The following is a 57,671-nucleotide window of genomic DNA, read 5'->3' on the forward strand; positions in this document are numbered from 1 at the left end:
GGAACCCTGGAAGCCCTCCTCCTCGACGAGCCTGTCGTGGATGCGCCTCGCGGTATGGCGCTGCTTGCGCCACACGCGCAAGTCCTCCCTGAGCCATCCCTCGACCGTCTCGGCGTAGGGCTCCATCATAGGAGACGACGTCCTGCCGCGCGTCGCCGGCGGCCTGGGGGACAGGTCCCCCGCCGCGATGTACTTCCTCACCGTCGGGCCCGAGACGCCGGTCGCGGCGGCTATGCCGCTGACCGACTCGCCCCTCCTGGCCCTCCTCCTGATATCCTCTACCTTGTCCACGCCGATCATTTCCTTTCCGGACCTCCTAATGTCGAAATCGGATCGCATCGACAATTGTCGGTCCAAGGCGGCGGTCGGCGCGGGCCTTACCATTTCGGAAAATTTTCGTTTACCGGAATGGAAAGCGGCCTTTACCATTTTCGTAAATCAGACGTTACCAAATACACCTGCTGGGTCTGGGCGATAGCGCTCATGGTCCGGTAGCGCCCGCGGCGAGATAGGAGTCCGACCCCGGGGCGCGCCGCGCTCGAGGCCGTTGGGAGGCCATTCCAGTTCCTTTTTCTGGGCAGCGGGGGACCGCCACGCCCGCCACGAGACTGCGATGAAGCCGGAGGCCCCCAGCCGTAGCAACGAAATGCGGTTCCGACCCGCGGATATTAGAGTGCCGAACGTGCGTCGAGCAGACACGCCCTCAAGCGGCGCGTCCCCCGGGTGAAGATAGGTCGTCCCCGCCCCCCGCGGTAGCTCCCCGGGGGGCGGGGACGTTTTGCCACTTGACAATGTTCAACTCATATTAAAAAGGGGACCTTAAGATAGGTCCCCCTGGTGGCTCAAATGTGCGTCTGGTCAGCCCCTTATAGCGCAAGGCACGCGCGGAGCGCTGGATGTTTTGCGCCCTGCGTTACAGATACTCGATCTGGGCGCCCTCGGTGTCGCAGGTGAGGATGTGCGTCTCGCAGGCGGGGAAGTTCTCGCGCAGGCGCACCTGCAGGAACTTGGCGACGATGGTGTCATCTGTGGCAGCCATGAGGGTGGAGCCGGAGCCGGAGATCCACATGGTCTTGGCGCCGCCTTCCAGGCAGACGCGGCGAATGTCCTCGTAATCGGGGATGAGGGCGCGGCGGTAGGGCTCCTGCAGGCGGTCGTCGTTAGCGGCGGCGACCAGATCGAGGTCACCGGTCTCAAGTCCGCGCGTCATGCCGGCGATGCGGCCCATCTGCCACACGGCGGTGGATAAGGGCACCTCCTGCGGGACGACCTTTCGGGCCTCGCTGGTGTGGACCTCGTAGGGCGGGATGATGGTGATGAAGCGCAGGCGGTCGCTGACCTCGTAGCGCAGGCACCGCGGCAGGTCGCCCTCGGGTGTGAAGGAGCACACGGCGCCTCCCAGGATGGCGGGGGCGACGTTATCGGGGTGGCCCTCGACGGCGGTGGCGATGCGAACCAGCTCGGCGCGGTCAACGGTGTGGCCGGTCAGCGCGGCTGCCGCCATGATGCCGGCGACCACGCAGGTAGAGCTGGAGCCCAGGCCGCGGGCGACGGGGACCTCGGTCTCGATGTGCAGCTTCACGGGGAAGGGGTCGACGCCCCATTCGCGCAGCGCGTCGACAAAGGAGACGTAGACCAGGTTGTTCTCGTTCTGGAACTCCTCCGGGCAACCGGTGATCTGCAGCGAGTCGGCGCGATCGAAGGTGAAGTGCGAGTACAGCGACACGGCCATGCCCAGCGTGTCGTAGCCGATGCCCAAATTGGCGCTGGTAGCCGGTACGGTGATCTTGATCATGGGAAAGCTCCTCGTCCAAATACTAAAGCTTGGCAGCTGCCTGCTCCACAAAGCCGCCCATGCCGTCGATGTCCACCACGGCATCGTGCAGGACGGGCTTTTGCTGCAGCTCGGAAAGCTGGGCGGGGGCGACGGTGCCGGTTGCCTTCTCAAGTACCTTCATGCAGGCGAAATCGTCCGGCGGGCAGAACAGGCCCAGCGAGCCGGCGACGGCGCGCGGGAACTTGTAGGGGCTGGCGGTGGAGAGGACCACGCGGGCCTTGGCGTCTGAGGCGGCGGGAACCTGGCCCAAGACGTGGTAGCCGCAGGCGGTATGCGGGTCGATGAGGTAGCCGTTGCGATCCCAGCAATCCTTGATGGCGGCGGCGACCTGGTCCTCGTCCGCCCAACCGCAGCCAAAGACTGCCTGGATCTTGGCCAGCAGCTCCGCAGGCACGTTGTAGGAGCCCTGGGCGAGCTGCGTCATAAGGCCGGCGACCAGCTCGCAATCGCCATCCGCCAGGTAATAGAGCATGCGCTCGAGGTTGGACGAGATGAGGATGTCCATGCTGGGCGAGGTGGTGGTGTAGAAGGGGCGCTGGCGATCATAGGTGCCGGTGGTGAGGAAGTCGAAGAGCACGTTGTTCTTGTCGCTCGCCACGATGAGCTTGGCTACGGGCAGGTCCAGGCGCTGGGCGTAGTAGCCGGCCAGGATGTCGCCGAAGTTGCCGGTGGGCACGCAGAACTCAACAGCGTCGCCGGGCTGGATCTTGCCGGCGCGAAGCAGCTGGGCGTACGCGGCGAAGTAGTAGACAACCTGAGGCACCAGGCGGCCGACGTTGATGGAGTTGGCGCTGGAGAGCTGCACGCCTGCGGCGGCCAGGCGGTCGGCGAGCTCGCGATCGGCGAAGATGCGCTTGACGGCGCTTTGGGCGTCGTCGAAGTTGCCGCGCACGGCGCAGACGGAGACGTTGGCTCCCTCCTGCGTGCTCATCTGGAGTTCCTGCACGCGGGAGACCTTGCCCTCCGGATAGAAGACGGTGATGCCGCAGCCGGGAGCGTCCGCAAAGCCGGCCAGCGCCGCCTTACCGGTATCGCCGCTGGTGGCGGTGACGATCATGATCTTATCGGCAGCGCCCTCGGCGTTGGCGCTGGTGCGGGCCATGAGGCGGGGGAGCATCTGCAGGGCGACGTCCTTGAAGGCGCTGGTGGGACCGTGCCAGAGCTCCATCACGTAGGCGGGGGCGTTGCCCTGGTCCGCCTCGCCGGCGACGCCCTTGAGGTCGACCACCGGGGTCACCTCGTCGGAGGCGAAGGAGCTGCCGTAGGCCTCGTCCACGCACGCCGCGATCTCGTCTGCGGAGTAGTCCGGCAACAGGGTGCCCAGCACCTCACGCGCCAGCTCGAAGTAGTCCTTGTTGGCAAGGCCCTCCAGGTCGATCTTGCTCTGACCCAGCTCGTCGGATACGTACAGGCCGCCGTCGGGTGCGATGCCGCGGCGGATGGCCTCTTTAGCGCTGAGCTGCGCGGTGCGGGAACGGGTGCTGTGGTAGGTCGCCATAAACGTGCTCCTTATGGGTGCGTGGGCGTCATGCGGGCGCCCGTAAAACGTTGCTGCACATGGTATCAGAGCATACATGCGAGCCGTCCTGCGGAGCGACGGGCAACATGCCCGTTCAGCTGCAATTCACATGACGTTCTTTGATTGGAAACAAAAGTGCGATTATGCATGAACGCTCTTCTATGGTTTAGTAGACTAAACATCCATTGTACTTGCTCACGCTAAAGTAACGCCTTGCGAAATATCGCGATCCGGTGGTCTTTGGCGCGAGGGCACCGGGAAGGATTTTGCGTTCTCATGATTAAGATCACCAAGTTCGGCGGCTCTTCTGTCGCCGATGCCGAGCACTTCAAGAAGATCAAGGGGATCATCGACGCAGATCCCGCCCGTCGCTTTGTGGTTGTGTCCGCGTGCGGTCGTCGGTTCTCGGGCGACTCCAAGGTCACCGACCTTTTGTATCTGGTCGACGCCCACGTGAATTACCACGTGTCCTGCGATGACCTTTTGGCAGACATCGGTCAGCGCTATTTCGATATCGCGGACGAACTTGGGCTTTCCTATCCCATCCGCGAGGAGTTTTCCGCGTTTGCCGAGCGCGCCAGCAAGGGCGGCTACACCACCGAGGAGCTGGTAAGCCGCGGCGAGTACTTTACCGCTCGCTTGATGGCCGAGTATCTGGGCTTGCCGTTTATTGACGCCACCGACATGGTCGCGTTCCACCACGACGGCACACTATCCATGAAGCGCACCGCCGAGCTGGTCAAGAAGAACGCCCGCGAGGGCGGCTTTGTCATGCCCGGTTTCTATGGCGCCACCAAGGAGGGCAAGGTCAAGCTGCTCGATCGCGGCGGCGGAGACATTTCCGGCTCCATCTTGGCCCAGTGCCTGGAGGCGGACCTGTACGAGAACTGGACGGACGTCTCGGGCTTCTTGTCCGCGGACCCGCGTATCGTCGAGGGCGCGCAGCCCATTCCGCGCATCACCTACGAGGAGCTGCGCGAGCTCTCCTACATGGGTGCGAGCGTGCTGCACGAGGAGGCCGTCTTCCCGGTTCGCGACGCGGGCATTCCGTTGGTTATCAAGAACACCAACGCGCCGGAGGACCCCGGCACCATCATCTCCGAGACCGCCAAGGAGGGCGATTCTGAGCCCATCATCACCGGCATCGCCGGCAAGCGCGGTTTCCTTGCGATCAACGTCGCCCGCGACCGTACCAAGAGCCGCATCGGCTTCATGCGCCGCGCCCTGTCCGTCTTCGAGCGCTACGGCGTCTCCGTCGAGCACATGCCCACCGGCGTGGACCAGTTTGCCGCCGTGGTGCAGGCTTCTGATGTGAAGGATTCGCTCTACTCTCTGGTCTCCGATATCCAGGAGGAGGTCGAGCCGCTGGAGATCGAGGTGGTCGAGAACCTCGCCCTGATCGCCACCGTTGGCCGCAACCTGCGCGGCCGCCCCGGCATTTCCGGCCATTTGTTTGGCATGCTTGGCCAGGAGGGCGTGAGCGTCCGCATGATCACCCAGGGCTGCGATGAGATCAACATCATCATTGGCGTCGAGGAGAAAGACTTCGACCTGGCTATCAAGACCATCTACAAGGCGTTCTCCGATGAGAACGGCATTGTGAAGACGTCTGATCTGGAGCCCGTCCGCGCTCCCTTCTAAGGTGCGCGATGCGCCGGCAAATGCCATCATTTCCCTTAACTAGGAGGTAATCGACATGAAGCAGTACACAGTCGCCATTGTGGGCGCAACCGGTGCGGTGGGCACGCAGATGCTCCAGTGCTTGGAGGAGCAGGAGTTCCCCGTTGGCGAGCTCAAGCTGCTGGCGAGCCCGCGCTCTGCCGGCAAGAAGGTCGAGACCCCCTGGGGCGAGGTTGTGATCGAGGCTGCCGCTCCCGAGTGCTTTGACGGCGTCGACATTGTTCTGGGCGCCGCCGAGGACGACGTCGCGAAGGCGCTCTACCCGGAGGCCGTGCATCGCGGCGCCGTGGTTGTGGACAACTCCCATGCTTTCCGCCTGGACGAGGGCGTGCCGCTGGTGGTGCCCGAGATCAACGCGGGCGACATCGCCTCTCACCACGGCATCATCGCCAACCCCAACTGCGCCACCATCATCGGCCTGGTTCCTACCTGGCCGCTGCATCAGCTGGCAGGCGTGAAGCGCATGATCGTCTCCACCTACCAGGCCGCATCCGGCGCCGGCATGCCCGGCATGCTGGAGCTTGAGGCGCAGATTGGCGCGATGGGCCGCGGCGAGGAGATGCCTACGCCCCGCGCGTTTGCCGCCCAGCTGGCGAGCAACCTGATTCCGCAGATCGGCGGCGAGAAGTTCGAGGGCTTTACCTCTGAGGAGATGAAGCTGCAAAACGAGGGCCGCAAGATCATGCACCTGCCCGAGCTGCGCGTGAACTGCACCTGCGTGCGCGTGCCCGTGCTGCGCTCCCACTCCGAGAGCATCACCCTTGAGTTCGAGCGCGACATCACCCCGGAGCAGGCGCGCGAGGCGCTGGCCGCCGCCCCCGGCGTCAAGTTGGTGGACGACCTCGAGGCCGAGAGCGCGCACGACCGCTGGCCCATGCCGCTTGATACCTCTGACCAGGATCTTATCTACGTTGGCCGCGTTCGCCGCGACATTTCCAATCCCGAGGCCCTTCGCGGCATCACCTTCTGGTGCTGCGGCGACCAGATTCGCAAGGGTGCGGCGACCAACGCCGTCCAGATCGCGAAGCTGCTGACCGAATAGCGCTTGCGCGCTGAGCGGTAGCCGGGGCGGTGTCCGTCGCGGCTTAGCCTTCCAACAAACTGCTTTTTCTGATAACCGCGTGTTGCCTGATTGCAGCGCGCGGTTTTTGCGTTCTGAGTAGATTTACGTCCTGTGTATGATAATTGTGAAGGCAAAGATATGGCAATTGCTAAGTCATGTATATGATAGTTACTAAGAAAAACGAGATCGACGTCATCGCCGAAAAGGACCGGCTCCGTTTGCCGGCATCGAGATCAAATCCTTTTCAACGTTTAGAACCAAGTATTTTGACGTGCTCGAGCGAATCATCCCTTCTGAGCTTGGTTTGGATGAGGACCATCGTTACGTGGGGTGCGCTGGGGAAGATGGACTATCGACCCCGCGCGGCAGGCTTGTGCCATATACGGATGCCCCGAGTGTCCTGGGCTTGGAGTGATGGGGTGATCGTCGCCCATTTGCTTCCGTAAATTGTGGGAACTATAACGTTTGCGGAAGCTTGAGGCCTCATGGATCGCGATATCGTTGCGGAATTGCTTACATGGAAAATGACACGGAGTCGGCAACTGTTACGCGACCGGCGAGCGCGGGCGCTGCCGTGCGCCGTCGCCAATCGCCGCGGCATCGGCCTTAGCGTTGGCTTGCGGGCATGACCGCGCCCACAACCAGGGCGATCAGCTGGTCGACGGGCATGCTGTCGGGGTTCGATGCCCAGGTGGAGATGGCGGAGAGCAAGCCGGAGAGATAGAATTCGCGCAGGATGGCCTTGTGTTCGTCCGGCATGCCTTGGGCCGGCAGGATAAAGCGGTCTAGCAACGGTGCCAAGATCTCCTTCAAGCGGATGCTGAAGGAGGGGTCTCCGTGCGGACCCATCAGCTGCGGCACGTATGCGTCGTAGCGCTGGGCAAGTTGAAGAATCAGGCCCATGTGGTGCGAGAAATCCAAGGTCTCCTGACGCATGAGCCCCTGGTCGACCAAGCGCCCGACATCGTCCAGAATCTCCTGTTCGATTTGCTCGAACAAGTCGTATACATCTCGGTAGTACAGGTAGAAGGTGGCGCGGTTGTAGCCGGCGCGGTCGGTGATCTCGCGCACGGTTATCTTGCTAGTGGGCTTCTCCCGGTACAGGCTCCAAAACGCCGTGCGCAGGTTGGCGCGCGTCTGCTCGGTCACGGCTGGCTGCTTCTTCATGTTTCGCCCCTTTACGCAGGTTTGGGCGGCCGTGCGGATGGGTTGTCGCGCCGCGCCGCCGCGCGCTTCCATCCACTCGACAATCCTCGCCGGGCTGTCGAGTGGATGGCGCCTTGCTGTTTGCCCTCAACTATACTGAACAATTAGACAACAGGTTGTCGAGCGATGCCGCCGCGCACCGCTCGCGGGCATGAACGGGGCAGTGCGATGGCCTACATAGAGTTTTCAGACGTCACCAAGGTATACGGTTCGGGCGAGGGCGAGGTCCGCGCGCTCGACGGTGCCAGCTTCGAGGTCGAGCGCGGCGAGCTCGCGGTGATCTTGGGCGCGTCGGGCGCCGGCAAGACCACGGCGCTCAACATCTTGGGCGGCATGGACACCGCGACCAGCGGGCGCGTGGTGGTGGACGGCCGCGACATAGGAGGGGCGAGCGAGGACCAATTGGTGGAGTATCGCCGCGCGGACGTGGGCTTTGTGTTCCAGTTCTACAACCTGGTGCCCAACCTTACGGCGCTGGAGAACGTCGAGCTTGCCTCGCAGATCTGCCCGGACTCGCTGGATGCGGCGGAATGCCTGGCCAAGGTGGGCCTCTCAAAGCGCACGGCCAACTTCCCGGCGCAGCTCTCCGGCGGCGAGCAGCAGCGCGTCTCCATCGCGCGCGCCATCGCCAAGAACCCCAAGCTGCTGCTGTGCGACGAGCCCACCGGCGCGCTCGACTACCAAACGGGCAAGCAGGTGCTGCAGCTGTTGCAGGACACCTGCCGACGCGACGGCATCACCGTGCTCATCATCACCCACAACTCCGCGCTGGCGCCCATGGCGGACCGCCTCATCCGCTTCAAGAGCGGGCGGGTGACCTCCATGGAGAAAAACGCGCATCCCGTGCCCATCGCCGATATCGAGTGGTAGGTGCGCGCCATGTCACGACCATCAGCTTTCGCTACGGACGTTCGCCGCACCATCACCGGCAACCTTAAGCGATTCATCTCCATCTTCATCATCTGCGCTCTGGGCGCCGCCATGCTGGTGGGCCTCAAGGCCGCCTGCGATGATTTGCGGCTCACCGCGGATTCCTATTACGACGACCAAAACCTCTTCGACATCTCCGTGCAGTCCACGCTTGGCCTAACCCAGGGCGACATCGATGCGCTGGCGAATTTGGACGATGTCGACGCCGCGGAGGGCTCCTACACGGAGACCGCCTACACGGGCGTGGACGGCTCCAGCGAGAAAGTGGACCTCAAGGCGCTGTCCGCACAGGGCCTCAACCAGCCCCAGGTGGTGGAGGGCGAGCTGCCCCGGGCCGCCGACGAGGTCGCCGTCACCACCAAGTACGCTGATGCCGCGGGCAAGGGCGTGGGCGATACGCTGACGTTCTTCTCCAAGGGCGGCCGTTCCTCGTCCACCTCGACCTCCGCGGACTCTGGCGATGCTGCGGATGCGAAAAAAGAGTCCGGCGAGATCTTCAGGCGCGGCACCTACACCATCACCGCGGTGGTGCGCGACGCTATGGACGTCAACTCGGACACCTCGACCATGGGCTTCCGCACGGCGAGCTCGACCAAGTACGCCTTCTTCCTCACGCGCGACGCGGTCGAGGACCCCGACGTGTTCACCATCGCCTACCTCTCCGTCGCGGGCGCGCGCGAGCTGCCCAGCTATTCTTCCGCCTACGAGGACCTTATCGCTAAGGTGAAGGACGAGGCAGAGCAGATCCGCGAGGACCGCGAGGAGATTCGCACCTCCGCGGTGAAGGACGAGGCTCTGGACGAGGTAGATAAAGCCGAGCGCGAGGCGCGAGACAAGCTCGACGACGCGGCGGATAAAATCGGCGAGGCCCAGCAGACGCTCAATGACGGCTGGGATAAGCTCGCTGCGGGTAAGGACGAGTACTCCCTGCAGGAGAAGCTCGCCATGTCGCAGCTGGATTCCGCTCAAGCGCAGATAGATCAGGGCTACGCGCAGCTTGAAGCCGCAAAGGCGGAGCTTGATGCGAGCGCGAAGACCGTGTCCGACGGCCTGGCGCAACTTGCCGCGGGCGAGGCCCAGCTTAATGACGCGCAGGCGCAGGCTAACGCGCAGATCGCCGCCGCACGCGCGGAGCTGGAGTCCAAGCAGGCGGAGCTTCAGCAGCAAAAGCAGCAGATCGATGATGCCGCCGCGCAGATTAAGGCGATGCTCGAGCAGATGGGTGCCGCCGCGGCATGGCCGGAAGACCTGTGGCATACCGTGTGCACGCAGGTGGACGAGGAACGGTCCGCCGTCGCGGTGGAAAAACTCGTCCAGACGATCAACACCCAGATGCAAGCGTACGGCGAGCAGAGCACCGCGCAGCTTAAGAGCGCGATTGATCAGCTGAACCGGCAGCTGGAGGGTCCACTCGCCCAGATCGACCAGCTTGAGGGGCAGATAGAGCAGCTTGACCCGCAGCAGCCGGGCTACGAGCAAACCAAAGCCCAACTGGAGTCCGCACGCGATGCGATTGCAGAGCAGATCGCCCCGGCGCGCCTGCAACTCTCCGAACTGCAGACGCAGTACGACCAGGCGCTTATCCAAATAGAAGAGCAGGCCAAGACCTATGTTGGGCTGGTGCAGGGTCGCGCCGCCGTGACCCTGGCAGAGCCGCGCATCGCGAGCGGTTTTGTGGAGCTTGACCAACAGCAGAGCTATGCGGACTCGCAGTTTGCCGCGCAGCGCGAGGAGCTTGCCGCCACGCGCAAGCAGCTCGAGGCCGCATCCGCGCAGGTCGCCGCCGGACGCGAGCAGATAGCGGCAAGCCGGCGTCAGCTCGACTCGTCCGCCGCGACCTTTGAGGTCGAGCGCACGTCCGCTTTGCAGAAGCTGCGGGATGCCCGCGCCACGTTGGAGTCAAGCGAGGGAGAGCTCGCAGACGGCCAGGCGGAGCTCGACGCCAACCGCGACGAGTACAACGAGCAGCGCGCCGACGCCGAGCGCGAGATCGATGACGCGCGCGAGGAGGTCCGCGACATGGAGGGCGCCGTGTGGTACATCCAGGACCGCGGCGCGCTGCCCAGCTATGCCAGCGTGGACTCGGATGCAAGCTCTATCGAGGCTATCGCCACGGTGTTTCCGGTGATCTTCTTCACCGTGGCCGTGCTCATCAGCCTTACTACCGTGACCCGCATGGTGGAGGAGGACCGCGGGCTCATCGGCCTGTACAAAGCACTTGGCTATTCGCGTGCGCGCATCCAGTCCAAGTACCTCATCTACTCGGCAACCGCGTGCATCGCGGGCGGCATCGCGGGTGATGCGCTGGGCTTTTTGGCGCTGCCGGCCATCATCTTCACCATCTTTAAGACCATGTACGCCCTGCCGCCGTTCCAGTTCCACTTCGATTTTGGCAGCGCGCTTCTGGGCGTGGCGCTCTTCGCCGTGGGCATTGTGGGCGCGACGTTCATCGCGTGCTGCCAGGTGCTCAAAGAGACCCCGGCATCGCTCATGCGTCCCAAGGCGCCCCATGCCGGTGCACGCATCCTCCTGGAGCGCATCACCCCCATCTGGAAGCGCTTGGGATTCCTCAACAAGGTGACCGCGCGCAATCTGTTCCGTTACAAGAAGCGCTTCTTCATGACGGTCTTTGGCATCGCCGGTTGCACCGCGCTGCTGATCTGCGGCCTGGGCATTCGCGATACCGTGATCTCGCTCAAACCGCGCCAGTACGGCGAGGCCGGCGTGGTCCGCTACGATCTTATGGCCGTGACCGCGGACGATGATTACGCCGCCGCGCGCGACGAGCTACTCGATGCCGATGAGGTGGACGAGCTGCTGGGCCTGCGCATCGACTCGGTGACCGCGGAGTTTGACGGCGTGCGCGAGAGCGTGCAGATCATGGTGGTGCCGGACGGTACGGACCTCTCGTCCTACCTTAAGATGGAGAGCCTGGACGGCCGCGCGCTCACGGTGCCCGCCGGCGGCGCCCTTATCACCAAGAACGCCGAGCAGGTGTTGGGGTTCGCGCTGGGCGATAGCGTGACGCTGCAGGACTCCTCGCTGCGCCAGGGCGAGGTGCGTATAGATGACATCGTCCTTAATTACCTGGGCAACTTTGTCTTTATGGACCAGAGTACCTACCGCGAGGCCTTTGGGAAAGACGCGGCGCCCAATGCGTTTTTGGCGCTGCTCAACGGGGGCGACGACGCGCAGATCGCCTTTGCGGACGCGCTGGCGGCCGACGACCTCTTTATGACCGTATCCAGCACCGCACGCATCGCCAACGACTTCTCCGAGAGCTTTAAGATCATCGACGTGGTGGTCTACGTGGTGACCGTGATGGCGGCAGCGCTGGCGTTCGCCGTGGTGTTCACGCTCTCGACCACCAACATCTCCGAGCGCGAGCGCGAGCTGGCGACCATCAAGGTGCTGGGTTTCCGCCGGCGCGAGGTGTACCGCTACATCAACAAGGAGACCGTTATCTTGACGTTGGTGGGCATTGTGGCGGGTTTCCCGTTGGGATACGCCATCACGCGCTCGCTTACGGTCATTTTGCGGATGCCGTCGCTGTACTTCGACACCCTTGTGGAGCTGCCCACGTACGCGATTGCGGCTGCGATGTCGCTGCTGTTCACGCTGATCATCAACGCGATCACCAACCGTTCGCTCGACCGCGTGGACATGGTGGGCGCGCTCAAGAGCGCGGAGTAGCGCGAGGCGGGGCAGGGTGTCGTGGGGCTGCGTGTTGCATCCGCTGGCCGCTCGCACATGGTGAACGAGGGAGACGGGGCGAAGCTAGGAAACCGGTTTCGCCCCGTTTGTCCAGTAATGAACGTAATCGCCGGACGTTCGCGGAATACTGGGGCACGTACGTGCTACCAAATATCAACAACCCGCGCGGACTGTGTAGAATAGACGCGAGATCGCTGCTGGATGCTTTGTTCCGTCGCTGCAAGGGGGCTTATGGGTATCCAGCTTTTGGCGTGCCGCTGCATCGGGCGGCGCGATTGGGAAGATAGGGTTGACCATGAGCAAGTTCGTCATTGTTGCGGAGTCGGGCGCGGATATTCCCGTCGAGGTCCGCGAGCGCTACAACATCCACATCGTCCCCATGCATGTCATCATTGGTGACGAGACCATGGACGACGGCACCATCAGCGGACACGAGGTTTACGAGCGTTCCCGCGCTCTGGGCGTCATGCCAAAGACCAGCGCCGCCACGCTGCACGGCTTTGTCACCATGTTCGATCGCTTGCATGAGGAGTATCCGGACGCCACCATTTTGCACGTGGCGTACTCGTCCGTTACCACCTGCAGCTACGCGTCCGCGCTTACCGCCGCCCAAGGACGTCACTACGTTGTTTCCATCGACACCAAGAGCGTATCTATCGGCCAGTCGCTGGTGGTTGTCCGCGCCGCGCAGTTTATCGAGGATCACCCGGACGCCACCGTCGATGACGTGCTGTCGTTTATCGAGTCCATGCGCAATCGCGTGCTGCTGGGCTTTGTTCCCAGCGACCTGGCGTACCTGCGCGCGGGCGGGCGCCTGTCCAATACGCAGTTCCTGGGCGCGCACCTGCTTAAGATCAAGCCCGTTATCGAGCTGGTTGACGGCAACTTTGTGGCGACCAAGAAGCTACGCGGCTCCATGAAGCGCGCCGTCCTGCACTTTATCGATCACCTTATGAGCGAGGGGCCGGTGAACATGGATCGCATCGGCTTGGCGTATTCCGACGGCTTGGGTCAGGATATCAAGGACGCCGTGGAGGAGTACGTGACCAAGCTGGGTTTTAAGAGCTTCGACTGGGTAGAGGTTGGCGGCATGGTTTCCAGCCACTGCGGTCCTTGTGCCTTTGGCGCCGTGATGGAGAAGCAGGCGTAGGGCGAGAGACGGGCGCGGCGTGCGCCTGGTTTTCTAGCGCTCGTCTGGAATGATTCTTGCAATGGGCTCCAGACGCATAATCGACTCATGCGAGGCACTGCGGGGCGAACCCGTGGTGCTTTTTCCTTGAATTGGAGCATGATGGTCCTGCCGTGCCGGATCGGGATGGCAATTGAAAGGCTTCAGGCGGGGAATGCAAGATCATGAATGGCGTTTTGGCTCTAAAAAGGGGTCGAGTGGGAGCGCGCTGGGGTCGATATGCCGGCAAAAGGGTGGTTTGGGCTCTCACAGAAGGGCCTTGGCGATGGTTTGAGGTACCGATGTTGGGGGTTTTAGCCCGCCTTGAGCGCTCGGCGTTAGCACGATGGCTCATTTGCAGCAAGGGCCAGCCCGCCTGGTGCACCTCATTGACCAAGCTGAACAATAGCGGTTTTCTGCGTATAAGAAATATCGTATATAATAGCTGAAGTATAAGAAGTAATTGAATATCAATACGTTAACGCTGCCTGATGTGCCGTTGGGCGAAGAGCGATGCGGGCAAAAGGCGGCGGTTCGCGCGAGCCATGGCGTTGCGGGAGCCGTCGGTGCGGCGTGCGTATGCGTCGATGGCGGCAAGGGCGCTGCCGAGTAGCGCTGCCAGATCGTTTGTCAGCTGTGCAGCTAAGCTTTCGCCGCCATAGCGCATCGCGCACATGCCCCGGCTTATCTGGAAGAGCGCGGTTGTCGTTGCCGTATCATCCAGTGCGCTAGCGATGGACCTGGAGACGTCTTCTTCCGTGTCGCAGGGGCTCCACGTTATGCCGGCGTCGAGGGCGGCGTCGGTCGCCTCTGCCCATGCGGAGGCGATTGCGCGCGCGGGATCGCTTGAGGCGTGGCGTACGGCGTGCATGCGGCGGGCTTTGCGAGCGCGGCGGAGCAGTGCGGGCGAGAGCGCCGCTGCGGCAGCGACGAGTACGCCGCAGGCGTAGGGCAGCAAGCCGGCCAGCTTGGCTGCTACCGATGATAGGGCTTCTGCGATCGCTGGCAGGAGCGAGGGCGCATCATCGTTGGCGTCGCCGTTGTTGCCGGCAAACGGGGCATCGTTATCACTCGGGCCGGCATCGCTAGAGTTTGGCGCATCCTGATCATCTGCCTGGCCAGTGGGCTGATTAGTCTCCGCATCAACGGGTGCGTCGAGGGCGGGTTCGCTCTGAGCGATGGAGGGCGTCACGTCAAAAGAGACCCAGCCCGCGTTGTCGATGAACGCTTCCGTCCATGCATGGAGGTCATGGTTGGTTGCCTGGTACGTTACGACTTCAACGCCGTTTTCCAGGGCGATCGCGGCGCCGTCCGCGTTGGCCCGGTAGCCCAGGACCAGCCGCGTGGGAACGCCGAGTGCGCGGCCCAGCACAGCCAACGCGGAGGCGTAGTGAACGCAGTATCCCTGTCGATTCTGGAGCAAATTGGCGATGACTTGGAGGTTGTTGGACCCGCTGCCATCCGGCGCATCGAGCGAGTAGGTAAAGTCACCGTTTGCAAAATAATCCACCAGGTAGCGCATAGCTGCTATCTGGGCTGCTTGCCGCGGGGAAAGGCCGTCTGCGTTCAAGGAGGTATCGGCATCGCGCCGTATGGCGGGAACCTCTGCGATGCCGTTTGCGCGCGCGGTGTCGATAAGCTCTTGCAGTTCATCTGGCAAAGCTTGGTCTAGATACAGATAGCCGCGATCCGGTTGTCCCTGCGAAAGGGCGCTGGTGTCGCCGTCTTCTTGCGCAACGACTTGGGCATTCAGACGGCTGGCGATGCTCGTGATCTGGTCAAGCTGGTCAGGCTCGCTTACGGGGGCTTGGTAGGCGCAGGTTGCCGTATAGCTAAAGCCCCTGGGGACGTTGGAGCCGTCGCGCGTCCCGGCGCCGCCGTCTTGTGACCACGTGAGCTTACCCATAGCGGCCCGCGCGTTGTCGCGCTCCTGCTCGCCGGCATCGTCCATATCATCTGCCAGCGTTATGTTGAACGAGTTAGAGGGAACGGGCGGGTGGGCGCTCGATACGTTATCGAGCGAGATGGTCGCCTGCACCGTCTTCACCTCGCCGATCGCCGCGCTGCTGAGGCGTTCCGCATTGGCGAAAGCGGAAAGCGCGGGCGATGCCTCGTCTAGGGCAACGCCCGTTGCGGCGGTGTTTTGGCCCATCACCCACGTGCCGCTGTTGAACGATCCCAGCGTGGTGAGTCGCAGGTAGAGTGACCCATAGGTCTTCACGGTGCCGTCACTTGCGCCCGTCTGCGCAACGTCTGCCTGGTAGGTCAGCGCGATCGATTTGCCCGGGCGCGTAAGGTCGCGCTTGAGGTCGAGCACAGGGTTGATGGCGCCGTTGGATAAGATGCCCTGCCGGGGGATGATTTCGAACGGTGAGGCCGGGCTAACGCTGATGGCGGCGGGTGCCGCTGCCGCGGCGGCGATGGCGACCATGCTGGCGATGCTCGCGCTTGTGATAGCGTGGACGAGGAGGCCCTTTGATCTGGGAGCGTCCGCGCACATCGCGTCCTTTGGAGGATGGGAGAGCGCGGCGAGGATGAGTCCGCAGAGAATGGTCGCACCCGCTTGCGGCAGGTGGGCGGACTCGCCCATAAGTAGAAAGGCGGCTGCCTGGGCGATTAGGGGAGCTGCGGCGACAAGCGGGCGGGATCGCCGGCTCAGCAGCAGCGGCCTGAGCGCCATGGCGATAGCGCACCAAATGATGACCAGAGCCGCGTCGCCCGCAAAGCCAACGTTGATGGGCACCCATTGGCCGTAATACAGCGTGCCCACGCCGATGGTAACGATATTGATGATGGGGGCGATGGGCCCGTCAAGCTGCAGCGACCCTAGCATGGTGGGCTGCTCGTAGATCTGTTTGAAAAGGGCGAAGTCGGCGCGTTGGCTCAAGGTTTGCCGCGCTGTGATGGCGCCGAGCGCCAGCAGGGCGACGGTGGTGGCTGCGAGCAAGGCGATGCGGGCCGCCTGCGCCGCGGATATGGGAATACGCCGCGGCTTCGACGTGCGCCGGGTGTTCGCTGCGGACGAGGGCGGCAAGGCTTCCATGAGGGCAGCCTCTGCGCACACAAGGCCAAACGCGTAGAGCGCGGTCATGTTCCATTCGCCGGGCGAGAACATCTTTCCCATGGTTTGTACTAAAAGCAGCAGCGGGTAGAAGGTCGCGGCACAAATAAGAACGCCGTATAGCGTCCGTGCGATGGGATGCGTTTGCGCCGGAGCTGCGTCTGCCCCTGCGTTTGCGTTCATGCCTGTGCCTGTGTCCGCGCTCTCTTGCTCATCCCTGTCCTGCGCTGCGGCTTTAGCCTCGATGGCGGTTATCAAGTGCGGCAAATCGCTTGCGGCAAGCGCGTGGGCTATCTGCGAGTTTTCATCTACGGTGATGAAGATAATCTGCCCCGCGCGCACGGCATGGGCGGTGTCGACAACGCGCTGCGCTCGCGCGCGTGCATCCGTCGCGTCTTGCGTCGGCTCTGGATACAGCGCTGCGCAGTAGCGGGAAACGGATGCGTCATCGTCCAGTTGAACCTCGCCGTCTGCAAGGAAGGCATGCAGCCGGGCGGAGCCTGTTCTGCCCGAGCGTTGGATGGATTCCCAGGTGGCGAGCGTGTGGGATGCGAGCGCGTCCGCGTCTGCGGGGCTGGTTGCGGACGAGGTATCGGGGACCACTAGCACGCGCGTGCGCGCGATGCAGCGGCGTTCATATGACATGAGTCTGCCGTGGTGGGCGGTCTGGCGCCAGGCGATCGCGTTCATTTGGTCGCCGCGCTGGTAGGGGCGCACCAACGAGGTGTCGAGCTCGCTGGCGACCTGCGCGCCGGAACCATCTTGCGCAAGCATGGCCGCGCCGGCGGAACCGCTTGCATCCACGTTGGCGGGTGGGCGCAAAAGCTCGCCATCCATGGCGGTGCGTGCGTTCGAGCGCCACAGCCATAAGGGGCCCGTTGTGGTGACAAATTTGTCGCTCTCCTGGTAGACGCCGCGCTCACGGGGAGGCAGCCCAAGGGTCAACGTGGCGACGACGCGCCCCATCTGGTCGATGCGTTTGTAGGTGATGCGCTCGCGGCGATCCGCGGATGCGCGGGCGATTCTATGTAGCATGCGGGCTGCTCTGTGCGTGTGCTCCGCTTTATCGTGCCATTTCTCGTCCAAAAACGCGGACAGCGCTACGCCCAGGGAGACGATGTGCGAAAGCAGGATAGCCAGCGCGCCCGCCATGCACGCGTCCGAGCCTGTCTGCACGGCGGCTAGGTAGAGGACGGCGCCCAGCACCGCCGCAGCGCACCCGTATGCCGTGGGCGCAAGGACGGGCGGCGTATGTGCGGGGCGGCGCTTCATGGCGGCCTACTTGGCGTCTCTGGGGACGTCCGCCGGCGCGGGCGCATTGGGGGCCGGGACCTGCTGCAGCACGCGGGCCAGCGCGTCGCGCTGCTGGTCGATAGTGGCGGCGCGGGCGTTCATGCTTGCAAAGCGGATGCGGTGCGAGAGCACGGGCAGCGCCATGGCGCGGACGTCGCCGGGGTAGACCGCTTCTTGTCCCAGGGCCAGCGCGCGCACGCGGCTCATGGCAAGTAGCGCCAGACCCGCGCGCGGCGAGGCGCCCAAGGCGATCTGCGGGCTGGTGCGCGTGGCGGTAAGCAGGGCTACGGCGTAGTCCGCCACCTGGGGAGATACCTTGATCTGCGCGGCGATGCGTGTGGCTGCCAGCAGCTCTTGGGCGGTGCAGACGGGCTCCAGGCGCTCAAGCGGGTCGCTTCCGCTGGACGACATCACCATCTGCGCCTCCGCGGCGGGCGAGGGGTAGCCCAGACTGATGCGCGTCATAAAGCGATCGAGCTGCGCCTCGGGCAAAGGGTAGGTGCCCTCCATCTCGATGGGGTTTTGCGTGGCGATTACTAAATGCGGGCGCGGCAGCTCCCGTGTGACGCCGTCGACGGAGATGCGGCGCTCTTCCATGGCCTCCAGCATGGCGGCCTGCGCCTTGGGATTGGCACGGTTGACCTCGTCCGCAAGCACTACCTGCGAAAAGAGCGGTCCCGGGTGAAAGGTGAACTCCTGGGTCTGCTGGTTGAACACTGAGACGCCGGTAAGGTCGCTGGGCAGCATGTCGGAGGTGAACTGGATGCGCACCATGTCGCACTGCACCGTACGGGCCAGGGCGCGCGCCAGAGTGGTCTTGCCGGTGCCGGGTACGTCTTCTATCAGCAGGTGCCCGCCGGCGATCATGGTCATCACGGCCAGGTCGATCGCGGGGCGTCGGCAGCAAAGCACCTGCTCTAGGGCATCAGCTATGCGGGCGATAAGGTCGCGGGCAAAGTGTAGGTCCTCGTCCGAAACGACGCGCGCGGCGACGCGGGTTCCCGTGGCGGCGCGGCGCTCGGCAACGGGGTGGTTGCCCGCGCGGTCGGGCTGGTTGGATAGCGATCCAAGGTGCATCATATTCACTCCCAAGGGCTCCGGACGGCGCGGGGGTGAGCGGCCGCCCGGGGCTGGTATTGTTGCGCAACATATAAGCATGATGCTCCTTGGCGCGCGCGGGTATGCGCGTCCGCGCGTTCCTTAATAGGTTGGTAAATTGTGCGGAAGACGCGCCCGCGACCTCTTGCGTGGCGCATCATTAGGAGGAGCGTAGGGGTAGTGTGCGCTTCGCGGCGCCGCCGGGGGAGGTTTTATGGACGAGAACGCTGTGCAGCAGCGCGCGCTTGCGATGCCGGGCTTGCAACCGGTTGAGACCGATGCGGATATCGAGCGCTTGGCTAAGCTTGCGCACGAGATTTGGTTTGAGTATTGGCCAGCGCATATTGGCGAGGCGCAAACCCGCTACATGGTCGAGCGCTTCCAGACCGCCGACGCCATCCGTCGTGATATGGCGAGCTCCGCGTACGAGTACTGGTTTGTGCTCGCCCCGGACGATGGCCGCGTGGTCGGCTACACCGGCGGCCACGTTGAGCCAAAGACCGGGCGCTTCTTCATCTCCAAGATCTACCTGCGCGCCTGCGAGCGCGGGTGCCACTTCGCCAGCGGCGTGATCGCGTTTTACGAGGACCTGTGCCGCAAGCGCGGTCTGCGCGCCATGTACCTTACCGTTAACAAGGGCAACGTGCTGGGCATTCGCGCATACAAGGGCAACGGCTTTGAGGTCATCGATGCCGTCGAGACGGACATTGGCCAGGGCTTTGTTATGGACGACTACATTATGGAGAAGCGCGTGGACCAGGGCTCCTTATAAGATTTGTGAGTTGCGTTGACGTACGTAATAACGTACGGGCATGGAGGCATCATGGGTTCCATTACTGCAACAGCCGCAAGGAAAGACCTCTACAATCTTATTTCTCGCGTTAATGAGGATTGTGCACCTGTTTCTATTACAAATAGTAAAGGTAAAGGCGCTGTACTGATTGGCGAGGACGAGTGGGCGGCAATCGAGGAAACCCTGTATCTTACAGGTATTCCGGGAATGTACGAGTCGTTGATTGCCGGGATGGAGGAACCTGCAGCCGAATGTGTTGATGAGAGCGCTTTGGAGTGGTGACGATGTGGGACGTCGTATTCACCAAACAGGCCGTCAAGGATGTGAAGAATCTCAAAGCGGCAGGTCTCGACGCAAAGGCAAAGCACTTAATTGGAGTGGTTAGGAAAGACCCCTTTGGTCAGCCTCCTTCATATAAAGCGCTTGTAGGAAATCTTGCAGGATTATATTCGCGAAGAATCAATCTTCAGCATAGGTTGGTATATGAGGTCGCAGGAGAAGCTCATGTAAAAGAGGGAATTGAGTACATCGGAACTGTAAAGATTGTGAGAATGTGGAGTCATTATAACGACGCGCAGCCAATGAAATGAAGGTCGTTTGACGCTATCAATCCCTAGCGACTACTGCTAGCAAGAAGGGCCCCGCGGGTTGTCTTGAGGAATGGGTATTCCACGACAACCTGCGGGGCCCTTGCGCTTATGCTAGCAGATTCTCGTCCAGAGAATCCTCGTCCAAAAACGGGTGCTACTCATCGCCAAAGCTGATGCCCAAGGCGCGAGCCTCGCGCACCAGGTCGCTTTGCGGGTCGACGTACTTGAGCTTGCCGGCGACCTCTTCAATCGGCACGCGGCACATGCTGCCGTTGCGCTGGGCAACCATGAAGCCGTACTCGCCCTCAAGCGCACCCAGGGCAGCCTCGACGCCGCACTGGGACGCGAAGATGCGGTCCTGGGCGTCGGGCGCGCCTCCGCGCTGGGTGTGGCCGGGAATGGCGACGCGGGTTTCGCGGCCGGTCGCCTGCTCGATCTGGTGGGCCAGGTCGTAGGCGATGGAGGGGGAGGTGCGCTCGGCCAGCTTGGCCTTGTACTCCTTCTTGGACAGGGCAGCGTCCTGCTTGGAGATGGCGCCCTCTGCCACCACCACGATGGTGAAGCGGCTGCCCGCTTCCATGCGGCGCTCGATGGCGGCCTGAACGTTGGCGATGTCGTAGGGGATCTCCGGGATCAGACACACGTCCGCGCCACCGGCGACGGCGGAGTACAGCGGAATCCAACCAACCTTGTGGCCCATGATCTCGATGACAAAGACGCGGCCGTGGCTGGACGCGGTGGTGTGGATGTCGTCGATGCAACGGGTCGCGACCTCGACGGCGCTGGTGAAGCCAAAGGTGAGGTCGGTGCCAAAGGTATCGTTATCGATGGTTTTGGGCAGGGCGATGACGTTGAGGTCCTCTTTGCGCAGGCGGTTGGCGGTCTTGGTGGAGCCGTTGCCGCCCAGCATGAACAGGCAGTCCAGGCGCAGCTTCTGATAGGTCTTCACCATGGCGGGGACCTTTTCGACTCCGTCCTCCTCCGGGGTGTTCAGGCGCTTGAACGGCGTGCGGCTGGTGCCCAGAATGGTGCCGCCGCGGGTGAGGATGCCGCTGAAGTCGCTGGGCTTCATAAGGTCGTAGCGACCGTAGATAAGGCCCTGGTAGCCGTCCTTGAAGCCGTAGATCTCAACGGGCTCGTGGGCGTTGTTGATCATGGTCTTGACGATGCCGCGCATGGTGGCGTTCAACGCCTGGCAGTCGCCGCCGCTGGTAAGAAGTCCAATCCTGGGCATGGTTCCTCCCCCAAGGGTTCAAATGGTGTGCGCCGGCGGTCTCACGTTGGCGGGCGCTGTCGTGCGTGCTTAGGCGCGAGTTCAAGCGCGTGCTTAAGCCGCGTGCCGGCGTGGGCGCGCGGTTTGGTGCGGCGCCACTCTTGCAGATTCTTTCTAGTTTGGCACAAACCTTATGCCGCGTGGGGCGTTGGCGCCAATCTTGACGAGTTCCTGTTAGGGATTTTACGTTTGCGTGCTGTTGAGGGGTGCCCTCGCGCGGCTACGAGCGGGCGCTGCCGGTTACGGGCGGGTGTGTGCGCGGGTGCGGGCGGGTGTGGGCGGCTACGAGCGCGGCCCCGCGCTCACGGGCCGTGGGCTCGGTGACGCGGCGAGTGCCAAATAATGCGTTAGTGCGAAGGTTTGGTCAAATAGTCGCTTAGTGCGGTTCGGGCGAGATATAGCAAGGGTACCTTATGAATAGCGCTCTTAAATATCGCCAGTTGGAGGACTTGATCGGAGCTGCTCGGTGAATAAGAAAGTCGAGCTGGGCCGCCTTCAAACCGCACTAACGCATTATTTGACCAAGCCTCCGCACTAACGTACTTTTTGACGCTCTCTCTTCTCGGTCCCCGTGCTTCAGGATTTCTGCCGCACCCCTAACTCGCTTTTTGGCCTAGACCCCGCCTTGCGCGCTCTCGGCCCGGATTGACCGTTCGGAATGGCGGGCGGCGGCCATACAGGCGTTTCGCGGTTCAGGCCCGATCCTCATGTTCAGCGCAGGCGATATGGACGATAATCAAGAGCGGTCAACACGGCGCACCGACGCGCCGTGCAAGTTATTCTGCAGCTGCGGGGACCTCGCTGTTTGAAGCGCGACGCGCCATCGCTGCAGGTAGAAGGGGGACCGTATGAATACAACACACGCTGCGGGCGGTCGTTACTATAGCATGGACGCCGCGCGCGCGGACGAGGGATACGACGCTTCTGATGTGGAGACCGACTTCCTCGGTGAGGAGATCGATTTCGCAGAGGCGGAGCTCAATTCCGCCAACGACCTTGCGGCCGGACCGGTGGGCGTAGGCGCGGACGGCGACCCCGAGGACGTCGACCCCACGGACACGGAGATCGCGCGCGATATGCTCGACTTCATCGAGGCGAGTCCCAGCATGTTCCATTCCGCCGCGTCGATATGCGACTGGCTGGACGATGCCGGGTTCACCTATCTGCCAGAATCCGCCGCGTGGGACCTCGAGCCGGGCGGGGCGTACTACACCCAGCGCAACGGTTCAAGCGTCATCGCCTGGCAAGTGGGCGAGGGCGTCCCGGCGCCCGCCGCGGGCGCGCAGCAAGCGGACTTTCGCTTCGCGGACGAACTCGACTGCCCCGCGTATCACTTCCAAGTCGCCGCGTCGCACGCCGACTCGCCCACGTTCAAGGTCAAAGCGGTGCCGGAGTTGGACGGCGCGGGCGAATCGCTGCGCCTCAACGTCGAGGCCTACGGCGGCATGATCGACTATAGCTGGTTCGACCGTCCGCTGGGTCTGGCTGGCCGCGTGCTGGTGCGTGAAGATATGGACGAGGAGGGCGCGGATGGCGCTGCCGACACGGACGCCGCCGTCACGCCGGTGGCGATCCACAGCCGCCTGCTGTTCATCGACCGTCCCGTCGCCATCATCCCAAGCCTCGCCATTCACATGGATCGAGAGGTCAACAAGGGCTTCGCGCCCAATCGTCAGGTCGATCTCTGCCCGCTGTTCTCCGCGGGCGAGCTCAAGGCTGGTGCGTTCGACGCCCTCGTTGCCCGCGAGCTGGGCGTGCGTCCGGACCAAGTGCTTGCGCGCGACCTGTTCCTGGTGAACCTGCAGCCCGCTCAGGTCTGGGGCGAGGGCGAGGAGTTCGTTAGCTCCCCGCGCTTGGATGACCTTATGTGCGCCTATACCTCGCTAAGCGCATTTTTGCAGGTAGGGGCGCCGTTAGAGAACCGCATCTCCGTGTACTGCTGTTTTGATAACGAGGAGGTTGGTTCTAACACCAAGCAGGGTGCCATGTCCACATTGCTGCGCGACACGCTGGAGCGCATCAACCAGTCGCTGGGCTTCTCGTCCCAAGACCTGCGCCGCGCGCTCGCCGCATCGTTTATGGTGAGCTGCGACAACGCGCACGCCGTGCACCCCAACCGCTCGGAGCGCGCCGACGAGCGCAACCGCTGCGTGCTCAACGGCGGGCTGGTGATCAAAGAGGCGGCAAACCAGGCGTACTGCACGGACGCTTTCAGCCGCGCGGTTTTCGCGGCGCTGCTCGACCGCGCCGGCGTCCCGCGCCAAACCTTCGCCAACAAGAGCGACATGGCGGGTGGCTCCACGCTGGGCAACCTTTCAAATATGCAGGTCAGCATGCATGGCGTGGACGTGGGCTGCGCGCAGCTGGCTATGCACTCGTCCTATGAGACGGCCGGCGCCCGCGACGTCGCGCACGCCATCGCGGCATTCGAGGCGTTCTACGAGGCGGATGTGCATATCGACGGGGCGCAGGCGGCGTTGCTGGCGTAAGCGCTGCGACAGGCGGGCGGATCTTGGCGCGCTGCGGCGCTTCGCAGCGCCGGCGGTATCCATGTAGGAAAAACCAATGCGAAACGGAGGGAGCCGTGCATATCAAGAAGGCGGCGATTATTGGCAAGGGCGCGGTGGGGTTGCTGTACGGCAGCCTCATCGCGCGCAACATCGGTACGGACGCGGTCGAATATGTTATGGACGATGACCGGCTGTCCCGCCACGCGGAAGATGCCCTCACCATCAACGGCCGCCCGTGCCGCATCCGCACCGTGGGCGCCTCGATCGCCGCGGAAGAGGAGCCGGTAGACCTGCTGATTCTGGCGATCAAGGCGACCGGACTTGAGCAGGCGCTTGTCACCATGGAGAGCTGTGTGGGTCCCCAGACGCGCATTATCTCGCTGCTTAACGGCATCACTAGCGAAGAGGCGATCGCCCAGCGCTTTGGGTGGGAGAACACGGTGCTCAGCGTGGCGCAGGGCATGGACGCCGTCTTTATCGACAACGCGCTCACCTATACGCATCCGGGCGAGATTCGTCTTGGCCCCGCGTCGGCAACCGCCCCGGGCGTGGTCGACCAGATCGCGGACTTTTTGGCCTGCGCGGGCATTTCGCATTCGGTCGAGGCGGACATTCGCCGTCGGCAGTGGGTCAAGTTCATGCTCAACGTGGGCCTTAACCAAACGTGCATGGTCTTTGGCGGCACGTACGGCAGTATCGTGGCTCCAGGCGAGCAAAACCGCTGCTTTATCGCCGCTATGCGCGAGGCGATCGCCGTGGCGCACGCGGAGGGCGTTGATTTGGACGAAGAGGACCTGTTGCAGATGGTCGCCATGGTGGAGTCGCTCGACCCCGCCGGCATGCCGTCCATGGCGCAGGACCGCATCAACCGCAAACGCTCGGAGGTCGACCAGTTCGCCGGCACCGTTATTCGCCTGGCGGACCGCCACGGCATCCTGGTGCCGCAGAACCGCTATCTATACGACCGCGTCGCCCAGATAGAGGCGGCGTATATGGATGAGTTGGACGAGGGGCTTCGCTGGGAATGATGCACGGTGGTTTGTGCTGAGGTTGGGCGTATGCCCTCCGCACAGCCATGCTCCTTGGGGTTTTGTGTATTATCTAGTGGTTAGCATTACCATCCAGCCGGGGTGCGCCCGGAGCATTCGAAGGGATTTCCATGATCAAGGAGATTGTTCACGATCAGATTCTGCTGTCGCAGGTTGCCGAGCCGGCCACCGCTGAGGACGCCGCTGTTGCCCAGGACCTCATCGACACCATGAACTCGCTGGAGGACTGTGCCTGCCTGGCCGCCAACCAGATCGGCGTGAACAAGGCCATCGTCGCCTACGAGCAGAAGGGCCACGTCTTTGTCCTCTACAACCCCAAGATCATGGCCGGCATGAAGCCGTTCAAGACCATGGAGGGCTGCCTGAGCCTGGAGACCACCTCCAACGTCAAGCGCTTCCAGACCGTTCGCGTCGCGTTCCAGGAGCTGGTGGGCGATCAGCTGGTGCCGCGCACCCGCACCTTCCAGGATTGGACCGCCCAGTGCGTCCAGCACGGTATCGACCACTGCCAGGGCAAGCTGGTCTAGTGCGAGCGCGTGCGCGGCGCCGTCGCGTACGCAAAAACGAATTGTCTGAAGGGTCCGCCCGGTTCTGCCTGAGCCGAGCGGACCCTTTTTATAGCTATAGCACGTGGTTGCGCAGGGGCTCGCCCGCGGCCAGGTGCGCTAGGTTCTCCGCTGCGATCGCGGCGATGTTGTCCAGCACCACGGGTAGGTGGAAGTTGCCGGAGATGTGAGGTGTGATCAGCACGCTCGGCGCTTCCCATAGCGGGTGGTCTGCCGGCAGGGGCTCGGGCGCGGTTACGTCCAACGCGGCGCCGGCGATGTGCCCGCATGAGAGCGCTTCGATAAGGTCATCTGCCACAACAAGGTCTCCTCGTCCGCCGTTGGCGAAAAACGAGCCGGTGGGCATGGAGTTGAAAAAGCGCCCGTCCGCAAGGCCGCGGGTGGTCGCATCGCTGGGCAAGAACGAGGCGACCACGTCTGCGCGGGGCAGCTCGCTATATAGCTGGTCCATGGTGACCATGCGCTCAAAAGGCGGGCGGGCGTTTACGGCAGAGCGCCTTATGCCGGTGACGTTGGCGCCCATGGCCCGGCAGAGTTGGGCAAAGTGCGTGCCGATGTCGCCGGTGCCCATCACCAGCACGCGCGCGCCTCGCAGCGAGGTGACGGGGCCGTGGTCGCTCCATGTGTGGGAGAGTTGGTCGGTGTGGTAGGCGGGCAGGCGCTTGATCATGGCGAGGACCATAGAGAAGATGTGTTCGGAAACCGCCTGGCCGTACGCGCCCACCGCGCAGCATACGCGCGCACCGCGGGGCAGCGTCTCCGCTGCGGCATAGTTGTCGTATCCGGCGGAGTTGAGCTGCAGCAGCTGCAGACGGGCGGCCCTGCACAGGCGTTTGGGGGCGAGGTTGCCCACAATAACGTCTGCCGCGGCGATCTGCTCGTCGGTCGCGCTGTGATAATCGCTGTAGACAAAGGTTGCGCCCGGCGCACCCGCCTCGAGGACGGTTTTTTGGGCGGCGTTGAACGGAGGCAGGACAAGAACGTTCACCAGGGGTCTCCTCACAAAGCGGTTGGCAAAAGGGGCTGCTGGCACATGCGCTCGCGCGTGCTTGCGTCCCATGCGTAATGGTACCGTGCCGCCCGCGTGTAAAGCGGCGACCCTTAGCGCAGCGCGGGGAGTTTACCTGCCGATGAAGGGCGCGCGATCTTGGGAGTGCGCTGGGCAAACAGGCCGTGCCGGTTGCAGAACAGGTAGATGGTGCCCGGACCCGTGATATGGAAACGCGTCTGCGCCTGCATTTCCGGATAGAGCTTCTTGAGGTGGAGTCCGTCTGTGGTGACGTAGGCGGCAAAGCTGATGAAGTGCTGCTTTGTCATGGGATGGTCCAACGTCATGTACCAATCGTCCTCTATCCGCTCGATGGTAAAGGCATGCGCGTCATCTGGCGTCTCCGCCTCTTGGGGCAGCAGCTGGCTTCCACAGCAGCTAAACGACCCCTCGCCCATGGCATGGACCACGTTGCCGCAGATGGGGCACACGTAAAAGCGGCTGCGCGCCATGTTGCCCGCGCGGTTGGCGTTTTGGCGCACATCGCCGCTCAAAAGCTCCGCCACGGAGACGCCCAGCGCTGCCGCCAGTCCCTCTATCAGCGAAATGTCCGGCAGGCCGCGCCCGGACTCCCATTTGGACACGGCTTTGTCCGTCACGCCCACGGCGGTTGCGAGCTCGCGCTGGGTAAGTGCGCGTGCCTCGCGCAGGGTGCGTATGGTATCTGCTGCTAGATAGGTGTTCACGGATGCCTCCTGTAAGGTGAAAGTGGCGGGGTGATCCTGGCGAATACCGCAAGGCCGGTTTGCGCTTTGTTGGTGGTCAACATCGATGCTCGCCGACCATTATGCTGGCGTCCGCGACCGCGCGCCACCTACGCTGCGTAGACTTGGGTTCCATCGCAACGCCGCGGAGCGCCGTTGCACCGTTGGAGGTTTCTCAGCTTTTCCTCAGGTTGCTCGCGTATCTTGTAGGGTGAGCATTTGGACGAGGAAACTGTCCAAGGATTTGTCCAAAGACGCACGGTGGTCTGCGGGTCGGACGAAGCTTGCGGCCAGGCCGTCTGTGCAAGGGAAAGGGGCGTGACGCGCCATGAGGGTGTTGCTGGTAGAAGATGCGCCGCGCCTGGCACAGGCCGTGGCGGAGATTCTGCGCGGAGAGCGCTATCTGGTGGACGTTGCGTCAACGCGTGCCCAAGCGGAGGAGCTGGCGGCGTCGGGCGCCTATGACATGATCTTACTCGACATCATGTTGCCAGATGGCAGCGGCATCGACGTGTTGCGCGGGCTGCGCGCTGCGGGCGACGCCACGCCGGTGATCTTGCTGACCGCGCGCGATGCGGTGGCGGACCGCGTGGCCGGGCTCGATGCTGGTGCGGACGATTACCTGCCCAAGCCGTTTCACGCCAGCGAGCTCCTTGCCCGCATGCGCGCCCTGCTGCGCCGCCCGCGTGAGATTGTGGACGATGGCTCGCTTGCGGCGGCGGGCTTGGTGCTAGATGCGCGCTCTTTCATCGTCCACGCCATAGCTGACGGCGAAGGCGACGACGTTGAACTTACCCCTAAAGAGGCGGCGCTGCTCGAGGCACTTATGCGCGCGGGTGGGCGCGTGGTGGCAAAAGATGCCCTTGCTGCTCGCGTGTGGGGACCGTATGCGACGGGCGCGGGGAACCGCCTGGAGGTGTTGATGCACGCGCTGCGCGAAAAGATCGCCAGAACCGGCGTGCCCGCATCCATAGATACGGTACGCGGCGCTGGTTATAGGTTGCATGAGAAATGAGGTGGCGTTATGTTTGGCGCAAAAAAGACCGCTCACAAGACCACTCGCGTGCGCGTGCCCGGCCATCTGGCAAAGACGCGTCGCAACCTTATTCTGCTTTCTAGTGCGCTTACCTGCGCGATTTTGGTTATCTGCCTGATGGATGCGTGGGGCGTCGCCGCGCACACGTCGCGCCAGGGCAACGTTGCTGCCATGAGCGACGTGGTTGCCAACAGTTTGGAGCTGACGCCGCAGGTGCTGCAGGGCGGCGTCCCCACGGTTGACCAGGCGCTGGCGTACGCGGCGTCGCAAGACGCGCTCGCGCAGGGGTCGGCTAGCTACGCGGCGGCGATTAAGTCGGAAGACCGCATGTCGCCGGGGCTAGTCGCGGCATGGCGCCCCTTTGTGCTGCTGGAGCTGGCAGATGGAACCGTGAAGTTTGCAATCGCCCCGCAGTGGGGCGAGCCGCAAGAGGTCATCATGAGCCGCGATGACGCGGTCGGGTTGGTGCAGGGGGCGATTGATGCCGTTCACGGGCGCGCGTCCGGTGCGCCAGCCACGCACGAGGCGACGCAGACGGCGACTCACACCGCCCAGGCCGGTCCCACCACCTGGCTGTGGAGCACCTACGTGCTCTGCGTCAACCCCAGGGGCATGGGGAATCCCGGCGGCGATGTAGTGAGTTTTTATGAGGACGATGACCTGAGCGCCTATGCGGACGAGGGCCTTATCGCGGCGCGCGCCTACGTGTTTGTGGACCAGACGCCCGCTTTGACCAATCTGACCAGCCTTGCCGTCGCGCTGGCTTCGGTGGGCGCGGTGGGTTGCGTGCTGCTGGTGCTGGCGTGCCGCGCGGTGATTGGCCGCGCGCTGGCTCCGGCCGCCGCCGCGTGGGAGGCGCAGCAGCGCTTTGTGGGCCGCGCCTCTCATGAGCTCAAGACGCCCCTGGCATCGCTGACGTCTGCCCTGGATGTGCTGGACGCGCACGCGGACCAAACCGTGGCCTCGCAGGAGCGCTGGCTTTTCAACATGCGAGAAGATGTGGACCAAATGGCGGGTATGGCTTGCACGCTGCTGGGTGCGCTAGACCCCGGCGTGGACGTGGATGCTGACGTAGGCGTGGGCTCCGGCGCGGATCCCGCGGGCTCCGCTACAAGTTCCGCCACGTCTCCCGCGGCGAATGGGGAGGAACTGTGAAGCTCCTCGTCCAAAAAATGAGAGCGTTGACCCAGACGCAGCGTCGTAGTTTTGAATGCCAATCAGACGGCACCCCGCGTGCCGTGCGATCATGTGCGGGCCGTTGCAGCAACATGCGGCCCGCGAACACGTAGTCAAAGCGGCGCGCCCGGCGAATTAGGCGCGACCGTCTGATTGGAAGGAGACCCTATGTTCAAAGGCGCGGTTCTGCGGTACCTGCTGTCCGATGCGCTCTCGCTCATCGGCAACTCGATCGCCGGCGTAGTGCTGCCTTTGGTCCTGCTCGCGCGCACGGGCGACGTGCTGGCGGCGGGTTCGTTGGCGCTGATCTGCGCGGTGCCGCAGTTTGTATGCGGCGTGGTGGGTGGTGCGGTGCTCGACCGCGTGAACCGCCGAACCGTCAGCGTGGTGGCTGATCTCATCTCTGCCGCGAGCTGCGCGCTGCTGCCCGTGGTGGACGAGGTCTGGGGCTTGAGCTTTGGATGGTTTGTGGTGCTGGGCCTGCTGGGCGCGGTGGGAGACGTGCCCGGCATGTCCGCGCGCGACGCCCTGCTGCCGTCCGTCTGCGAGCGCGAGCGCGCCGATTTGCAGCGGTTTGTGGGAGCGAGCCAGTCGCTTGGCGCCCTGGTGAACATCGTCGGCCCCGCCGTGGCGGCCCTGCTCATAGGTTTTATGGACGATGTCGATGCCCTGTGGATCACGGCCGCGTTCTCTTGCGGTGCCGCGTTGGTGACGCTGACGCTGCCGCGTTCCGTGGGCGAGGTGTCCTTGTCCAACGATGCCACCGCTGCCTGCAACGGGGATATGACCCGCGATGCTGCGTCCGTCCCCGCCGGTGTTGACGCTGCTCCCGCCGCTCCCAAGAAGGCGGGCATGCTCGCCGCCGCCAAGTCCGTGCTGGTCGACGGCCTGTCCGCCTTGTTTGCGACCGATTCGCTGCTGCGCGCCTCAACGCTGCTCTCGTTTGGCATCACCATGGTGATGGGCAGCCTGCAGGGAATCGTCCTGCCCGCGTACTTCACGCAGCTAGGCCGGCCCGAGGCAGTGGGCTACGTGGTCTCCGCCATGGGCGCCGGCTTGCTGGTTGGCTCGACCGCCTATACCGCGCTCGCCCACGTCATGTCTCGCAGGCGCTGGCTGGTGGTGTCGCTGCTGGGCATGGCTGCATCCGTCTGCGTGCTGGGACAGTTCCCCGCGCTGCCGGTGCTGCTCGCCGCCGCGGCGGTGCTGGGACTGTTCGCCGGTCCGGCGTCCGCCCTGCTGGGCTTCTTCGCCTTTGACCGCGTGCCGGACGACCGTCGCGGCTCTGCCATGGGCACGCTGAACGCCCTGTACCTGGTGGTTGCGCCCGCCGGCGCGTTCGTTGGCTCGGTGTTGATCTCCGCGGCGCAAATCGGCGGTGCCGGCCTGGTGCTTACCGGCGCATGGGTGGTGGTGACCGCGCTCGCTCTCATCGCCAAGCCTCTGCGCCACCTGGATGGCGAGGCCAAGGCTTCGCTCGCCGACTGACGGCTCGATGGCGGGCAAGATGCCGGCTCCGGCGGCCCGATGGGCAGATGTATTACTTAGAACCACTTTTTGAGCCTGAAACGGCACGCTGTAATACCGATCTTTGGATTGGTATTAAGGTGTGCCGTTTTTTCTGGAAAAAGTGGCACTTGGTAATACAGATTCCTACAGCGGTATTATCTTGTGCCACTTTGAGCACTTCAAAGTGGCACGTCCTAATACATGTATTACGGTGAACCATTCTTCGCGGGGCCGTCCTACTCGTCGCCGGCGCGCTGCCCGCAAGAGTGGAGCCGTCGGACGCGAGGGTAACTGTGGAAGAGGCAACGCGCCCTGCAAAACGGGCATAATTGAGTGGCATCCCCTTGTCCGGTTCTCGGCGGCGTCTTCGCTCCAACAAATTGGCCCGCTGGCGCCGTGGCCGTGCAGGGGCGCGTCCGTTTGACATGCCGCCTAAGGACGCCGCCAAGGGCGCGCCGCAACGTAAGAAGGGGAGGGGCCGTGAAGAGCAACGAACTGGCAAAGCTTGCCGGCGTTACCGTGCGCACGCTGCGCCACTACCACGCGATCGGCCTGCTGGATGAGCCGCCGCGCCAGGCCAACGGCTACCGAGACTACCGCCCGGAGGATCTGCTGCGCGTGCTGCGCATTCGCCAGTTGGCCTCGCTGGGCTTTCCCTTGGACCAGGTTGCCGGCATGTTGGACGAGCTCGATGCGGAGCGCTCCCAGCACGGGCCGCGTCTCCCGGCGGATCAGCCCACTGCGGACGATATCCTCGCGGAGCTGGATGCCGCCCTGCAGAAGCAAATCGAACATCTGCAGCGCCAGCGTCGCGTTATCGCCCATCTGCGCACCCAAAACCTTGCAGCGGATTTTCCGGAGCGTGCCGCAGGGGCGCTCGCCGCGATGGATCGCCTTGCCCGCGTTGCGGACGAGCCCGGCTTTATGGGCCTCGCCCTCAGCGACGCCGACCAGCTGGCTATGGGGATCGCTGCGCACCTGTATTCGGAAGCGGAGCTCGCGGAGATCGAGCGCGTGTTCAACGCGATTGTGGACCGCGATTATGTGGACGAGTATCGAAAGATCAGCCGCGCAGTCAACGTGCTTCCGGCAGACGCCTCCGCGCCGCAGCGCCAGGCTACCGTGGATGCTTGCGTGGGCTTTCTTGCCAAGTTGATCGACTGCTTCGATCCCCAAAACTGGCTGCGCGCGGATAAGGATTACGAGGTGCTGCTGGATCGCACCGCGAGCGAATCGTTCAACAGCGCGCAGATAGACGTCTCCGAGCAGATTTTTGGCGAGTTTGCGCGCATCCTCGTGCGCCGTCGGGACGGAGAGGGGGATTGCGGATGACCGGGTTTGGTTCACGAGAATCCTCCGCGCCCGGCGCTGCCGCGGCGGCGCTCGCAAGCATGATGGGAATCGCCGCCGCAACGGCTTCCTTTGCGTGGGCGCGCTGGTCCAACTGGTCTATCCAGCGCACGGATGTAGAGGTGGCATCGCCGCGCCTGCCGCTGGCGTTCGACCGCATGCGCATCGTCCACGTCTCGGACCTGCACAATGCTGAATTTGGCCCCGGCAACGCGCGCCTGCTCAACGCGATTCGCCGCGCCGTGCCTGACGTCATTTTCATCACCGGCGACCTGGTGGATTCTCGCCAGACGCGTGCGGAGGTCGCGGTGCGCTTTGTCGCCGCTGCGGCGCGCATCGCGCCCGTGTACTATGTGCCGGGCAACCATGAGTCGCGTTTGGACGAGTATCCGCAGATAGAGGCATCTCTTAAACGTGTTGGCGCGACCGTGCTGGCGAACCGTTCCGTGTGCCTTGCGCGCGACGGCGAGTGCGTGCGCGTCGCGGGCGTCATGGACCCGGCGTTCACCGCACCGCATGCCCGCGGGCTGGCCGCATCCGTTATGGAGAGGAATCTTTCCTGCGCGCTGCGGTGTACAGAGGATGGTGGTCGTGCGTTCACGCTGCTGCTCACGCATCGTCCCGAGCTGTTGCCCGTATATGCCGGCTGCCATATCGACGTCGCGTTCGCGGGGCATGCCCATGGCGGCCAGGTTCGCGTGCCGGGCGTGGGTGGCCTTTTCGCCCCTAGCCAGGGCGTGCTGCCAAAGCTCACCGAGGGCGTTCACGTTATGGGTCGGACGCAGTTGGTGGTAAGCCGCGGTCTGGGTCCCAGCGTGGTGCCCATGCGGGTGAACAACCGTCCCGAGCTGGTCGTGGTCGATTTGCGCAGCGCTTCGGAGGATTCTCGTCCATAGAGCGCGGCGAATGGGGACTACGGGCAAAGCGGTTTGCCAAATGAAATAAAGGGCGCCCGCCGGAGGTTTTAAACCGGCGGGCGCCCTTGTGCTGGCGCGTTATGTTGATGGGTGGCCGTCCGCTAGTGATGGCAGGCGTGCTCTGGACCCATGGCGACAAGCTCGCCGGCGGCGGCGCGGCGGGCGACGTCTCCCACCAGCGGGGTCTCGGCATCATACAGCACGGTGATGCCGGCGGCGGCGAAGCCCTGCATGGGACGCATACCCATACCGGCGGCGATAACGGCGTCGATGCCGGCGTCTGCCAGGATACCGACGGGCCTCATGCAGCCGCCCTCCTCGTGCGGGGGGTTGTCGATAATCTCGGTACCGGTGATCTCGCCATTCTCGATGGTGGCGATGGTGAAGCAGTCGGCGTGGCCAAAGTGGCCGGAGCGCTGGGCCTCAAGGCCGCCTTCGCCAAGGGAGGGGACTGCGAGCTTCATGTGAGAACCGCCTTTCATGCTGGTTGCTATGCTGATAGTCCCATGGTAACGCTAATTCTCCTATTAATCCCCGTATTGTGCGGGATTACATAAGCCGGCTTGATTGCCTTCGCGCCGGTCATTTGATTCCGGCCCGCCCACCATGCCCGCGCCCTTGCCCGCGCCTTTCACCCTGCGCGGCATCTGTCTTTCATCTTCAACCTTACAAAAGCGCAAGAGGACTGTAAGTCAAATCGATGGTTCCCCAACCGCAATCTTGCGAGTATAGGAGGTGCAATAAGACAGCTGCCGCGGCGAGCGCGGATACCAGGGGGAGGAACCATGGACTTCATGAACGAATACGTAAACGGCCAGCTTGCGAACCCCCAGTTCGTCAACCCGTACGAGGAAACCGCAACCTACGAGCGCGCCGAGCGCACCGGCAAGAGCCGCCGATTGAGCGATGCACTGGTCTCCATGCTCGCGATGGTGGTGCTTTGCATCGGCGCCGTGTCCGTTCTTTCCAAGCTGGGAAGGTAGCGCACATCGATGGGCTTCATCCTAAGCTTTACCGATAAGTTCGTCGCGGCGCTCTCGCTGTGGCCCTTTGCTTCCTTTATGCTTACGCTGCCCATTTTGGCGTATCTCTACCATCGCGACGGGCGCCTCAAGGTTTGGTCCGCGGCCGCCGCGTACCTTGTCGTCCTCTACTTCTTGGGCCTTGGGTGCTTCACGCTGTATCCGCTGCCAAGCGGAACCGAGGGGCTGGGCATCACCTACGGCATCGCGCCGCAGCTCAACCCCATAGCGTTTGTGGGCGATATCTACCGCGACGGAATCACGGCGGTGCTGCAGATCGTCATGAACGTGGTGTTCTTTGTGCCGTTGGGCTTCATCGCGTCCAGGGCGTTTCGCATGCGTTTTCAAACAACGCTGCTGCTTGGCTTTGCAACCTCGCTTTTGATCGAGACGGCGCAGCTCACCGGCTTCTTTTGGCTGTATCCTTACGCCTACCGCACCTTTGACGTGTGCGACCTCATGTGGAACACGGGCGGTGCCGTCGCGGGGTGGTGGGCTGCCCGGCTGCTCGCTCGCGTGCTTCCTCAGGCGCAGCGCGACGAGGACTCCATTACCACCTCGCCCGGCTTTGTCCGCCGCAGCGTGGCGTTCATGCTCGATGGGGTCATAGTGCTTGTGGCCACGCTGTGCGTGTGGTCGCTCATCATCTTGATAACCCCCAACGGGCTGGACGTTCGCTTTGCGGAAGGCTCCGGCATGGCCTGGATCACGCTCGTCATATTCGTCATCGTCCAGTTCTTTATTCCGCTGGCCAACCATGGAAAGACGCCCGGTGGCTCCTTTGTGCGCATGACCTGCGAAACCAAAGAGCGCGGACCCGTCATGCGCGTGGTCTTTCTTGCGGTTCGTCTGGTCGTCATCATCGGCGCGTTCATGTACGCACCGTTGGCGATGCCGCTCCTGGGCCTGTTTTTCATCATCGCGCACCGCATGCCGTACGACTATCTGTAGATTTGTGCGGGAGCGTATTCGCGCGAAGCCATCAGGCGACGTCTGCCTCGCCATATGGCCTAATACTGTGGCGCTTTCAATCTTCCTCAACAAAAGACCTTGCAGGCGCTATGATTACCAAGAAATTACCTAGGCTAACATTGCGCCGCGGCTGCCCGCATCGCCTGCGTCCGGTGCTTTTTGCCTGTTGCATACGTTGGGGGAGTGGACGAGTCGAATGAACCAAGAAGAGCTTCAGCATGGAAGCCAGGCTAGCAATGAAGAAGCCAACGGGCAGAGTGCTCGGACCGCGCAAACGAAAGCCGCGCCGGTTGAGCCTGTAGCCTGCGATTGGCCGCTCAGGCTCGATAAGCTTCCCATTGGCAAGGACGCCGTGGTGGCGACGGTCGATTCGGACGATCAATCCCTGCGCCAGCACATCCTCGACATGGGCCTCACCCCCGGCACCGAGGTCACCATGATGAAGTACGCCCCCATGGGCGATCCCATCGAGATCCGTCTGCGCGGCTACGAGCTTACCCTGCGTCGGGCGGACGCCGCGCGCATCACGCTCGAGAACATCCATGATGCGCACGCGGAGCAGCGCGAGCAGGCCCATGGCGGCTCCACCGCGCACCCCGCGTTGGGCGAGAAGACCTATCGACCGCGTCCCGGCGAGCACCCCGTTCCCGCGGGCGATCCGCTGGAGTTCGTGCTGGCGGGCAACCAAAACTGCGGAAAGACCACGCTGTTCAACCAACTCACGGGCTCTAACCAGCATGTGGGCAACTTCCCTGGCGTCACGGTAGACCGCAAGGACGGCCAGATCAAGGGCCATCCGGAGGCCGTCATCACGGACCTGCCGGGCATCTACTCGCTGTCACCCTACACCAGCGAGGAGGTCGTCAGCCGCAACTTCATTCTCACCGCGCGCCCGGATGCCATCATCAACATCGTCGACGCCACCAATATCGAGCGCAACCTCTACCTCACCATGCAGCTCATGGAGCTCGACCGCCCCGTGGTCCTCGCCCTCAACATGATGGACGAGGTCGCGGCAAACGGCGGCACCATCGACGTCAACCTGCTCGAGAGCATGCTCGGCATCCCCGTGGTCCCCATTTCCGCTGCCAAGAACGAGGGCACCGGCGAGCTGGTCGAGCACGCCCTGCACGTGGCGCGCCATCGCGAGCGCCCCGGCCGCCTGGACTTCTGCTCTGCGGACGGTCCGGATGCAGGCGCCCTGCACCGCTGTATCCACTCGGTCGCGCATCTGATCGAGGACCACGCCAAGCGCGCCGGCATCCCCTTGCGCTTCGCGGCGACCAAGCTGGTCGAGGGTGATGAGCTGGTGCGCCAGGCCCTGCATTTGGACGAGAACGAGCTGGACGCGCTCGAACGCATCATCTCGCAGATGGAGGAGGAGTCCGGCAAAGACCGCCTCTCCGCCCTGTCTGACATGCGTTTCGCTTTCATCGGCGAGGTCTGCCGCCGCTGCGTGGTCAAGCCTCGCGAGAGCCGCGAGCACCTGAGGTCGCTCGCCATCGACCGTATTCTCACGGGCCGCTTCACGGCGTTTCCCTCGTTCCTCGTCATCATGGGTTTGGTCTTCTGGCTCACGTTCGGCGTGATTGGCGCATGGCTGCAAGGCCTTATGGAAGAAGCGGTCGCCGCGCTCACAACGCTGGCGGACTCAGGTCTTGCCGCCTGGGGCGTCAATCCGGTGGTGCACTCGCTCATCATCGACGGCATCTTCGCCGGCGTGGGTAGCGTGCTTTCCTTCTTGCCGCTCATCGTGGTGCTCTTCTTGTTCCTCTCCATGCTCGAAGACTCCGGCTACATGGCGCGCGTCGCCTTTGTAATGGACAAGGTACTGCGCCGCTTCGGTCTTTCTGGACGCAGCTTCGTACCCATGCTGGTGGGCTTTGGCTGCAGCGTTCCCGCCATCATGTCCACTCGCACCCTGCCTTCCGAGCATGACCGCAAGATGACCATCATGCTCACGCCGTTCATGAGCTGCTCGGCAAAGCTGCCTGTATACGGCCTGCTTACCGCTGCATTCTTTGGACGAGGGTCCGTTCTTGCGATGGTGTCCCTCTATATCCTGGGCATCGTTGTGGGCATGCTAGTGGCGCTTATCTTCAAGAACACCGCGTTCAAGGGCGAGCCCGTGCCGTTTATCATGGAGCTGCCTAACTACCGCCTTCCCAGCGCCAAGACCACCGTCATGCTGGCGTGGGACAAGGCCAAGGACTTCATCACGCGTGCGTTCACTATCATCTTCGCCGCTAGCGTGGTCATCTGGTTCCTGCAAACGTTCGACTTCCAGCTCAACGTGGTCACCGATCAGGCCGACAGCTTGCTCGCCGGCTTGGGCGGCTTGCTCGCGCCCATCTTCGCCCCGCTGGGCTTTGGCGATTGGCGCGCATCCACCGCGCTGGTCACGGGCCTGCTTGCGAAGGAGAGCGTTATCTCCACGCTTTCAGTCCTACTGGGCACCGAGTCCGCCTCCGCGCTCACGGCCCTGTTCACCCCGCTTACGGCATATACCTTCTTGGTATTCACGCTGCTCTACCCGCCCTGCGTCGCCGCTATAGGCGCGGTCAAAAACGAGCTGGGCGCCAAGTGGGCGCTCGCCGTGTTCGCGCTGCAGGTGGCAGTCGCCTGGATCATCGCCTTCGCGGTCCACGCGATTGGAATGGCGCTGGGGTTGGCATAGGCTACCTAATGCCCTTGGCGAGCATTTGCTCGCAATCGTGCTTATTCACTCCAAATACTCAAAACAGAACCGTTCGCGCTTCGTTTGACGCGGGCGGTTTTGTTTTGGAGCGATAGGCAGGTGAGTGATTATGCGGGCAAACAAAGCGTTGTCTCGTGGCCTTCCTCCAGCGGTATCGTTCGCTCAAATCGCGGCACATCGATACGGTTGGAGGAAAACCCATGCGCCAATCTGCAGCAAAGCGAATCATCACACCCAGGCTTCAGGCCGGCTACGTTGTTTACCTGCGCGAGGCGGAGCGCGCCCCAAGTACTATCAACAAGTACAAGCGCTCCATAGCGCGTCTTGCAGAATGGCTCAACGGACGGCCCGCGACAAAGGAGGAAGTTCTTACGTGGAAGCACCGCCTCGCCGAGCAGGGCATGTCGCCATCCTCGGTTAACTCCGCCATCGCGGCGGCAAACGGGTTCTTTCGCTACGCCGGCTGGTATGACCTGCAGACGCGCTACCTGCGCGTTCAACGCAAGGCGTTTCGCGATTCTTCACGCGATCTTACGTTGGAAGAGTATCGCGCGCTCGGCCGGCAGGCATATAAGGTGGGTGACATCCCTGTTGCGCTTGCCATGGAAACCATTGCTTCCACGGGTATTCGCGTAAGCGAGCTTGCCTACATCACGGTCGAGGTGGTGCGCGCTGGTCGCGCCGACATCTCTCTCAAGGGCAAGATCCGCGTGATCATGCTGCCCTTGCGTTTAAAGGAGAAACTGCAAGATTACTGCAATACCCGTGGCATTCATTCTGGTCAGGTCATTGTGGACGAAGACGGGCTGCAGTATTCGCGTCGGCGTCTTTGGGGAAGGATGAAGTGCATAAGCGCGGGCGCGGGCGTGGATCCCAGCAAAGCCTTTCCGCACAACCTGCGGCACCTCTTCGCCATTACGTTCTACCAGGCAAGCGGTGACATCGTAAAGCTCGCCGACGTCCTGGGCCATTCATCGGTGGAGACCACCCGTATCTACCTTGCTGCGTCAGGTGAAGAACATCGCAGAACACTCGATGGATTGGGATTGGTGCTCTGATAGAACAAGGCGGAATGCTTATTACCTTCCAACAGTATAAAACAGCTGGTTATTAATCTGAAACCATGAGGACAGTATTATCAAAATAGACCTTGAAGCAATATGGCATCTTTTAGTGAGCTGCGATAAGGACTTCGGCTACTTATATTGAACACCCCTGTCGAACGGAATAAGCAATTCGTTTCATTGGTGTGCTGGCATCGATGATGAGTGGGGGAGGAAGAAATGCAGAAAAAACTTGCTGCAACGGGAGCTGCGCTTGGACTTGTCGCAGGGCTTGCTTCGGGATTGCCTGCTGTTGCGTTGGCTACTCAAGCGGGCGAAGTGCCTGAGACTTCCGAAATGGAGGTGGGGCTAGTTGGCGATTCAGCTGACAAAGCCGCATCGGGTTTGGCTGGAAATGGTACTGTACAAGACACTTATCAGATCGGCAGCGTCAATGATCTGCTAAAAATAAAAGATATTGAAGCTGCCGCCGCCCAGAGCGGTGCGGGCGCAATCTACTATCGACAGACGAAGGACATTTCTTTTAGCAGCATTGCTGTCGGTGATTCTTCGACACCTTATATATCTGGAACATTTCGAGGCGTGTATAACGGAGGCGGCCATTCGATTGAGGGCATGGTCAAGCCTTTGTTTGGCGAAATAAAGGGTGACGTCATTGGGGGCGCAACGGGCGATATCATCTCGTCTTACAAGTCTGGCGATGACTGCCTCAAGCTGTATAGCTCGGCGATTATTAACCTCAAGATAGTTGCCCCCTCAATTGATCCCTCAGATAATTTAAATGGGAATTATTCGTTTGTTGTCGGTCGTAAGGCTACTAACGCATCGTTTGTTCAGGTTGTTGTAGAGAGGGCGACGGTCAAGGGGTATTCACTTGAAGATTCCCAGATTGGCGGAGTTATCGGCGAGGGAGAAGCCTGCTTGTTTGATCGGTGCTCTGTGACGATGGACGCTTCCAATGCCAAGAATATAGCCGGTCTGGTTGGTAGGGCGTACGGTAATTCTGTAACACCGTTTGTAATGGTGGGGTGCCACAGCGGGGGCTCTGCGAAAATGAGCGGCGTTTTCGGCGGAGGCATGGTCTTCATCGCTACCGATCTGAAAAATGAATCGGTTGGAGATTCTAAATATGAGCTAAAGATAGAAAACTGCTCATCAAATATGAATATCTCTTCAGAGAATTCGAAGGGCTCCAAGAATGATGACGGTATGGTCAACATAGGCGGTCTTATCGGAAGGTCAACTCTTGCGACGCTTATCGATGGAGGCTCTTTTTCAGGTTCTCTTAAATACGGTGTGAAGGGTAACAATGTATATGTCGGAGGGGTTGCTGGCAACGTTGTCTCTAATGCCAAAGTGTTTGAAGGAGGGGAGACGTGTAATGTCGAAAACGCGACGCTTCCTTCGGGCGACACCTCTTCTGCGTTTTATATCGGGCGCCGAATTGGAGGTTATGGTTCTGAAAAGACACTGGATTGGGGATACGACACGGGAGCAATTCTCCAGGGGAAGGATGGGGCTATTCCATCTATCAGCTCAGGAGCAAAGATTGGCGAGATCGGAAGCCTCAGGATGGTGACGCTTTCCAACGTTAATCAGGATGAGCTGGAGATATCTAGCAACAGCACCTTAAACATTGGCGCCGAGTGCACGATAAAATCGATCAATTTCCATGGCGGGAACCTATTGGTTAGGAATAAAGGTGCGATTGGAACTATTAGCGTTGAAGATGGAATAGCTTGGCAGCTTGATAATGAAGGGTCTATCGATGAGGTCGTATATAAGGGCAGTAGTCGCCTCGAAGGTAGCGGAAAGAGCTATGTTGTTGAAGTTCTGAGTAACAAGGGGTCTATTGGCAAGATATCTGCATACGATGGCGACGACCTCGTTTCCGTTGCCCTTGGCAGCGGTGTCGGAGTTCTTCAATATGACAATCAAGGCCAGCTTTGTCTCACAACGAATAGCGATACGACTTTACCGGATGCAACAAAAGGTGCCTTTAAATTCGATGGATGGTTCGACGACCCAGGTTTTTCCTCGAATAAGGCAGAGAGTCTCGTACGCAATAAGGTTTACTATGCAAAATGGCTGAGGCAGATATCCTTTGATGGGAACGGTGCGGATAGCGGCTCGATGGCGAATCAGGCCGTTGTCGAGAAAGATGCCCAAGCGACCATCTCCACAAACGGTTTCAAGAAGACCGGATACCAGTTTATCGGATGGAATACTTCTGCCGATGGTGTAGGTACGAGCTATTCGGCAGAGGAGAAGGTGTCTAAGGTTCCCAGCGGTGCCACGCTGTATGCTCAGTGGAAGGCAAACAGGTACACCGTCAAATTCGATTCTAACGGTGGCGATGGTTCGATGGCGGACGTCGAGGCGACCTACGATTCCCCGGTAACGCTTCCGGATAATACGTTCACCAAGAGCGGAAAGAAATTCGCCGGTTGGGCGACGACTCAGGAAAAGGCTAACGACGGCGCCGTCGATTATTCGGATGGCACAGAAGTGCTGAACCTCGCGGAGAACGGGGACGTTACCCTGTACGCGGTTTGGACCGATAAGGATGTCCTCAATCCGGAGCTTTCTGATACGGTTGTCACCTACGACGGGACCCAGAAGCAGTTCAAAATCGACGGGGACTACACGATTGAGTATTACTTGAATCGCGAGAAGGTTGATAACCCGATTGCTGCAGGCATCTATGACGTAGTGGTTTCCCGTGATGAAGACGCTGATTGCGCCGCCTACCACGCGCGTATCGCAGCCGGCCTCGTCATCGAGAAGGCCGCTCTCACGATCCTCCGAACAATATGAGCGCTTACGTGGGCGATGCGGTGCCGACCTTGGACCAAAAGGCGTACAAGATCGAGGGCCTTTGTGGGGATGACGAGCTTAAAAAAGCGCCGACTCTCTCTTACGAGTCTACTCCTGATATGACCAAGCCCGGCTCCGTCAAGATCGTCGCAGCTGGCGCGGAGGCGTCCGACAATTATGAGGTCTCCTATGGGACCGGCACCCTCACCGTATCCAACCGTCCCGTGACGCCGCCCTCCTCGTCCGATAAGACCGAGGTCGAGCACAACCAGGACGGCTCAACCACCACGACCGTGACCAAGCCCGACGGCTCGCAGACCATCACGCACGAGACCGCGACCGGCACCGAGTCCGTTGTGGCCAAAGACAAGGACAGTAACGTGATCTCCACCGAGGTGAAGGTTTCCAAGAAGGACGCCGAGTCCGGCAGGTTGGAGCTGCCGATCGAGGGCGAGAAGGTTTCAAAGGATCTTGACGATGCTGTTGAGATCTCCATCGATGTGCCCTCTAGCGTCACCGCGACAAGCCCGTACAGGTGACCGTCCCGATCGCCAGGGACGATGACTCCGAGCCGAACTACGGCGTCGTGGTGTTCGCGGTGGACGAGGAGGGCAACGAGACCGTCATCCCGAAGTGCGCCGTGGACGACGACGGCAACGTGGTCTTCGAGGCGACCGGGAACGTCGTCATCAAGGTGGTCGACGCCGCCAAGGACATGCCCGACGTGACCGACGCCGACTGGTTTGCCGGCGACGTGGTCGACTTCGCCACGGCCCGCGGCATCGTCAACGGCGTGGCGCTTCCCGATGGCTCCCGCGTGTTCAACGGCTACGGCAAGACCTCGCGCGGCATGTTCGTCGCGATGCTCCATAACCTGGAGCTGAACCCCGGGGCAGCGAGCGAGGGCTCCCTCGCGGACGTGCCCTCCGACGCCTTCTACGCCGACGCGGCCACGTGGGCGCTGGAGGAGGGTATCCTCTCCGGCGTCGACATGCCCGGCGGCACCAAGCAGTTCCAGGGTAACGCCGACGTCACCCGCGAACAGGTCGCCGTCTTCCTGATGCGCTACGCCGGGTACCTGGGCATGGACGTCTCCAAGCGCGCGGAGATCGACTTCCCGGACGCCGGTGAGGTCTCCGGCTTCGCCAAGGAGGCCATGTCCTGGGCCGTGGCGAACGGCCTGTTCACCGGCGACGACGTGACCGGCGAGCTCAACCCCACCGACGGTGCGGCTCGCGCCGAGGTGGCAGCGGTGCTCATGCGCTTCATCAACCTGATGTACGCGTAGAGACCGATTAATACTTAGGGGCAGCTGGGCGGAGTTTCCCGGCTGCCCCTCCTTTGTATAGGCGAATAGGCGGATTATCCAGCGGTGCCGATGAGGTGCTGTCGGTTTTGTGTAGCACGTTGGCTATCCGGCGTGCAGGAGGTTGCATGGTATGACGGACAATCGCCAGGGTTGGTACGCTGTCCATGTTGGCGTGGGGAGGGAGGAGGCGATGGCGTCCCGCATCTCGCGTGTGCTTCAGGGTTGTGGATTGGAAGAGGCGTTCTTTCCCAAGTTCGAGGTTGAGCAGAAGTTTCACGGCGAGTGGAAGCGCGTGCTGAAGCCCTTGTGGCCCGGTTACATCATCGTGGCGACGCGACTTCCCGATGCCCTTGTAAAGGGTTGCGCCGAGCTCTCCGAGTATGCTCACGTCGTCGAAGTGGGCGGTGAGCCCGCTGCGCTGGTGTCCCCCGCAGCTGAACTCGTCCGCGCATGGACCGATCCCGGCGACAGGGTGGTCTCGTTGAGCACGGGCGTGAAGGAGAGGGACAACATGACGGTGCTGCAGGGCCCTTTGGTGGGCAGCGAGCACCTCATCGAGACCATGAATCGCCATAAGGGCATCGCCGTGCTGGGCGTCGACGGCCTGGATGGAAAGGGGCGGATGCGCATAGGATTACGCGTGCTCCCCGGTGATAAGATAAGTAACATCGATTTTTAAGTTTCAGCTTGCAAAAAGGCCCACCGGCTTATCTAAGGGATGTTCTGAGACGCGCGAAGCGCGGCGAACACATCCCTTAGATGAGTCCGGTGGGCCTTCTCTGTTAGGTATTACTCGTCCTACTGCTGTTGAGCCAGAAGCGCCTCGACCTCGCCGCGCGTGGGCATGGACGGAATGGCTCCTCGTCCGCGAACGCAAAGCGATGCGACGGCGTTGCCAAAGCGGGCGAAGCCGCAAGCCTGTTCAAGCGTGACGTCTGCCGCATCGACGCCGCTCTCGCAGAAGGCGGTGAGGAAGCCGCCCCAGAACGAGTCGCCCGCTCCGGTGGTGTCGACGATATCGGTGGGGAAGCCCTCGACGTAGGCGCCGCCTTGGGCGCAGCGAACGTAGGCTCCAGCGCCGCCAAGGGTGACTACGGCGACCTTTACGCCCTTCTCGAGCAGGGTCTCCGCCGCCTTCTCGGGGTGACGGGTACCGGTGAGCAGCTCGCATTCCTCGTCCGAGATCTTCATAAGGTCCATGCGGTTGACGATGGAGCGCATCTGCAACTGGGCGACCTGCGCGGATGCCCACAGGCTGCTGCGGTAGTTGGGGTCATAGGAGAGCACGCAGCCAGCTTCGCGGGCGCGGTCGAGCGCGGCCAGGGTGGCACCGCGAGCGGGCTCGTTGGTGAGGGAGAGCGAGCCCACGTGGAAGACGCGGGTTGCGTCGATGACGCCGAGCGCGAGCTCGCGGGCGTTAAGGCAGGTGTCCGCGCCGGGCTTGCGGGCGAAGGAGAATGCGCGCTCGCCACGCTCGTCCAAAGCTACAAACGCCAGGGTGGTGAACACGTTGGGGTCCAGGATGAGGCCGGTGGTATCGACGCCTTCGCCGGCGAGGGTGTCACGCAGGAAGGTGCCGTGCATATCGTCGCCCACCTTGCCTATGAACGCGGTGGTAGCGCCGAGCTTGCGGGCGGCGACCAGGACGTTTGCGGGCGCGCCGCCGGGGTTGCGCTCGAACATCTTCTGGCCGTTTTGCGAGGTGCCCACCTCGGTGAAGTCGATGAGGAGCTCGCCCAGGGCGGTAATGGAATACTTGGAGGCCATGTGCATCCTTTCTCGTAACGTGTCTTTGTAATTGCCTACTTGGATGATATGACGGACGAGGGGTTTGCGCGTGTAACGATGCTGTTAATACGTTCCCTCCATACCGTCGCCCATAGGCCAGACGCGGGCTGCCTCGGCGGTTCCCTGGATGGCGATGTCGAGCTGGTCTGCCGTGGGGAACCAACGGGTGGAGAAGGCCTCCCGGCCGTTGTTGGCGAAGATTTCGAGAGCGGAGTTGTCTACCAGGACGCGCAGGTTTTCAAGTGCGTTGACGTTGACACTGCGCGTCTGGCGACCGCGGCCGATGCCTTGCGCGCCGTCGTCAAAGTTGAGGGTGAGCTCGCCGTCTGCGAAGGCGATGCGAGCCGCGCCATCGAGCGTGAGGTCGAAGGGCCCGCTGATGCCATCGACGACGATGTCTGCGCGGTGGGCGGGCAGGGTTGCCGTGCGGGTCTGCGCCGGGGCGCTGTCAACATGTGCGAAGGACGCCTGCTCGCCGCGGAGCTGTTCGAGTTCGGGAGCGGGCGCCATTGCGACTACGCCGTCCTCGCAGCGGGTGAGTACGCGCGGCACGGTGAGGCAGTGGATCCAGTCGAGGTTATCCGGCGCGGAGTCGAACGGCGGCTCGGGCAGGCCCATCCAGCCGATAAGGATGGTGCGGCCCTGGGGGTCGGTGAAGGTTTGCGGCGCATAGAAGTCGAAGCCAAAGTCCCAGCGGCGGAAGAGCGCGGGGTTGACGTGCTCGCAGCCGATGAGCTTGACCGCAGCGGGCAGCGGGATGTAGCCGGACTGGTCGCGCAGGTCGTTTGCCCAGGGGAGCTCTGCCATGCCCTGCGGGCAGAAGGACAGGTACTCGAAGCCGTCGAGCGCGATGCGATCTGGGCACTCCCACATAAAGCCAAAGTGAGATGTGGGACGTACCGTGGAGGCGGTGGTCCAGCTAAGGCCGTCTTGAGACTCCATGATAAGCGCAAGGCCCTCATCGTCCATATCGCGAGCGCCCAGAAGCATGTGCAGGCTGCCGTCTTGACTCCACACCTTGGGGTCGCGCACATGGCAGCTGCAGAAGTCCGGATAGTCTGCGTTGCGCAGTAGCACCTGCTTTTCGCCCAGGTCAAAGCCATCGGTGGTTTCGATGAGAATCTCATTCGCCTGGCGGCCGGAGTAGATGTAGTCATGGGCGCCGGGCTCTTTGACGTTACCGGTGTAGTACAGGCGCAAAAGGTCGCTGCCGTCCGCGCCGCCGCCGGGGACGATGTAGGCCGATCCGGAGTACGCGCCGTTGGCGTCTTCTGGAATATCCTGGTGGATGACCATGCCGTGGTGCGTCCAGTGAACCAGGTCCGGGCTGGTGGCGTGGCCCCAGCCGCGCTCGCTGCCGTTTGGCCAATCCGGGCTGTACTGATGGAAGACGTGGTAGAGGCCCCTGAAATAGCATAGGCCGTTGGGATCGTTAACCCAGCCGGTGGGAGGCATGAGGTGGAATCCCATACGCCAGCGATTGGTTGTCATTGTGCGTGCTCCTTTATTTTTAAAGCGGGGTGAGAGTTGCTTGGGCGGGCGCGAACGCGCTCCTATGGTTGTGCGTTGCCGGCTTAGAGCGATACCGCATCGGAAAGCTGGTCGGGCTTGGCGATGCGGTATCCAAGAAGGGGCTACGAATGGCTTTACGCCTCAACGGGGTCTTTGTAGAGAATGAAGGACACGGCGAAGGCTACGATTGCCGTGGCGGCGAACATGATGATGTACTGCAGCGGCTGGTTGAGGCACAGCAGGATGCCGAAGATGCCCGTGACGCCCGTACCGGTGGCGCCAAGCTGGGTGATGGAGCAGATGAGGGCTCCCGCGGCGGCGCCGATGCAGCCGGCGACGAAGGGCTTGACGAAGCGGAGGTTCACGCCGAAGATGGCGGGCTCGGTGATGCCCATGAAGGCGGAGAGGGCAGAGGGGGCTGCGAGGCCCTTGATCTTGGCGCTCTTGGTCTTGAGGGCGACGGCGAGGCAGGCGCCGCCCTGGCCGATGTTGGCGGCGCTAGCGATGGGCAGCCAGTAGGTGACGCCGTACTGGGCAAGCTGGCCCAGGTCGATGGCGGTGTACATCTGGTGCAGGCCGGTTACGACGGTGGGGGCGTACAGGCCTCCGATGATGGCGGAGCCGATGCCCAGGGGCAGGGTGAGTAGGAACTGGATACCGCCCAGGATGGCGTTCTCAAGATAGACAAAGATGGGGCCGACGGCGGCGATGGTGATAAACGCGGTGACGAAGACGGATACCAGCGGGGTCACGAAGAGGTCGAACATGTCCGGCACGTGCTTATGCAGCCACTTCTCCAGAACGGAGAGGATGAAGCAAGCGATCACGATGGGGATGACGTGGCCCTGGTAACCGATGAGCTCGATGTTGTAGATGCCGAAGATAGAGAGGTAGTTGTTAACGCCCTCGGAAGCGACGGTGTAGGCGTTTTGCAGGCTGGGGTTGATGAGGATAGCGCCCATGACCGCGCCCAGGTAGGGGTTGGCGCCGAACGCCTTGGCCGCGGAGAAGCCGATGAGGATCTGTAGGAAGGTGAACGCGGTGTTGGAGACCAGGTCTGCGATGACGTAGAGCGAGCTGGAGGTATCGATGGAAAGGTAGCCGTTGGTGTTCATGAAGGATAGGGCGCTCATGATGCCCAGTAAAAGACCGGACGCGACGATTGCCGGGATGATGGGAACAAAGATGTCGCCCAGCAGCTTGATGGCGCGCATGAAGGGGTTCTGACGCTCCGCCACGGCCTCCTTGGCCTCTTCCTTAGTGGCCTCTTTGATATTGCCGAGCTTGATGAATTCGTCATAGACCTTGTTGACAGTGCCGGTTCCGTAGATAACCTGCAGCTGGCCGGCTGCTTGGAAGTTGCCCTTGGCGCCTTCTGCGTTGTCGACGGCCTGCTGGTTCACCTTCGAGTCGTCGGCGATGACCAGGCGAAGGCGCGTTGCGCAGTGGGCGGCGGAGACTACGTTGTCCGCTCCTCCCACGGCGTCGAGGATCTGCTGCGCGGCGAGTCTGTGATCGAGTGCCATATGCGTTCCTTCCCGTTCGAATCGGTGCGCTTGCAATGTGGAACCTGGTTTCAGTATAGAGGACAAACTGCTTCATTGCTCTTCTAAATGAGAGGTAGAAGTATGTGTGTTCGTTCTCATATGGAATCGTTCCCACAACGATATACATACACCGAGGGCGCGCTGCTGCCAATGAGTTTGCGGACATAGTGTCGCCAGCGGTAGAAAAATGACGGCGAATGGTTTTTTGCGCATCAGGCGATTGGGTGGCTTGATGCCTGTTTTCCGGGGCAATGCGTGTCTTGATGCCAGCTGATCCGGCGGGTTTTCGACAACGCAAGGCCCTCCGGTGCGTATGTCTCGGGTGTTCTGAGCGAAGCGAACACACCCGAGACATACGCACCGGAGGGCTCTAGGGCCTTGATCAAAAGCAGTGCCGTCTTATCGCGTTGACTTGCGTTCCACCAGGTCAAATCCCATCTTAACCTCGCGCACCGCGCCGGCGTCTTTGCCCATGAAGCCCAGCAGCATCTTGGCCGCCTCGATGCCGGTAGATTTGTAATGGTGGTGGATGGTTGTGAGGGGAGGATCGACAATCTGCGACAGGTCCCCATCGCCAATGCCCGCGACCTGGACGTCGCCGGGCACGGAGAGTCCGCGGTCGCGCAGGCAGGTAAGGGCGCCGCAGGCGATGGTGTCGGTCGCGCATACAACGGCGTCGATCGTTGGGTCGGCATCAAGGAGCTGCTCGGTGCAATCGTAACCGGCTTCAATATTGAAGTCGCCCACGGCAATATGGTCGAGCGGTACCTGAATGCCCGCCTGCTCGCATGCCGCCAAAAAGCCCTCGCGGCGCATCTGGCCTGCGGAGACATCGTCCTCGTCCACGCCTATGTAGGCGGGGTTCGAGCTGGTTTTCAATATGTGCCCGGTGATGGTGCGAACGGCACCCAGGTCATCCTGGTAGACGCAGGGACGGTCGGGCGTTATCTGGTCCACAATGACCAACGGCACGCGCAGGGCGTCCATGGCGCGGTAGTGCTCAGGGCTAAACATGGTGGCGACCAGTATGGCGCCATCAACTTGGTTGGATTGCTGGAACAGTTTGAGAAACTCAACCTCGCGTGCGGAATCGTTGGCGGTGTTTGCAAGCAGCACTTGGTAGCCGGCATCGTTCACCACCTGGGATATTCCCGCGACAATGCGGCTTATAGAGGTTGAATTGATCTTGGGGATAATGACGCCAACCACGTTGGTCTTGCCAGTGCGCAGCGTCTTGGCTTGCTGCGACGGCGCGTAGCCGGTTTTTTCGATAACCTTCGCGATGATTTCGCGTTTCTCCTGGGATACGTATCCGTTATTGAAATACCTCGACACGGTGGCGCGAGAGACTCCCGCCATCTGCGCGATCTGGTTGATGTCCATGTGCTGGTCTCCCTTCTGGTTAGGCAGTCTAGCGTAAGGGGGACTACACACGGGCGGGTTTTCTGTTATTCGGCGGTGCGTGAGTCGGCGATGCGCGGGGCGCATGCGGCGCGCACGGATGGATGGGGCGGAGACGAAGTTTTTGTAACCATACGTATAGAATGTAGCATTCTGGTTCGCACGGTATTCAGCTTTGTGGTTTGCTGGGATAATTACATGTATCTGTGATATCGGATGTATGAGATGACGCACGTGAGATGGCTGGTCGAAAGGGCGGTGGCATGACGGATGTGCTAACAAGCGATGAGCGCTGCGACAGGTCTGCGTTGGACGAGGTCGAGCGCGCGGCGCTTGCTCTCGAGTGCGACGGCAGGCTTGGTCTGACGCGCGGGTTTATCCAGCACGGCACCGTGAGCGTGTACGAACATGTACGATCGGTCGCGCGGGCTAGCTCCGCCATCGCTTCGGCGCTGGAGCGCGCGGGCGTGCGAGTTGACCGCGCCTCCCTCATTCGAGGCGCGCTGCTGCATGACTATTTTCTCTATGATTGGCATGATGCGGACCCCTCGCATCGTCTGCATGGATTCACGCATCCCTCCTGCGCGCTCACCCGGGCCGAGGAGGATTTCGAGCTTACGGAGCGCGAGCGAAATATCATCGCCCGTCATATGTTTCCGCTGGTGCCCGTGCCCCCCACTTGCCGCGAAGCATGGATTGTCTGCATGGCGGATAAATGGTGCGCCCTGTACGAGACGGTTGCTGCCCGGTTGCCCGGCAAGGGCGCGAGCGTTTCGGCATCGCGGCATGTGCGGACGAGGATGGGCGTAGAGGCCGATAGCATGACGGGGGAGTAGCGAGTGTTCGCTGAGTTTGTTGCAACGGGAGCCCCGCTATCGGCGCTGTTCATCTCTTTTTTGGTCTACTCGTTTGTGGGCTGGTTGTATGAATCGACCATTTGCGCGCTTGCCAACTACGGCCACTTTGCCAACAGCGGCTTTCTGTTGGGCCCGTGCTGCCCCATCTACGGAGCCGGCGCGTTGGCGTGCTGGTTCTTGCTGCGCGGCATCCCCGGGGTGGGCGCGCAGTTTGTCGCGGCGGCGCTAGTGTGCAGCGTACTGGAATATAGCGTGGGTGCCATGCTCGAGCGACTCACCGGAGCGCGTTTCTGGGATTACTCCAAGTTCCCCTTCAATATCAAGGGCAGGGTGTGCCTGTACGGCGCCATGCTATTTGGCGCGGGCGCGGTGGTGATATGCAGGGCGGCCGAGCCGTCTCTTCTGGCGGCGCTGCAGGCGGTGCCTCGGGAGGTGCTCGCCGCGATCGCGGATGCATGCGCGGGGGTCCTCGTCCTCGATACGGCGTTTGCCCTGGCAAGCTGGCGACAGCTGTCGCTCAAGCTCGAACTGCTGCGGGACGAGATGGCCGATAAGATCAACGAATCGCTCAAAGACGCCACGGCCTCGATGCTCGACCGCGTTCCCGCCGCGGTATTGGATACCGCTTCCGAGCTTAAATCGCGCAGCGGCGCCGTAAACTCCTGGCTGGCAGAGATGTCAGACGGAATGTTTGAATCCGTACGCGAGAAGGTGGAAATGCCCGCCTTTATCGCGGAGGGCGGCCGCGGGCTGCGCCTGGTTGCGCGCCGCATGAAAAACGTCGCCCAGCGAGCGGAGGCATCTGCCCCCGTAAAGCTCAAGACCATGATGACCCGTCGAGAGCTGAGATTCTTCAACGCGTTTCCAGAGATCAAGCTGAAGTCTTACGAGGGCGTTATCCGTGCGACCAACCTTAAGGAGCGGGCGCGCGAGCTTTTCTATAGAAAGTAGCCTATAGAAAGTAGCTTGGGGACAACCGCGCCTACAGGCCAAGCATGGTCCGTACGTCTGCCAAGATGCCCGCAGTCGACATGCCGTGCTTGGCAAGCAGTTCCTGCGGCTGGTAGCGGTCGGGGAAGCCCGGGGCCTTGGAGATGCCGTAGCATTTCATGCGCATGCCGCTTGCGGCCATCGCGGCGACAACCTGCTGGCCCCAGCCGCCCTCGACTATGCCGTCTTCAAGTGTGATCAACGCGGCGTGGTCGGCGGCGATGCGATCAAGCTCCTGCATATCGATGGCGCTGGCGATGCGCGGGTTGATGACGGTGGGCGAGAACCCAAGCTCGTCCAAAACGGCATCTGCGATCTGCTCGGCAAAGGGCAGGAAATCGCCCAGGCCAAGAATTGCCAGGCGCTCGCCCCGGCGCACGGTTTGGTAGGCGGGTCGGCTCCAGTCGATGGTTGCCGACTCGGTGGTTGCGTGATCTGCCGCCGCGGCAGATGGGCCCACCGGCGCGGCGGGCGCAAGGTCTGGACGAGAAATGACGCCGGCTCCGGGCACGCGGATGAGGACGGGCAGCGCGCGCTGGCCGAGCGCCCAGTTGAGCATGGAGAGGTATTCCTCTTGACAGCACGGTGCTAGAACAACCAGGTTGGGCAGGTTGCTCACCATGGAGAGGTCGAAGAAGCTCAGGTGCGTCTCTGCCGTGGTGCCAAACACGGACGCGCCAAAGTCCAAAATGGTGACGGGCGCGCTGTTGAGGCAGGCGTCATGCCACAGCTGATCATAGGCGCGCTGCAAAAAGACGCCGTACACGCCAAAGACGGGCGATGCCCCCGCCAAAGCCAGGGCCGCGGAGCAGGTGACGGCGTGCTCTTCTGCGATTCCCACATCGATGAACTGGCGACCCGCCTGCGCGCGGCGCTGGGGGTCGAAACCCATGATGTAGGGGGTGCCGGCGCTCATGGCCACCACGCGCGGATCGCGCTGGATGGCGTCTATAAGGTACGTACCGGTGATCTGCGCGTAGGTGGCGCCGGATCCATGGGCGCTTGCGGGAGCGTTGGCGTCAAGGGGGAAGGGCCCCACGTGGTGCCAGGCTTCCGGATTGGTTTCCGCCGGGGCAAAGCCGGCGCCCTTTTTGGTGTGGACGTGCAGGACCACGGGACGCGGGGTGTCGCGGACCTCTTGAAGCGCGTGAACGAGCTCTACCACGTCGTTGCCCTGCTCAAGGTAGCGGTAATCAAGCCCCAGCGCACGGAACGGGTTGTTGGGCGAGGTGCCGCCGGTGGCACGGAGTTGGGCCATGCACTGGTACAGGCCGCCGTGGTTTTCCGCGATCGACTGGTCGTTGTCGTTGATGATAATGATGAGGCCGGTGTTTAACTCGCCCGCAGCGTCGAGCCCTTCAAAGGCCAAGCCGCCGGAAAGCGCTCCGTCGCCAATGACGGCGACCACGCGAAAGTCCTGGTCCGCAAGGTCGCGAGCCATGGCAAGGCCGCAGGCAAGGCTTACAGACGTCGAGGTGTGGCCCATGGAGAACAGGTCGAAGGCGGATTCGCGCGGGTTGGAGAAACCGGAGACCTCGCTGGCGCGCGCGGGGTCCGTAAAGGCGGCGGCACGGCCGGTGAGCATTTTGTGCGCGTATGTTTGATGCGAAACGTCGAAGATGATCTTATCGACCGGCGCGTTGAAGACGTGGTGCAGCGCTACCGTGAGCTCGATGGTCGCCAGGTTGGGGGCCACGTGGCCGCCCTCGCGTGAGCAGTAGGCGAGAATGGATTCACGCAGCTGGGAGCACAGCTCGACAAGCTGCGCATTGTCCAAGCTGTGGACGTCTGCGGGTGATGCTATGCGGTCCAGAATCATACGCTGCGTATCGCTCCAAGCTCATAGGGTATGCGACGGGCATCCGTGCGCGAAGGCGCGGGTGGACGCTCGCCGGGGCATGCGTGTAGAGAGTAAAGTTTCTCACACGCATGCCATCAAGATGTGGTGGAACTTCGCAGTCGCGATGTGTGACAAATTCACTCCACACTCAAATGTAGCCGTATGACGAGCTGGTTGCAACGTATGCTCGCCGATAGGCGCATGCCCATGGCGGTGGCGAGCTTGGCGGCGGTGGCGAGCCCCAGGCCGGCGCCCTGTTTGCCGCGCGAGGCATCTGCCTGATAAAAGCGCTCGAAGAGGCGGGTGGGGTCGATGGCGGCGGGGTCTTGGACCTGGTTGGCGACATCCAGCACCGGGCGGCCGTCTTGCGTTTGCTGGGCGAGCACGGGCGCGCTTGCCCCGTAGCGCAGCGCGTTGGTGATGAGGTTTTCCAGAATGCGCGCCAGGGCGTCCTCGTCCGCCTGCACCAAAAGGCCCTGGTCCTCAAAGGTGAGCGCGGGCTCCCAGCCGCGTTCCTCAAAATCGGGGTAGTGGGCGATCAGCACGCGCTCTACCACCGGCCGCAAGGCGATGGGCTGCATGTTGAGCGCAAGGTCCGGATCGCTTGCCTTGGTGTACAAGAACAGCTGGTCTAGCAGGACGATGGTGCTATCGATGCGGTCCGTGGCGGCGGAGAGGTGCCGCTGGCGGCCTTGGGGCGAGTCTTCGTCCAGCGCAAGCTGCAGGTAGCCTTTGGCACCCATAAGCGGCGTGCGAATGTCATGCGACAGGGCGGAAAGATCGCGCTGGAACTCCTGCGTGTGGCGCTGGGCGGCGATGCACTCCTCCATGGCGCGGTCAAGCTCTGCGTTGACGGCTGCGGCGAGGTCTTGCAGCGCGGGAGCCGCCGCCTGTACGGTGAGGCGCGCGTTGCTGCGGGGCTGGCGCTCGCGGATGAAGCGGGCCATGCGGCGCAGCTCCATGGCGTAGGTGGCGCCGGCGGCAAGCGCGCCTAAGGCTGCGCCCAGGATGAGCATGCATATGGCGAAGAAGGTGGAATCCACGGCGAAACCTCCTTGTGGTGGTGCAGGGGCACGTGCGGGTGTGGACGAGGATGGGTGCGGGTGCGTGCGCGGGTGCGCGGCAGTTAGTACTCGCGCTTGGGACCCTTGGTGAGGATGATGGCGATGGAGAACAGAGCGACTATGCAAAATCCCAGCAGCGCCTGGGTGGCAAGGCCGCCGGGCAGCGCGAGGCCGGGGGTGGTGGCGGGCTCGAAGAGCACGTGCGATCCCAGGGCGAGCCTGCTGATGAGGTTGGTGGGCAAAAGCTCTGCAAACGAGCCCGCAGCGGCGTACATGGAGGAGGCGCCCAGCTTGAACTCTGAAAATACCCTGCAGAGCTCTGCGAAGAGGTCGAAAAAGCCCGAGATGGCACCCGCGCCGATGAAGATGATGGCGACGTTGACGGCGCCCGTGCGGCGGATGAGCACGGCGATGGCGAGGGCCACAAGCGTGAGGGTCCACAGGCCAAGCCAGGTGAGCGCGAGCCAGGCGAAAAGATGCAAGGGGTCCTCGTCCAAAGACAGGGGAAAACGCAGGATAGCTGCGAATGCGATGGCGATAAGGCAAGCGGCGAGGAGGACCAGCGCGGTCCAGATGGCGTTGAAGACGATTTTCTCGAGGAAGTAGGTTGCGCGCCCGTAGCCCTGCATGAGGGTTTTGGCGAAGCCGTCGCGGAAGTCCGTGCAGGCGACAACGACGACGCCGAACATGGTGACGATGTTGAGGATGGCTCCGTCGAGCAAGATAGAGCCAAGGAAGGCGGAGGGGTGGACGAGGGCGAGGTTGAATTCGCTGGCGAGCTCGGCGGCGTCTTGGCTGGTGACGAGGCCGGAGCCGGTGGAAGCCCGCGAGAGCATGAAGGCGGTGAAGCCGAGCGCGCCGCCGATGATGATGACCAGCGCTACAAAGCAACCAAAGAACTCGCCGCGCAGACGATTTGGGTTGAAGATGCGGTAGAGGTCTGATTTGAGAAGGCCGAGCATGGTGAGACCTTTCGAAGTGGCGGGCGGCTGAGGGGCAGGCTGCTAAGGCGGCCGCGGGTATAGGTCGCGAGGGTGCGGGCTACGGAGGCCGGCTGCAGAGGCTGGCTGCGGGCCGGGGGGGTTATTTGGGCGCAGGCGTACCCATGAGCTCGACAAAGTAGTCCTCGATATCGCGCTCCGTGACGGAGAGCTCGAGTACAACCTGGTCGGCGTCGTGAAGGATGCGGGAGATGTGCTCGACGGCCTGGGCGGCGGGGGCGGGATCAGTTGCAGAAGAGCTGGACGTTGCGGATGCGGCGGGCGCGGCGGGGGCGGATGCGGCGGGCACGAGGCTGGGGAGCGAGATGGAGATCGCTTGGTCGGGCAGCGCGCGAAGGTTTGCGCCGGGTAGGCGCTCTTCCAGGGTCGCGAGGGTGCGGGCGGGATCGGCGGTCTTTATGCGCACCGAGCTGCCGCAGGATTCGTGAACCTGCGCCTCGGTGATCTCGCGGACCAGTGCGCCGTCGCGGACCACACCGTAGCGGGTGGCCATACGGTTGAGCTGGTCGAGCACGTGGCTGGAAATGACAATGGTGACGCCGCGCTCGCGATTGAGCCGGACCAGCGCTTGGCGCATGTCGCGCGTGGCCTGCGGGTCCATGCCGTTGAAGGGCTCGTCCAAAAGCAGGAGGTCGGGCGTGCCGACCAGCGCAAGGGCCAGACCCAGGCGCTGCTTCATGCCCAAGGAGAACTTTTTGGCGGGCTGGCTGCCGGTATCTGCGAGGCCGACCAGCTTGAGCAGGTCGCGGCAGTGCTCTTTGGGGTTAATGACGCCGATGGCGAGCGCCTTCATCATGAGGTTGTCGAAAGCGGAATGGGCTTTGAGGACGCCGGGCTCCTCGATGAGCGCGCCCACGTGGTGCGTTTGGGTCGCGTTTACGCCGCCGGCATTGCCGCGTGCGGGATGAGCCCCGATTAGCTGGCCGTAGAGCTCGATCTCGCCCCAGGTGGGGGAGGCAAGCCCGGCGATCATCTTCATGGTAGTGGACTTGCCGGCTCCGTTGTTGCCGACGAATCCATAGATGTCGCCCTCGTGGACGGTCATGTTGAGATGGTCGACGGCGTGCTTCTTACCGTAGATCTTGGTGAGGTCGTGCGTTTGGATGGCGTACATGGTTGCTCCTGAGGACGAGGATGGTTTGAGTATGGCAGGAGTGGCGGCGCGCGGCGGACGGCACGCTGGTAAAGAATTGCTAAAGATGGGGCGGTGCGGGCTGCGGCGTGCGAGCCGCATTGTCCCTCGGCGCGGGCGCGGTCGTTACAGGTCGCGGCGTTTGCCGATGGCGATGTAGGCCGCGCTTCCTATGAGAATCCAGATGACGCCGGTGACTGCGCCCCATGCCCAGCCGGGCACGGCGCCGATAAGCGGCAGGGTTGTCGCGGTATCGAACATGGTGTTGGCGCCGTTGGAGAACGCCTGCAGTACGGAGCTGGGCATCCAAGTGGCTATGCTGGTGAGCGCGGGGGCGATGGGTTGCAGGAAGGAGAGCATGCCGCCAGACGAGAACGCGAGCGCGCTGAGCGTAAGCGGGAATAGGCCGCTGATAGGGGCGAACGCGAAGATATAGACGGGGAGCTTTTTGCGGAAGATCGCTACGGCGATCATGGCGATGACCGTGATTGCCCAGGTTGCAAGCCATGCGCCTAGAAGCCAGAGGGCGAAGGCGAGCGGGTTGTCCGGCCCCTGGATGGCAAAGCCGTAGGGCATGGTGAGGAAGACCTTCAAGATCACCAGGTGGAAGATGCAGCCCAGGGCAAGCATGAGGGCGGACCAAATGCCGGCGAGAAGAATCTTCTCGCCCAAATACAAAGCGCGCCCTCGCGGGGAGGAGACCAGGCTTTTTACATAGCCCTCCGAGAGATCAGGTAACGTGTACTCGACCATGCCGAACGACGCGGCCAGGGCGAGGACGGAGAAGGATCCCAGCATGGTGCTTCCCAGGAAAGAGGACGGCGTCGCCAGCTCCTTGATGAGGTTGGCGTTTTCCGCCGGGCCCAAGCCGGATTGCAAGATAAACCAGGTGAGGCCCACCTCGAGGCAGGCGATAAAGAGCAGCACCGAGGCGTATTGCCAAAGTTCGCCGCGCAAGCCGCGGATGCGGGTCATGCGGTAGAGGTCCGAGCGCAACAGGTTGAGCATGGGGTCACCTTCCTTTTTGCGAAGTGAACAGAAGATAGGCGAGGGCAGCGATGATGGCAAGGTCGATCGCGATGTTTATGGCGTCGGCGGGGTGCATGCCGCGCCTCCTCTCTGATGCGGTTGCCGTGCATCTTTATAATGCGGGCCGGACCTTGGGAGATTTATAAGCGGGGTTTAAGAATGCTTAAAGATGGGGCGGCGGGGCGAGGCAGTGGAGAGAGGCGGTAGGGCGAGGCGAGCGGGGGCGTGGTGCGATTGGACGCAACATGGAAGACGTCTCGGAGCACGCTGGGACAAAAATCGACTTAGTGCGGAGGTTGGACCAAATAATGGCTTAGTGCGGTTCAAATCGTGACAAATAATGCGTTAGTGCAGTCCGGGCGAGGCATAGAAAGGGTACCTTATGAATAGGGTGTTTACATCATCCAAACTAGAAGGCTTGGACGATGCCGGTCTATGCATAAGAAAGGTGTCCCGGGCCGCTTCCAAACCGCACTAACGCACTATTTGACCAAATCTCCGCACTAGCGCGTTTTTTGACACTCCGCCCTTTCCGCAC

General features: G+C 62.3%; 44 protein-coding genes and 1 pseudogene. 26 read left to right on the top strand and 19 right to left on the bottom strand.

Going from position 1 to position 57,671, the window contains the following annotated elements:
* The 3 genes and pseudogenes from HMPREF9452_RS06745 to thrC all read right to left on the bottom strand — a co-directional run.
* A pseudogene (locus HMPREF9452_RS06745) lies at window positions 1-291 on the bottom strand (IS21 family transposase); the annotation flags it as partial.
* A 622-nt stretch (window positions 292-913) separates the two neighbouring features.
* Window positions 914-1,795, bottom strand: coding sequence for a homoserine kinase (gene thrB / locus HMPREF9452_RS06750; protein ID WP_009141382.1), 882 nt, complete (start codon window positions 1,793-1,795; stop codon window positions 914-916).
* A gap of 22 nt (window positions 1,796-1,817) precedes the next feature.
* Window positions 1,818-3,335 (bottom strand): threonine synthase, encoded by a 1,518-nt coding sequence (thrC, locus tag HMPREF9452_RS06755; RefSeq protein ID WP_009141383.1) that lies wholly within the window; start codon window positions 3,333-3,335, stop codon window positions 1,818-1,820.
* A 297-nt stretch (window positions 3,336-3,632) separates the two neighbouring features.
* On the opposite strand from thrC, the gene HMPREF9452_RS06760 reads away from it, so the two are divergent.
* Both HMPREF9452_RS06760 and HMPREF9452_RS06765 read left to right on the top strand, forming a co-directional pair.
* A complete protein-coding gene (locus HMPREF9452_RS06760) occupies window positions 3,633-4,997 on the top strand; it encodes an aspartate kinase (protein ID WP_009141384.1) in 1,365 nt (454 codons plus the stop codon).
* Between the two features lie 55 nt (window positions 4,998-5,052).
* Window positions 5,053-6,078, top strand: a complete 1,026-nt coding sequence (locus HMPREF9452_RS06765; protein WP_009141385.1) for an aspartate-semialdehyde dehydrogenase — start codon at window positions 5,053-5,055, stop codon at window positions 6,076-6,078.
* 627 nt (window positions 6,079-6,705) lie between these two features.
* On the opposite strand, the gene HMPREF9452_RS06770 is transcribed toward HMPREF9452_RS06765, so the two are convergent.
* A complete protein-coding gene (locus tag HMPREF9452_RS06770; RefSeq protein ID WP_009141386.1) occupies window positions 6,706-7,266 on the bottom strand; it encodes a TetR/AcrR family transcriptional regulator in 561 nt (186 codons plus the stop codon).
* Between the two features lie 207 nt (window positions 7,267-7,473).
* Here HMPREF9452_RS06770 and HMPREF9452_RS06775 point away from each other — a divergent pair, with 207 nt between their 5' ends.
* The 3 genes from HMPREF9452_RS06775 to HMPREF9452_RS06785 all read left to right on the top strand — a co-directional run bounded on the left by HMPREF9452_RS06775 (window position 7,474) and on the right by HMPREF9452_RS06785 (window position 13,099).
* Entirely contained in the window at window positions 7,474-8,175 is a 702-nt protein-coding gene (locus HMPREF9452_RS06775; protein ID WP_040362614.1) for an ABC transporter ATP-binding protein, read from the top strand.
* A gap of 9 nt (window positions 8,176-8,184) precedes the next feature.
* Window positions 8,185-11,928, top strand: coding sequence for an FtsX-like permease family protein (locus tag HMPREF9452_RS06780; protein WP_009141388.1), 3,744 nt, complete (start codon window positions 8,185-8,187; stop codon window positions 11,926-11,928).
* A 316-nt stretch (window positions 11,929-12,244) separates the two neighbouring features.
* A complete protein-coding gene (locus HMPREF9452_RS06785; RefSeq protein WP_009141389.1) occupies window positions 12,245-13,099 on the top strand; it encodes a DegV family protein in 855 nt (284 codons plus the stop codon).
* Window positions 13,100-13,595: 496 nt separating this feature from the next.
* Here the strand turns inward: HMPREF9452_RS06785 and HMPREF9452_RS06790 are convergent, their stop codons facing one another.
* Both HMPREF9452_RS06790 and HMPREF9452_RS06795 read right to left on the bottom strand, forming a co-directional pair.
* Window positions 13,596-17,450, bottom strand: coding sequence for a transglutaminaseTgpA domain-containing protein (locus HMPREF9452_RS06790; protein WP_009141390.1), 3,855 nt, complete (start codon window positions 17,448-17,450; stop codon window positions 13,596-13,598).
* A gap of 6 nt (window positions 17,451-17,456) precedes the next feature.
* Window positions 17,457-18,551, bottom strand: a complete 1,095-nt coding sequence (locus tag HMPREF9452_RS06795) for an AAA family ATPase (RefSeq protein WP_187116507.1) — start codon at window positions 18,549-18,551, stop codon at window positions 17,457-17,459.
* A gap of 232 nt (window positions 18,552-18,783) precedes the next feature.
* Between HMPREF9452_RS06795 and HMPREF9452_RS06800 the strand changes: the two genes are divergently transcribed.
* From HMPREF9452_RS06800 to HMPREF9452_RS06810, 3 genes are read left to right on the top strand one after another with little or no spacing between them, the layout of a single operon-like run.
* The gene (locus HMPREF9452_RS06800; protein WP_009141392.1) at window positions 18,784-19,341 is read left to right on the top strand and encodes a GNAT family N-acetyltransferase; all 558 of its coding nucleotides are present in this window, start codon (window positions 18,784-18,786) and stop codon (window positions 19,339-19,341) included.
* Window positions 19,342-19,392: 51 nt separating this feature from the next.
* Window positions 19,393-19,644 carry a type II toxin-antitoxin system Phd/YefM family antitoxin gene (locus HMPREF9452_RS06805; RefSeq protein WP_009141393.1) on the top strand — a complete coding sequence of 84 codons (252 nt, stop codon included), beginning with the start codon at window positions 19,393-19,395 and terminating at the stop codon, window positions 19,642-19,644.
* Window positions 19,645-19,646: 2 nt separating this feature from the next.
* The gene (locus HMPREF9452_RS06810) at window positions 19,647-19,952 is read left to right on the top strand and encodes a Txe/YoeB family addiction module toxin (RefSeq protein ID WP_009141394.1); all 306 of its coding nucleotides are present in this window, start codon (window positions 19,647-19,649) and stop codon (window positions 19,950-19,952) included.
* Between the two features lie 154 nt (window positions 19,953-20,106).
* Here the strand turns inward: HMPREF9452_RS06810 and HMPREF9452_RS06815 are convergent, their stop codons facing one another.
* Complete coding sequence (locus HMPREF9452_RS06815; RefSeq protein WP_009141395.1) at window positions 20,107-21,186, bottom strand: 6-phosphofructokinase; 1,080 nt, start codon at window positions 21,184-21,186, stop codon at window positions 20,107-20,109.
* Between the two features lie 887 nt (window positions 21,187-22,073).
* Between HMPREF9452_RS06815 and HMPREF9452_RS06820 the strand changes: the two genes are divergently transcribed.
* The 3 genes from HMPREF9452_RS06820 to HMPREF9452_RS06830 all read left to right on the top strand — a co-directional run bounded on the left by HMPREF9452_RS06820 (window position 22,074) and on the right by HMPREF9452_RS06830 (window position 25,311).
* Window positions 22,074-23,714: a M18 family aminopeptidase gene (locus HMPREF9452_RS06820; RefSeq protein WP_009141396.1), complete on the top strand. Its 1,641-nt coding sequence runs from the start codon at window positions 22,074-22,076 to the stop codon at window positions 23,712-23,714.
* Window positions 23,715-23,809: 95 nt separating this feature from the next.
* Window positions 23,810-24,763: a ketopantoate reductase family protein gene (locus HMPREF9452_RS06825; RefSeq protein ID WP_009141397.1), complete on the top strand. Its 954-nt coding sequence runs from the start codon at window positions 23,810-23,812 to the stop codon at window positions 24,761-24,763.
* Between the two features lie 131 nt (window positions 24,764-24,894).
* Window positions 24,895-25,311: a peptide deformylase gene (locus HMPREF9452_RS06830; RefSeq protein ID WP_009141398.1), complete on the top strand. Its 417-nt coding sequence runs from the start codon at window positions 24,895-24,897 to the stop codon at window positions 25,309-25,311.
* 94 nt (window positions 25,312-25,405) lie between these two features.
* Here the strand turns inward: HMPREF9452_RS06830 and HMPREF9452_RS06835 are convergent, their stop codons facing one another.
* Complete coding sequence (locus HMPREF9452_RS06835; RefSeq protein ID WP_009141399.1) at window positions 25,406-26,338, bottom strand: D-2-hydroxyacid dehydrogenase; 933 nt, start codon at window positions 26,336-26,338, stop codon at window positions 25,406-25,408.
* A 113-nt stretch (window positions 26,339-26,451) separates the two neighbouring features.
* Window positions 26,452-27,084, bottom strand: coding sequence for a helix-turn-helix domain-containing protein (locus HMPREF9452_RS06840; RefSeq protein WP_009141400.1), 633 nt, complete (start codon window positions 27,082-27,084; stop codon window positions 26,452-26,454).
* 346 nt (window positions 27,085-27,430) lie between these two features.
* On the opposite strand from HMPREF9452_RS06840, the gene HMPREF9452_RS06845 reads away from it, so the two are divergent.
* From HMPREF9452_RS06845 to HMPREF9452_RS06865, 5 genes are all read left to right on the top strand, one after another.
* Window positions 27,431-28,117 (top strand): response regulator transcription factor, encoded by a 687-nt coding sequence (locus HMPREF9452_RS06845; protein ID WP_009141401.1) that lies wholly within the window; start codon window positions 27,431-27,433, stop codon window positions 28,115-28,117.
* A gap of 9 nt (window positions 28,118-28,126) precedes the next feature.
* Complete coding sequence (locus tag HMPREF9452_RS06850; RefSeq protein WP_009141402.1) at window positions 28,127-29,293, top strand: histidine kinase dimerization/phospho-acceptor domain-containing protein; 1,167 nt, start codon at window positions 28,127-28,129, stop codon at window positions 29,291-29,293.
* A gap of 189 nt (window positions 29,294-29,482) precedes the next feature.
* Window positions 29,483-30,802 carry an MFS transporter gene (locus HMPREF9452_RS06855; RefSeq protein WP_009141403.1) on the top strand — a complete coding sequence of 440 codons (1,320 nt, stop codon included), beginning with the start codon at window positions 29,483-29,485 and terminating at the stop codon, window positions 30,800-30,802.
* A 501-nt stretch (window positions 30,803-31,303) separates the two neighbouring features.
* Window positions 31,304-32,155 carry a MerR family transcriptional regulator gene (locus HMPREF9452_RS06860; protein ID WP_009141404.1) on the top strand — a complete coding sequence of 284 codons (852 nt, stop codon included), beginning with the start codon at window positions 31,304-31,306 and terminating at the stop codon, window positions 32,153-32,155.
* A complete protein-coding gene (locus tag HMPREF9452_RS06865; protein ID WP_009141405.1) occupies window positions 32,152-33,069 on the top strand; it encodes a metallophosphoesterase in 918 nt (305 codons plus the stop codon). The genes HMPREF9452_RS06860 and HMPREF9452_RS06865 overlap by 4 nt, the downstream gene beginning before the upstream one ends.
* A gap of 122 nt (window positions 33,070-33,191) precedes the next feature.
* Here the strand turns inward: HMPREF9452_RS06865 and HMPREF9452_RS06870 are convergent, their stop codons facing one another.
* Window positions 33,192-33,554: a NifB/NifX family molybdenum-iron cluster-binding protein gene (locus HMPREF9452_RS06870; RefSeq protein ID WP_009141406.1), complete on the bottom strand. Its 363-nt coding sequence runs from the start codon at window positions 33,552-33,554 to the stop codon at window positions 33,192-33,194.
* A 321-nt stretch (window positions 33,555-33,875) separates the two neighbouring features.
* Here HMPREF9452_RS06870 and HMPREF9452_RS06875 point away from each other — a divergent pair, with 321 nt between their 5' ends.
* The 8 genes from HMPREF9452_RS06875 (at window position 33,876) to HMPREF9452_RS06910 (ending at window position 43,651) form a co-directional block, all read left to right on the top strand.
* Window positions 33,876-34,073: a hypothetical protein gene (locus tag HMPREF9452_RS06875; protein ID WP_009141407.1), complete on the top strand. Its 198-nt coding sequence runs from the start codon at window positions 33,876-33,878 to the stop codon at window positions 34,071-34,073.
* Between the two features lie 9 nt (window positions 34,074-34,082).
* A complete protein-coding gene (locus HMPREF9452_RS06880) occupies window positions 34,083-35,063 on the top strand; it encodes a VanZ family protein (protein WP_009141408.1) in 981 nt (326 codons plus the stop codon).
* A 217-nt stretch (window positions 35,064-35,280) separates the two neighbouring features.
* Entirely contained in the window at window positions 35,281-37,761 is a 2,481-nt protein-coding gene (gene feoB, locus HMPREF9452_RS06885) for a ferrous iron transport protein B (RefSeq protein ID WP_009141409.1), read from the top strand.
* 221 nt (window positions 37,762-37,982) lie between these two features.
* Window positions 37,983-38,840: a tyrosine-type recombinase/integrase gene (locus tag HMPREF9452_RS06890; RefSeq protein WP_009141410.1), complete on the top strand. Its 858-nt coding sequence runs from the start codon at window positions 37,983-37,985 to the stop codon at window positions 38,838-38,840.
* 225 nt (window positions 38,841-39,065) lie between these two features.
* On the top strand, window positions 39,066-41,663 hold the full coding sequence (locus tag HMPREF9452_RS11375) for an InlB B-repeat-containing protein (protein WP_009141411.1): 2,598 nt from the start codon (window positions 39,066-39,068) through the stop codon (window positions 41,661-41,663).
* Window positions 41,660-42,202, top strand: a complete 543-nt coding sequence (locus tag HMPREF9452_RS06900) for an MBG domain-containing protein (protein ID WP_009141412.1) — start codon at window positions 41,660-41,662, stop codon at window positions 42,200-42,202. The genes HMPREF9452_RS11375 and HMPREF9452_RS06900 overlap by 4 nt, the downstream gene beginning before the upstream one ends.
* The gene (locus HMPREF9452_RS06905; RefSeq protein ID WP_009141413.1) at window positions 42,199-42,951 is read left to right on the top strand and encodes an S-layer homology domain-containing protein; all 753 of its coding nucleotides are present in this window, start codon (window positions 42,199-42,201) and stop codon (window positions 42,949-42,951) included. Before HMPREF9452_RS06900 ends, HMPREF9452_RS06905 begins: the two co-directional genes overlap by 4 nt.
* A 151-nt stretch (window positions 42,952-43,102) precedes the next feature.
* Complete coding sequence (locus HMPREF9452_RS06910; protein WP_009141414.1) at window positions 43,103-43,651, top strand: transcription termination/antitermination NusG family protein; 549 nt, start codon at window positions 43,103-43,105, stop codon at window positions 43,649-43,651.
* A 119-nt stretch (window positions 43,652-43,770) separates the two neighbouring features.
* Here HMPREF9452_RS06910 and HMPREF9452_RS06915 read toward each other — a convergent pair whose 3' ends face one another.
* The 4 genes from HMPREF9452_RS06915 to HMPREF9452_RS06930 all read right to left on the bottom strand — a co-directional run bounded on the left by HMPREF9452_RS06915 (window position 43,771) and on the right by HMPREF9452_RS06930 (window position 49,202).
* Complete coding sequence (locus HMPREF9452_RS06915; protein WP_009141415.1) at window positions 43,771-44,739, bottom strand: carbohydrate kinase family protein; 969 nt, start codon at window positions 44,737-44,739, stop codon at window positions 43,771-43,773.
* 84 nt (window positions 44,740-44,823) lie between these two features.
* Entirely contained in the window at window positions 44,824-46,251 is a 1,428-nt protein-coding gene (locus HMPREF9452_RS06920; RefSeq protein WP_009141416.1) for a glycoside hydrolase family 32 protein, read from the bottom strand.
* A 155-nt stretch (window positions 46,252-46,406) separates the two neighbouring features.
* Window positions 46,407-47,798, bottom strand: coding sequence for a PTS transporter subunit EIIC (locus tag HMPREF9452_RS06925; protein WP_009141417.1), 1,392 nt, complete (start codon window positions 47,796-47,798; stop codon window positions 46,407-46,409).
* A 420-nt stretch (window positions 47,799-48,218) separates the two neighbouring features.
* Window positions 48,219-49,202 carry a LacI family DNA-binding transcriptional regulator gene (locus HMPREF9452_RS06930; RefSeq protein WP_009141418.1) on the bottom strand — a complete coding sequence of 328 codons (984 nt, stop codon included), beginning with the start codon at window positions 49,200-49,202 and terminating at the stop codon, window positions 48,219-48,221.
* 281 nt (window positions 49,203-49,483) lie between these two features.
* Between HMPREF9452_RS06930 and HMPREF9452_RS06935 the strand changes: the two genes are divergently transcribed.
* Window positions 49,484-50,056 (top strand): HD domain-containing protein, encoded by a 573-nt coding sequence (locus HMPREF9452_RS06935; RefSeq protein WP_009141419.1) that lies wholly within the window; start codon window positions 49,484-49,486, stop codon window positions 50,054-50,056.
* A gap of 3 nt (window positions 50,057-50,059) precedes the next feature.
* Window positions 50,060-51,028, top strand: a complete 969-nt coding sequence (locus HMPREF9452_RS06940; protein ID WP_009141420.1) for a putative ABC transporter permease — start codon at window positions 50,060-50,062, stop codon at window positions 51,026-51,028.
* A 31-nt stretch (window positions 51,029-51,059) separates the two neighbouring features.
* On the opposite strand, the gene HMPREF9452_RS06945 is transcribed toward HMPREF9452_RS06940, so the two are convergent.
* The 5 genes from HMPREF9452_RS06945 to HMPREF9452_RS06965 form a co-directional block, all read right to left on the bottom strand.
* Window positions 51,060-52,886: a 1-deoxy-D-xylulose-5-phosphate synthase gene (locus HMPREF9452_RS06945; RefSeq protein WP_009141421.1), complete on the bottom strand. Its 1,827-nt coding sequence runs from the start codon at window positions 52,884-52,886 to the stop codon at window positions 51,060-51,062.
* 158 nt (window positions 52,887-53,044) lie between these two features.
* Window positions 53,045-53,950: a sensor histidine kinase gene (locus HMPREF9452_RS06950; protein ID WP_009141422.1), complete on the bottom strand. Its 906-nt coding sequence runs from the start codon at window positions 53,948-53,950 to the stop codon at window positions 53,045-53,047.
* A gap of 83 nt (window positions 53,951-54,033) precedes the next feature.
* Complete coding sequence (locus HMPREF9452_RS06955) at window positions 54,034-54,933, bottom strand: hypothetical protein (protein WP_009141423.1); 900 nt, start codon at window positions 54,931-54,933, stop codon at window positions 54,034-54,036.
* Window positions 54,934-55,054: 121 nt separating this feature from the next.
* Window positions 55,055-56,086, bottom strand: coding sequence for an ATP-binding cassette domain-containing protein (locus HMPREF9452_RS06960; protein WP_009141424.1), 1,032 nt, complete (start codon window positions 56,084-56,086; stop codon window positions 55,055-55,057).
* 144 nt (window positions 56,087-56,230) lie between these two features.
* Window positions 56,231-57,112 carry a hypothetical protein gene (locus HMPREF9452_RS06965; RefSeq protein WP_009141425.1) on the bottom strand — a complete coding sequence of 294 codons (882 nt, stop codon included), beginning with the start codon at window positions 57,110-57,112 and terminating at the stop codon, window positions 56,231-56,233.
* Window positions 57,113-57,671: the final 559 nt, after the last annotated feature.

The sequence above is a fragment of the Collinsella tanakaei YIT 12063 genome (assembly GCF_000225705.1).
Classification (GTDB): domain Bacteria; phylum Actinomycetota; class Coriobacteriia; order Coriobacteriales; family Coriobacteriaceae; genus Collinsella; species Collinsella tanakaei.

Excerpts from the sequence above, each read along its gene's own strand:
- HMPREF9452_RS06770 (WP_009141386.1), bottom strand. The coding sequence starts at position 7,266 with ATGAAGAAGCAGCCAGCCGTGACCGAGCAGACGCGCGCCAACCTGCGC.
- HMPREF9452_RS06865 (WP_009141405.1), top strand. The coding sequence starts at position 32,152 with ATGACCGGGTTTGGTTCACGAGAATCCTCCGCGCCCGGCGCTGCCGCG.
- HMPREF9452_RS06800 (WP_009141392.1), top strand. The coding sequence starts at position 18,784 with ATGGACGAGAACGCTGTGCAGCAGCGCGCGCTTGCGATGCCGGGCTTG.
- HMPREF9452_RS06910 (WP_009141414.1), top strand. The coding sequence starts at position 43,103 with ATGACGGACAATCGCCAGGGTTGGTACGCTGTCCATGTTGGCGTGGGG.
- HMPREF9452_RS06785 (WP_009141389.1), top strand. The coding sequence starts at position 12,245 with ATGAGCAAGTTCGTCATTGTTGCGGAGTCGGGCGCGGATATTCCCGTC.
- HMPREF9452_RS06820 (WP_009141396.1), top strand. The coding sequence starts at position 22,074 with ATGAATACAACACACGCTGCGGGCGGTCGTTACTATAGCATGGACGCC.
- thrC (WP_009141383.1), bottom strand. The coding sequence starts at position 3,335 with ATGGCGACCTACCACAGCACCCGTTCCCGCACCGCGCAGCTCAGCGCT.
- HMPREF9452_RS06760 (WP_009141384.1), top strand. The coding sequence starts at position 3,633 with ATGATTAAGATCACCAAGTTCGGCGGCTCTTCTGTCGCCGATGCCGAG.
- HMPREF9452_RS06815 (WP_009141395.1), bottom strand. The coding sequence starts at position 21,186 with ATGCCCAGGATTGGACTTCTTACCAGCGGCGGCGACTGCCAGGCGTTG.
- feoB (WP_009141409.1), top strand. The coding sequence starts at position 35,281 with ATGAACCAAGAAGAGCTTCAGCATGGAAGCCAGGCTAGCAATGAAGAA.
- HMPREF9452_RS06880 (WP_009141408.1), top strand. The coding sequence starts at position 34,083 with ATGGGCTTCATCCTAAGCTTTACCGATAAGTTCGTCGCGGCGCTCTCG.
- HMPREF9452_RS06965 (WP_009141425.1), bottom strand. The coding sequence starts at position 57,112 with ATGCTCAACCTGTTGCGCTCGGACCTCTACCGCATGACCCGCATCCGC.
- HMPREF9452_RS06875 (WP_009141407.1), top strand. The coding sequence starts at position 33,876 with ATGGACTTCATGAACGAATACGTAAACGGCCAGCTTGCGAACCCCCAG.
- HMPREF9452_RS06925 (WP_009141417.1), bottom strand. The coding sequence starts at position 47,798 with ATGGCACTCGATCACAGACTCGCCGCGCAGCAGATCCTCGACGCCGTG.
- HMPREF9452_RS06780 (WP_009141388.1), top strand. The coding sequence starts at position 8,185 with ATGTCACGACCATCAGCTTTCGCTACGGACGTTCGCCGCACCATCACC.
- HMPREF9452_RS06765 (WP_009141385.1), top strand. The coding sequence starts at position 5,053 with ATGAAGCAGTACACAGTCGCCATTGTGGGCGCAACCGGTGCGGTGGGC.
- HMPREF9452_RS06775 (WP_040362614.1), top strand. The coding sequence starts at position 7,474 with ATGGCCTACATAGAGTTTTCAGACGTCACCAAGGTATACGGTTCGGGC.
- HMPREF9452_RS06845 (WP_009141401.1), top strand. The coding sequence starts at position 27,431 with ATGAGGGTGTTGCTGGTAGAAGATGCGCCGCGCCTGGCACAGGCCGTG.
- HMPREF9452_RS06870 (WP_009141406.1), bottom strand. The coding sequence starts at position 33,554 with ATGAAGCTCGCAGTCCCCTCCCTTGGCGAAGGCGGCCTTGAGGCCCAG.
- HMPREF9452_RS06790 (WP_009141390.1), bottom strand. The coding sequence starts at position 17,450 with ATGAAGCGCCGCCCCGCACATACGCCGCCCGTCCTTGCGCCCACGGCA.
- thrB (WP_009141382.1), bottom strand. The coding sequence starts at position 1,795 with ATGATCAAGATCACCGTACCGGCTACCAGCGCCAATTTGGGCATCGGC.
- HMPREF9452_RS06795 (WP_187116507.1), bottom strand. The coding sequence starts at position 18,551 with ATGATGCACCTTGGATCGCTATCCAACCAGCCCGACCGCGCGGGCAAC.
- HMPREF9452_RS06960 (WP_009141424.1), bottom strand. The coding sequence starts at position 56,086 with ATGTACGCCATCCAAACGCACGACCTCACCAAGATCTACGGTAAGAAG.
- HMPREF9452_RS06945 (WP_009141421.1), bottom strand. The coding sequence starts at position 52,886 with ATGATTCTGGACCGCATAGCATCACCCGCAGACGTCCACAGCTTGGAC.
- HMPREF9452_RS06805 (WP_009141393.1), top strand. The coding sequence starts at position 19,393 with ATGGGTTCCATTACTGCAACAGCCGCAAGGAAAGACCTCTACAATCTT.
- HMPREF9452_RS06855 (WP_009141403.1), top strand. The coding sequence starts at position 29,483 with ATGTTCAAAGGCGCGGTTCTGCGGTACCTGCTGTCCGATGCGCTCTCG.
- HMPREF9452_RS06810 (WP_009141394.1), top strand. The coding sequence starts at position 19,647 with ATGTGGGACGTCGTATTCACCAAACAGGCCGTCAAGGATGTGAAGAAT.
- HMPREF9452_RS06920 (WP_009141416.1), bottom strand. The coding sequence starts at position 46,251 with ATGACAACCAATCGCTGGCGTATGGGATTCCACCTCATGCCTCCCACC.
- HMPREF9452_RS06915 (WP_009141415.1), bottom strand. The coding sequence starts at position 44,739 with ATGGCCTCCAAGTATTCCATTACCGCCCTGGGCGAGCTCCTCATCGAC.
- HMPREF9452_RS06930 (WP_009141418.1), bottom strand. The coding sequence starts at position 49,202 with ATGGACATCAACCAGATCGCGCAGATGGCGGGAGTCTCTCGCGCCACC.
- HMPREF9452_RS06830 (WP_009141398.1), top strand. The coding sequence starts at position 24,895 with ATGATCAAGGAGATTGTTCACGATCAGATTCTGCTGTCGCAGGTTGCC.
- HMPREF9452_RS06900 (WP_009141412.1), top strand. The coding sequence starts at position 41,660 with ATGAGCGCTTACGTGGGCGATGCGGTGCCGACCTTGGACCAAAAGGCG.
- HMPREF9452_RS11375 (WP_009141411.1), top strand. The coding sequence starts at position 39,066 with ATGCAGAAAAAACTTGCTGCAACGGGAGCTGCGCTTGGACTTGTCGCA.
- HMPREF9452_RS06935 (WP_009141419.1), top strand. The coding sequence starts at position 49,484 with ATGACGGATGTGCTAACAAGCGATGAGCGCTGCGACAGGTCTGCGTTG.
- HMPREF9452_RS06850 (WP_009141402.1), top strand. The coding sequence starts at position 28,127 with ATGTTTGGCGCAAAAAAGACCGCTCACAAGACCACTCGCGTGCGCGTG.
- HMPREF9452_RS06890 (WP_009141410.1), top strand. The coding sequence starts at position 37,983 with ATGCGCCAATCTGCAGCAAAGCGAATCATCACACCCAGGCTTCAGGCC.
- HMPREF9452_RS06955 (WP_009141423.1), bottom strand. The coding sequence starts at position 54,933 with ATGCTCGGCCTTCTCAAATCAGACCTCTACCGCATCTTCAACCCAAAT.